50 protein-coding genes and 1 other RNA gene (2 of these 51 cut by a window edge) are annotated in these 57,671 nt (G+C 32.2%); 19 read left to right on the forward strand and 32 right to left on the reverse strand.

From position 1 onward, the window contains the following. From recN to VDP25_RS10520, 9 genes are all read left to right on the forward strand, one after another. Positions 1 to 919 carry the 3' portion of a DNA repair protein RecN gene (recN, locus tag VDP25_RS10480; protein WP_334469517.1) on the forward strand. It extends 734 nt beyond the left edge of the window, so only the last 919 of its 1,653 coding nucleotides appear in the window; the start codon falls outside the window, past its left edge; the stop codon is at positions 917 to 919. Positions 920 to 932: 13 nt separating this feature from the next. Next, positions 933 to 1,178 carry a hypothetical protein gene (locus tag VDP25_RS10485; RefSeq protein WP_334469519.1) on the forward strand — a complete coding sequence of 82 codons (246 nt, stop codon included), beginning with the start codon at positions 933 to 935 and terminating at the stop codon, positions 1,176 to 1,178. Positions 1,179 to 1,251: 73 nt separating this feature from the next. After that, positions 1,252 to 2,070 carry an enoyl-ACP reductase FabI gene (locus VDP25_RS10490; protein WP_334469521.1) on the forward strand — a complete coding sequence of 273 codons (819 nt, stop codon included), beginning with the start codon at positions 1,252 to 1,254 and terminating at the stop codon, positions 2,068 to 2,070. A 241-nt stretch (positions 2,071 to 2,311) separates the two neighbouring features. Continuing rightward, entirely contained in the window at positions 2,312 to 5,062 is a 2,751-nt protein-coding gene (locus tag VDP25_RS10495) for a GEVED domain-containing protein (RefSeq protein ID WP_334469523.1), read from the forward strand. Positions 5,063 to 5,221: 159 nt separating this feature from the next. Beyond that, the gene (locus tag VDP25_RS10500; RefSeq protein ID WP_334469525.1) at positions 5,222 to 6,229 is read left to right on the forward strand and encodes a glycosyltransferase; all 1,008 of its coding nucleotides are present in this window, start codon (positions 5,222 to 5,224) and stop codon (positions 6,227 to 6,229) included. Next, the gene (locus tag VDP25_RS10505; protein ID WP_334469527.1) at positions 6,230 to 7,192 is read left to right on the forward strand and encodes a YbbR-like domain-containing protein; all 963 of its coding nucleotides are present in this window, start codon (positions 6,230 to 6,232) and stop codon (positions 7,190 to 7,192) included. It begins immediately after the preceding gene. Position 7,193: 1 nt separating this feature from the next. Then, positions 7,194 to 7,787 carry a dephospho-CoA kinase gene (coaE, locus tag VDP25_RS10510; RefSeq protein ID WP_334469529.1) on the forward strand — a complete coding sequence of 198 codons (594 nt, stop codon included), beginning with the start codon at positions 7,194 to 7,196 and terminating at the stop codon, positions 7,785 to 7,787. A gap of 105 nt (positions 7,788 to 7,892) precedes the next feature. Further along, complete coding sequence (locus VDP25_RS10515; RefSeq protein WP_252723610.1) at positions 7,893 to 9,422, forward strand: sensor histidine kinase; 1,530 nt, start codon at positions 7,893 to 7,895, stop codon at positions 9,420 to 9,422. A 9-nt stretch (positions 9,423 to 9,431) separates the two neighbouring features. Next, positions 9,432 to 10,139 (forward strand): response regulator transcription factor, encoded by a 708-nt coding sequence (locus VDP25_RS10520; protein ID WP_215924907.1) that lies wholly within the window; start codon positions 9,432 to 9,434, stop codon positions 10,137 to 10,139. A 107-nt stretch (positions 10,140 to 10,246) separates the two neighbouring features. On the opposite strand, the gene miaA is transcribed toward VDP25_RS10520, so the two are convergent. From miaA to VDP25_RS10570, 10 genes are all read right to left on the reverse strand, one after another. Beyond that, positions 10,247 to 11,167, reverse strand: coding sequence for a tRNA (adenosine(37)-N6)-dimethylallyltransferase MiaA (gene miaA / locus VDP25_RS10525; RefSeq protein ID WP_334469534.1), 921 nt, complete (start codon positions 11,165 to 11,167; stop codon positions 10,247 to 10,249). Between the two features lie 8 nt (positions 11,168 to 11,175). Beyond that, the gene (locus tag VDP25_RS10530) at positions 11,176 to 12,066 is read right to left on the reverse strand and encodes an ion transporter (RefSeq protein ID WP_334469536.1); all 891 of its coding nucleotides are present in this window, start codon (positions 12,064 to 12,066) and stop codon (positions 11,176 to 11,178) included. Positions 12,067 to 12,090: 24 nt separating this feature from the next. Beyond that, entirely contained in the window at positions 12,091 to 14,037 is a 1,947-nt protein-coding gene (locus VDP25_RS10535; RefSeq protein WP_334469538.1) for a hypothetical protein, read from the reverse strand. Next, entirely contained in the window at positions 14,034 to 15,407 is a 1,374-nt protein-coding gene (locus VDP25_RS10540; protein WP_334469894.1) for an exonuclease domain-containing protein, read from the reverse strand. Before VDP25_RS10540 ends, VDP25_RS10535 begins: the two co-directional genes overlap by 4 nt. A gap of 90 nt (positions 15,408 to 15,497) precedes the next feature. After that, complete coding sequence (locus VDP25_RS10545; RefSeq protein ID WP_334469540.1) at positions 15,498 to 16,157, reverse strand: YggS family pyridoxal phosphate-dependent enzyme; 660 nt, start codon at positions 16,155 to 16,157, stop codon at positions 15,498 to 15,500. Positions 16,158 to 16,163: 6 nt separating this feature from the next. Then, positions 16,164 to 16,385 (reverse strand): hypothetical protein, encoded by a 222-nt coding sequence (locus tag VDP25_RS10550; protein ID WP_334469542.1) that lies wholly within the window; start codon positions 16,383 to 16,385, stop codon positions 16,164 to 16,166. 3 nt (positions 16,386 to 16,388) lie between these two features. Then, positions 16,389 to 17,630, reverse strand: a complete 1,242-nt coding sequence (locus VDP25_RS10555; protein ID WP_334469544.1) for a DUF1015 domain-containing protein — start codon at positions 17,628 to 17,630, stop codon at positions 16,389 to 16,391. A gap of 52 nt (positions 17,631 to 17,682) precedes the next feature. Next, entirely contained in the window at positions 17,683 to 18,063 is a 381-nt protein-coding gene (locus tag VDP25_RS10560) for a four helix bundle protein (protein WP_334469546.1), read from the reverse strand. Positions 18,064 to 18,134: 71 nt separating this feature from the next. Continuing rightward, on the reverse strand, positions 18,135 to 19,025 hold the full coding sequence (locus VDP25_RS10565) for a 3-hydroxybutyryl-CoA dehydrogenase (protein ID WP_334469548.1): 891 nt from the start codon (positions 19,023 to 19,025) through the stop codon (positions 18,135 to 18,137). Positions 19,026 to 19,113: 88 nt separating this feature from the next. Next, positions 19,114 to 20,073 carry a Gfo/Idh/MocA family protein gene (locus tag VDP25_RS10570; protein ID WP_215924900.1) on the reverse strand — a complete coding sequence of 320 codons (960 nt, stop codon included), beginning with the start codon at positions 20,071 to 20,073 and terminating at the stop codon, positions 19,114 to 19,116. A gap of 185 nt (positions 20,074 to 20,258) precedes the next feature. Here VDP25_RS10570 and VDP25_RS10575 point away from each other — a divergent pair, with 185 nt between their 5' ends. Beyond that, the gene (locus VDP25_RS10575; protein ID WP_215924899.1) at positions 20,259 to 20,900 is read left to right on the forward strand and encodes a protein-L-isoaspartate(D-aspartate) O-methyltransferase; all 642 of its coding nucleotides are present in this window, start codon (positions 20,259 to 20,261) and stop codon (positions 20,898 to 20,900) included. Between the two features lie 113 nt (positions 20,901 to 21,013). Here VDP25_RS10575 and VDP25_RS10580 read toward each other — a convergent pair whose 3' ends face one another. The 7 genes from VDP25_RS10580 to smpB all read right to left on the reverse strand — a co-directional run bounded on the left by VDP25_RS10580 (position 21,014) and on the right by smpB (position 28,793). Then, entirely contained in the window at positions 21,014 to 22,846 is a 1,833-nt protein-coding gene (locus VDP25_RS10580; protein ID WP_334469552.1) for a Xaa-Pro dipeptidyl-peptidase, read from the reverse strand. Positions 22,847 to 23,008: 162 nt separating this feature from the next. Beyond that, positions 23,009 to 24,022, reverse strand: coding sequence for a TQO small subunit DoxD (locus tag VDP25_RS10585; RefSeq protein ID WP_334469554.1), 1,014 nt, complete (start codon positions 24,020 to 24,022; stop codon positions 23,009 to 23,011). 75 nt (positions 24,023 to 24,097) lie between these two features. After that, on the reverse strand, positions 24,098 to 24,481 hold the full coding sequence (locus VDP25_RS10590; protein ID WP_215924895.1) for a hypothetical protein: 384 nt from the start codon (positions 24,479 to 24,481) through the stop codon (positions 24,098 to 24,100). A gap of 107 nt (positions 24,482 to 24,588) precedes the next feature. Next, positions 24,589 to 25,107 carry a hypothetical protein gene (locus VDP25_RS10595; protein WP_334469557.1) on the reverse strand — a complete coding sequence of 173 codons (519 nt, stop codon included), beginning with the start codon at positions 25,105 to 25,107 and terminating at the stop codon, positions 24,589 to 24,591. A 30-nt stretch (positions 25,108 to 25,137) separates the two neighbouring features. Beyond that, positions 25,138 to 25,698, reverse strand: coding sequence for a hypothetical protein (locus tag VDP25_RS10600; RefSeq protein ID WP_334469559.1), 561 nt, complete (start codon positions 25,696 to 25,698; stop codon positions 25,138 to 25,140). 10 nt (positions 25,699 to 25,708) lie between these two features. Further along, positions 25,709 to 28,177: a DUF5686 and carboxypeptidase regulatory-like domain-containing protein gene (locus VDP25_RS10605; RefSeq protein WP_334469561.1), complete on the reverse strand. Its 2,469-nt coding sequence runs from the start codon at positions 28,175 to 28,177 to the stop codon at positions 25,709 to 25,711. Between the two features lie 157 nt (positions 28,178 to 28,334). Then, positions 28,335 to 28,793, reverse strand: coding sequence for an SsrA-binding protein SmpB (gene smpB / locus VDP25_RS10610; RefSeq protein WP_334469563.1), 459 nt, complete (start codon positions 28,791 to 28,793; stop codon positions 28,335 to 28,337). A gap of 133 nt (positions 28,794 to 28,926) precedes the next feature. Here smpB and VDP25_RS10615 point away from each other — a divergent pair, with 133 nt between their 5' ends. Beyond that, positions 28,927 to 29,712: a DUF6503 family protein gene (locus VDP25_RS10615; RefSeq protein ID WP_334469565.1), complete on the forward strand. Its 786-nt coding sequence runs from the start codon at positions 28,927 to 28,929 to the stop codon at positions 29,710 to 29,712. Here the strand turns inward: VDP25_RS10615 and VDP25_RS10620 are convergent. From VDP25_RS10620 to clpB, 4 genes are all read right to left on the reverse strand, one after another. Further along, positions 29,698 to 30,213 carry a SixA phosphatase family protein gene (locus VDP25_RS10620; protein WP_334469567.1) on the reverse strand — a complete coding sequence of 172 codons (516 nt, stop codon included), beginning with the start codon at positions 30,211 to 30,213 and terminating at the stop codon, positions 29,698 to 29,700. The two genes, VDP25_RS10615 and VDP25_RS10620, sit on opposite strands and share 15 nt — an antisense overlap. A gap of 53 nt (positions 30,214 to 30,266) precedes the next feature. Next, entirely contained in the window at positions 30,267 to 30,965 is a 699-nt protein-coding gene (gene deoD, locus VDP25_RS10625; protein ID WP_215924888.1) for a purine-nucleoside phosphorylase, read from the reverse strand. Between the two features lie 27 nt (positions 30,966 to 30,992). Further along, on the reverse strand, positions 30,993 to 31,655 hold the full coding sequence (gene deoC / locus VDP25_RS10630) for a deoxyribose-phosphate aldolase (protein ID WP_215924887.1): 663 nt from the start codon (positions 31,653 to 31,655) through the stop codon (positions 30,993 to 30,995). Between the two features lie 433 nt (positions 31,656 to 32,088). Then, positions 32,089 to 34,695: an ATP-dependent chaperone ClpB gene (gene clpB / locus VDP25_RS10635; RefSeq protein WP_334469569.1), complete on the reverse strand. Its 2,607-nt coding sequence runs from the start codon at positions 34,693 to 34,695 to the stop codon at positions 32,089 to 32,091. Between the two features lie 288 nt (positions 34,696 to 34,983). On the opposite strand from clpB, the gene ytxJ reads away from it, so the two are divergent. Then, positions 34,984 to 35,361: a bacillithiol system redox-active protein YtxJ gene (ytxJ, locus tag VDP25_RS10640; protein ID WP_252723608.1), complete on the forward strand. Its 378-nt coding sequence runs from the start codon at positions 34,984 to 34,986 to the stop codon at positions 35,359 to 35,361. A gap of 210 nt (positions 35,362 to 35,571) precedes the next feature. On the opposite strand, the gene VDP25_RS10645 is transcribed toward ytxJ, so the two are convergent. Both VDP25_RS10645 and VDP25_RS10650 read right to left on the reverse strand, forming a co-directional pair. Beyond that, positions 35,572 to 39,033: a DUF7619 domain-containing protein gene (locus VDP25_RS10645; protein ID WP_334469572.1), complete on the reverse strand. Its 3,462-nt coding sequence runs from the start codon at positions 39,031 to 39,033 to the stop codon at positions 35,572 to 35,574. A gap of 164 nt (positions 39,034 to 39,197) precedes the next feature. Continuing rightward, the gene (locus tag VDP25_RS10650) at positions 39,198 to 40,382 is read right to left on the reverse strand and encodes a hypothetical protein (protein WP_334469574.1); all 1,185 of its coding nucleotides are present in this window, start codon (positions 40,380 to 40,382) and stop codon (positions 39,198 to 39,200) included. Between the two features lie 111 nt (positions 40,383 to 40,493). Between VDP25_RS10650 and VDP25_RS10655 the strand changes: the two genes are divergently transcribed. After that, on the forward strand, positions 40,494 to 42,176 hold the full coding sequence (locus tag VDP25_RS10655) for an RluA family pseudouridine synthase (protein WP_334469576.1): 1,683 nt from the start codon (positions 40,494 to 40,496) through the stop codon (positions 42,174 to 42,176). 106 nt (positions 42,177 to 42,282) lie between these two features. On the opposite strand, the gene fahA is transcribed toward VDP25_RS10655, so the two are convergent. Further along, positions 42,283 to 43,575, reverse strand: coding sequence for a fumarylacetoacetase (gene fahA, locus VDP25_RS10660; protein ID WP_215924883.1), 1,293 nt, complete (start codon positions 43,573 to 43,575; stop codon positions 42,283 to 42,285). A 110-nt stretch (positions 43,576 to 43,685) separates the two neighbouring features. On the opposite strand from fahA, the gene glyA reads away from it, so the two are divergent. After that, positions 43,686 to 44,960 carry a serine hydroxymethyltransferase gene (gene glyA / locus VDP25_RS10665; RefSeq protein ID WP_334469578.1) on the forward strand — a complete coding sequence of 425 codons (1,275 nt, stop codon included), beginning with the start codon at positions 43,686 to 43,688 and terminating at the stop codon, positions 44,958 to 44,960. 93 nt (positions 44,961 to 45,053) lie between these two features. Here glyA and VDP25_RS10670 read toward each other — a convergent pair whose 3' ends face one another. The 6 genes from VDP25_RS10670 to VDP25_RS10695 form a co-directional block, all read right to left on the reverse strand. Continuing rightward, on the reverse strand, positions 45,054 to 45,683 hold the full coding sequence (locus VDP25_RS10670) for a hypothetical protein (protein WP_334469580.1): 630 nt from the start codon (positions 45,681 to 45,683) through the stop codon (positions 45,054 to 45,056). Between the two features lie 230 nt (positions 45,684 to 45,913). Further along, positions 45,914 to 47,503, reverse strand: a complete 1,590-nt coding sequence (locus VDP25_RS10675) for a right-handed parallel beta-helix repeat-containing protein (RefSeq protein WP_334469582.1) — start codon at positions 47,501 to 47,503, stop codon at positions 45,914 to 45,916. A gap of 84 nt (positions 47,504 to 47,587) precedes the next feature. After that, positions 47,588 to 48,352, reverse strand: coding sequence for a hypothetical protein (locus tag VDP25_RS10680; RefSeq protein WP_334469584.1), 765 nt, complete (start codon positions 48,350 to 48,352; stop codon positions 47,588 to 47,590). Positions 48,353 to 48,431: 79 nt separating this feature from the next. Further along, positions 48,432 to 48,821: an acyl-CoA thioesterase gene (locus VDP25_RS10685; RefSeq protein ID WP_334469586.1), complete on the reverse strand. Its 390-nt coding sequence runs from the start codon at positions 48,819 to 48,821 to the stop codon at positions 48,432 to 48,434. Positions 48,822 to 48,846: 25 nt separating this feature from the next. Continuing rightward, the gene (locus VDP25_RS10690) at positions 48,847 to 49,647 is read right to left on the reverse strand and encodes a carboxypeptidase-like regulatory domain-containing protein (protein WP_334469588.1); all 801 of its coding nucleotides are present in this window, start codon (positions 49,645 to 49,647) and stop codon (positions 48,847 to 48,849) included. An 89-nt stretch (positions 49,648 to 49,736) separates the two neighbouring features. Next, positions 49,737 to 50,765: a glutaminyl-peptide cyclotransferase gene (locus tag VDP25_RS10695; protein WP_334469590.1), complete on the reverse strand. Its 1,029-nt coding sequence runs from the start codon at positions 50,763 to 50,765 to the stop codon at positions 49,737 to 49,739. Between the two features lie 88 nt (positions 50,766 to 50,853). On the opposite strand from VDP25_RS10695, the gene ffs reads away from it, so the two are divergent. The 3 genes from ffs (at position 50,854) to fsa (ending at position 52,668) form a co-directional block, all read left to right on the forward strand. Beyond that, positions 50,854 to 50,952, forward strand: an RNA gene (gene ffs, locus VDP25_RS10700) — signal recognition particle sRNA small type. A gap of 144 nt (positions 50,953 to 51,096) precedes the next feature. Continuing rightward, positions 51,097 to 51,900: an SDR family oxidoreductase gene (locus VDP25_RS10705; protein WP_334469592.1), complete on the forward strand. Its 804-nt coding sequence runs from the start codon at positions 51,097 to 51,099 to the stop codon at positions 51,898 to 51,900. Between the two features lie 114 nt (positions 51,901 to 52,014). Further along, the gene (gene fsa, locus VDP25_RS10710) at positions 52,015 to 52,668 is read left to right on the forward strand and encodes a fructose-6-phosphate aldolase (RefSeq protein WP_215924877.1); all 654 of its coding nucleotides are present in this window, start codon (positions 52,015 to 52,017) and stop codon (positions 52,666 to 52,668) included. 18 nt (positions 52,669 to 52,686) lie between these two features. On the opposite strand, the gene VDP25_RS10715 is transcribed toward fsa, so the two are convergent. Beyond that, a complete protein-coding gene (locus VDP25_RS10715; protein WP_215924876.1) occupies positions 52,687 to 54,147 on the reverse strand; it encodes a TlpA family protein disulfide reductase in 1,461 nt (486 codons plus the stop codon). 353 nt (positions 54,148 to 54,500) lie between these two features. Here VDP25_RS10715 and VDP25_RS10720 point away from each other — a divergent pair, with 353 nt between their 5' ends. Beyond that, complete coding sequence (locus VDP25_RS10720) at positions 54,501 to 56,126, forward strand: ABC-F family ATP-binding cassette domain-containing protein (protein ID WP_334469595.1); 1,626 nt, start codon at positions 54,501 to 54,503, stop codon at positions 56,124 to 56,126. Between the two features lie 160 nt (positions 56,127 to 56,286). Here the strand turns inward: VDP25_RS10720 and VDP25_RS10725 are convergent, their stop codons facing one another. After that, a complete protein-coding gene (locus VDP25_RS10725) occupies positions 56,287 to 56,529 on the reverse strand; it encodes a putative signal transducing protein (protein WP_215924874.1) in 243 nt (80 codons plus the stop codon). 211 nt (positions 56,530 to 56,740) lie between these two features. Here VDP25_RS10725 and katG point away from each other — a divergent pair, with 211 nt between their 5' ends. Then, positions 56,741 to 57,671, forward strand: the start of a protein-coding gene (katG, locus tag VDP25_RS10730) for a catalase/peroxidase HPI (protein WP_334469598.1). The gene runs 1,301 nt beyond the window's last position; only the first 931 of its 2,232 coding nucleotides appear in the window; its start codon is at positions 56,741 to 56,743; its stop codon lies off the right edge, out of view.

A 57,671-nucleotide genomic window follows, 5' to 3' on the forward strand; every position in this document is an offset into this window, starting at 1 on the left:
AGCTGTAAAGCAAGAATTGTCTAAAATTGCTGGTTTTGGTAAATTATATGAAAGCTTAAAAGCTCGTATTGATAGTGTTGGAATTGAACTCGAAGATATTTTAGTTGAGTTAGATAATTTAGAAGAAAATTTATCTACAGATCCGCAAGAATTAGAACAAATTGGTAGTAAACTTCAAATTATAAACAATCTATTTCAAAAACATTCGGTCTCAGAAATTGAGGAATTAATCACTATTAAAAATGATTTAAAATCTAAAATTGACAATACCGAAATTTTAGACGATACCATACGCCTTAAAGAAGAGCAGATTTTAAAATTAGAAGAGAAGCTTAATCAAGTGGCTTTAAAAATCCATAATAAAAGAAAGAAAATTATTCCAGTTTTTGTTTCAAAATTAGAGGCTATACTTTCAGATTTAGGCATGCCAAATGCAAAGTTTAAAGTAGAATTAGAAACTACTCGTCATTTTCTTAAAAATGGAAAAGACAACTTACAATTTTTATTTATGGCTAATAAAGGGTCTAGTTTTAACGAGCTTAAAAAATCAGCCTCAGGTGGAGAACTGTCACGTATAATGTTGGCTATAAAATCTATATTGGCTGAATATATTCAGTTGCCATCTATAATGTTCGATGAAATTGATACGGGTGTTTCAGGTGAGATTTCAAACAAAATGGGAGAGATAATGAAGCAAATGAGTAGTCAAATGCAAGTATTTACTATTACACATTTGCCTCAAATTGCAGCCAAAGGCAACTCGCATTTTAAAGTGTTTAAAACAGATATCGAAGAAGTAACACATACACAGCTTAAAAAATTAAATGAAGACGAACGTATCGTAGAGATTGCTCAGATGCTTGGTGGATTAAATATTACAGATTCAGCAATGGCACATGCAAAGCAATTGTTAAATTAATTAATTTTAAAAGATGAAACGGTATTTTATAATTCTATTATTTGCAGGAGGCCTTGTGTGTCTTGCTTGTGATAAAGATGATCCTTGTGAGGTTAATCATGTAATTATAAATGGAGAATGTGTTCCTGACTATATTTTTCCAGATAATAGCGTCGTATTACAAAATGGTGATAAATATTATCATAAAAAATTTGGTCTCATTATATATAAAGACGGCCAATGGACAGATAAATGGAATAATATTATTGAAGAATTATAACCTAAAATCAATTTATAAGCTTACAGTCGCAATTTTTAGACTTTAAAAAACAAACAACTAAAACAATAACCATATGTCATACAATTTACTAAAAGGAAAAAAAGGAATCATATTTGGAGCTTTAGACGAAAACTCTATTGCTTGGAAAACTGCTGAACGTGTACATGAAGAAGGTGGTGCGTTTGTATTAACCAATGCACCTGTTGCTATGAGAATGGGACAGATAGATGAATTGGCAAAAAAAACAGGTTCTCAAATTATTCCTGCAGATGCAACTTCGGAAGCAGATTTACAAAATTTAGTAGAACAATCTATGGAGATTTTAGGAGGTAAAATTGATTTTGTTTTACATTCAATAGGTATGTCTATTAATGTTAGAAAAGGAAAACACTATACAGATCAAAATTATGCATGGACACAAAAAGGAACAGATGTGTCAGCAATGTCTTTTCATAAAGTTATGCAAACACTTTACAAAGCTGATGCCATGAATGAATGGGGAAGTATTGTAGCTTTAACGTATATGGCTGCACAACGTGTATTTCCTGATTATAACGATATGGCAGATAATAAGGCATATTTAGAAAGTATTGCACGTAGCTTTGGCTATTTCTTTGGTAGAGATAAAAAAGTACGAGTTAATACCATTTCGCAATCACCAACACCAACTACAGCAGGTTCAGGTGTAAAAGGTTTTGATGGATTTATAGCTTATGCAGAAAAAATGTCGCCTTTAGGTAATGCAACTGCAATGGATTGTGCAAATTATACTGTGACACTATTTAGTGATTTAACAAAACGAGTAACGCTTCAGAATTTATATAACGATGGAGGATTTAGTAATATGGGGGTCAGTGATGCTGTTATGGAGACCTTTGTAGATAAACAATAAACAACTTAATAAACAATATATTTTTAGCCGTTATGTTAATTACATAGCGGCTTTTTTATTGCTTTTAAAATTCATGAATTTTGACAGTCTAATTGAAGTAAAAGAGTCAATTATTTTAAAATATAGCCTAAATGTTTTTTGTCGGTATTTTCGACATTTCAACGATTTGAAAGTTAAACTAAAAGTTATTCTAAATAATTAACATATTTTTAAAGAATTACTAACTTTAAAATACAATTTTATGAAAAAAATTACGTTTTGCTTATTTGCACTGTGTTGCTTTGCCTTTTCTTGGCAAGGACAGTCGCAAATATTTATTGATGAATCTTTAGATTCAGGGGTTCCTGCTGATTGGACTAACACTTATTATTACTCAAGTACAACTGCAGATTACTTATGTGAAGGTACAGGGAATTTGTATAATAACTTATATTATAACACTTGGTCTGAAGAGGCTTACGATGGCGATTTAACTTCTCCTAATTATTCAGGTATCTCAAATGGGACAGATACAACAGTTGAATTTCAATGGAATGCTAGACCATATTCTACTAATGCAGTAGATTATATTATTTATGTAGAGTATTCAACTAATGATGGTACAGACTGGAATTTAATTTCTTCTTTTGCGGTTACAGAAACAACAGCTTGTACGCAATACTCTGAAGTAATACCTGCGGCTAGTCTGCCAAGCGGATCAGATTTTAAATTTAGAGTAAGAGGTGAGTGGGTATCTGGTGATAGTTATTTTTACTTAGATAATATTTATGTTACTCAGGCTATTAGCTGTCCTCAACCTTCTGATTTAACAGTTTCTAACTTAGAATCAACGCAAGCAGTTTTATCTTGGGTAGAAAATGGTTCTGCATCTTTATATAACGTTGAAGTTGTATTAGCTGGAGACGCTCCAACTGGTAGTGCAACTGATACTGGTGTTGCAAACTCATTTACTAAAACTGGTTTAACTGCAGATACAGCATATGAATTTTATGTGCAAGCAGATTGTACAGGTGGTGATGTAAGTGCATGGGTTGGACCTGAATATTTTTACACAGGATATTGTGTTCCTGAATCTACAAATCCTGGTACCTATACAGATTCATTTACTGTAACGGGTGCTTTAATGGATACTTCAACAAGTGAAACAGGTTATACAGGCACTGGATACGCAGATTATTATGATACAAATACAATTGAAAGCTTCGAAGGAGGTGCGTTTGATTTTTCTGCAGAAATTGTAGGTGGAACAGCTGGTTATGCTGTTTGGGTAGATTGGAATAATGATTTTATATTCGATGCTGACACAGAAACCGTTTACAATACAACAAGTTATGATAATGGTCCATTTGAAGCTACAATAGCCGTGCCAAGTGGAACAGCTATGGGTGACTATAGACTTAGAACGATGGTAGATTATAATGATAGTAACCCTAATGATGATGCCTGTGCCTTTGGTTCTGGAAGAGGTGAGGTAGAAGATTATAAATTATCTATTATAGCTGCGCCTACCGATGCAATGGACTTTAACAATGTACAGTGGGTAACTGATGGTACTAATGGTAGTGATACATCTTTATCTGTTAACGCTGGTACAGCCGTAACAGTATATGCTAAAGGCTACGAAGCTGGTGTTACAGATGCAGCAGGTGCAGGTGCAGGTGTTGAATGTTGGATTGCAATTAATAACGAGAATACTGACCCTGCAACGTGGGACAACGCACTATGGAAAGTTGCTACATATAGCAGCGATTCAGGTAATGATGATGAATATGAATATACGACTTCGGATACTCAACCTGGTACAAACTATGTAGCAGCAAGATGGCGTTTAAATAACGCAGCTTATACTTATGGAGGTTTCAATGGCACTTGGGATGGGACTAACAATGTAAGTATCGAGCTTGTTGTAGATCCGGTAGCTAATGATGATTGTGCAGGAGCAATTGCATTAACTGTAAATGAAGATTTTGATTGTGCAGTAACTACGGCTGGTACAATTCAATTTGCTACCGCATCAGGTGAAGATGAAGCGACATGTAATGGTACTGAAAATGATGATGTATGGTTTTCTTTTGTGGCAACAGCAGAATCTCATAAAATTAGTTTATTAAATGTAACAGGTACTCCAACTGATTTATACCATTCTGTTTGGTCAGGATCTTGTGGGACACTTACAAACGTAAACTGTAGTGATAATAATAACAGTACTGTAACAGGATTAACGGTAGGTGAAACTTATTTATTAAGAGTAAATTCATATGGTACAGCAGCTAATCCAACGACAACTTTTGATATTTGTATTGGAACACCACCACCACCACCAGCTAATGATGATTGCGAAGGTGCAGTAGTATTAACTGTTGAAAATGAAATTACTGATTTAGCTTCTGCAACACAAATATCAGGAACTATTGCTAGTGCAACCGACTCAGGTATTGCAGCTTGTGCAGGTAGTAATGCAAATGATGATGTTTGGTATAGTTTTGTAGCAACTTCAACAGCTGCTAATATTGATGTAACTGATGATTTTGATGGGGTAGTTGAATTATTTAGTGGCGCTTGTGGTAGTTTAGTCTCAATTGAATGTGATGATTATGATTCTACATATGCTAACCCAAGAATTAGTCGTACTGATTTTGTGGTAGGTGAAACTTACTTTGTAAGAGTATTTTATTATAGTGCAGGCCCAACGTCTACACCAAATTTCACAATAGCCTTATGGTCTCCAGATGAAGCGTTAAGTGTAAACAATTTTGAAACTGAAGCAGCATTCTCTTATTTTCCAAACCCAGTTAAAAATACATTAACATTAAATGCTAAAAATACCATAGAGCAAGTGGCAATGTATAATATGCTAGGACAAGAAGTATTAAGAGCGACTCCTAACTCAGTAGATAGTGATTTAGATATGTCTAGCTTACAAACAGGTACTTATTTTGTTAAAGTAACTATTGCAAACGTTACAGAAACAATAAGAGTGATTAAGCAATAAGTTTAATCAACATATAATTACAGAAAAGCCGCTATTTTAGCGGCTTTTTTTATTTAAAACCAAGTCTTCAATGCGTCATTTTTATTAAATGGTGGTCTATGCATTTAAAGCTCATGTAACTATTAAAAGTTGCGCTTGGTTTATTTATCTTTGTTACCTATGAATGACATTGATTTTTCCTTTATTATTCCAGTTTATAATAGACCAGATGAAATTAAAGAACTCCTAGAGAGTTTTTTAAATTTTAAAGGTCATCGTAGTTATGAAATTGTCATTGTAGAAGATGGGTCTACAGAAACTTCAGAAAACATAGTTGAGCAATTTAGTAATCATCTAAATATTTCATACTATTTTAAACCAAATTCAGGTCCAGGTGACTCTAGAAACTTTGGTATGACAAAAGCAAAAGGAAGCTATTATATTATTTTAGATTCAGATGTTTTGTTGCCGTCAAATTATTTAATAGAAGTTGAAACGTTTTTAAATGCATCTTATTACGATTGCTTTGGTGGGCCAGACGCGGCGCATTCGTCGTTTACTAATCTGCAAAAAGCCATTAATTTTGCTATGACTTCGTTTATAACAACAGGCGGTATTAGAGGCGGAAAACAAAAGCTTGAAGATTTTCAGCCAAGAAGTTTTAATATGGGATTGTCTAAAAAAGCATTTTTAGCTTCTGGTGGTTTTGGAAAAATTCATCCAGGTGAGGATCCCGATTTGTCATTACGTTTACACCAATTAGGCTTTAAAACTGCGCTAATTGAAACGGCTTTTGTTTATCATAAACGCCGGGTCTCTTGGTCTAAGTTTTATACTCAAGTTTACAAATTTGGTATGGTAAGACCAATTCTTAATCAATGGCATCCTAAATCTAAAAGTTTAGTGTATTGGTTTCCTACTTTATTTAGTTTAGGGATAATTGTTTCAATTATATTGGCATTATTACATATAAATTTGCCATTATATCTTTATGGTTTATATTTTACTTTAGCTTTTGTAATGGCTTTAATTTCAACCCGAAGCATCAGTGTAGCGTTTCAGGCTTTATTTGCTATAATTATTCAGTTTGTAGGCTATGGTTATGGTTTTTTAAAGTCTACATTTAACCTAGTTGTTTTGGGTAAGCACCCAGAAGAGGCATTTCCACAACTTTTTTTTAAAGTATAAATGAATTCTAAGAAAAAAATAAACATATTAGACTATTTAAAAAAGAAAAGCGTTAAGCGTTTTAGTCTGTTCTTTGCCATTGCATTTGTGTTTTTAATTATTTCTAAGTTATCTAACGATTATAAACAGACAATACAACTAAAAGTGAATTTAGTCGATTTTGAAGATGAAATTTTGTTAGAAAATGACTCGATTAATTATATTAATGCGTATGTAGAGGCTAAAGGCTTTTCATTAGTGCCGCTAATGTTTAATAGTTATAGAGGGCTTGTTTTAAACGCAAAAAAAGATGTGACTGTAAAATCCAATCATTTTTTGTTCGATGTACAAAAGCATAAATATTTAATAGAAGATCAATTAGGTCATTCCTATAAATTACTTTCTGTTTTACCAGATACACTTTTAATTTCATTTTCTAAGAGAGCTTCAAAAATGGTTCCTATAACTTTAAAACAGACTATTAATTATGCTGTAGGTTATGATTTAAAAGGGGAACTTAAATTTGATAAAGACAGTGTAAAAATCGTAGGTTCAACTTCTGAGGTCGACAAAATTACTCATATTAATACTGAGAATTTAACCCTTAATAATGTTAAAAACAATATTGAAAAAAACGTAAATTTAGATATTTCAGGTTTTGAAAATATTGAAATATTTCCAAAGTCAATTTCCGTATCAGGAGAGGTTGCTAGATTTACAGAAGGCATTGTAGAAGTTCCTGTTACTATAACCAATCAGCCCAAGGATGTTACAATTAATTATTTTCCAAAAACAGTTAGTGTTTCTTATTATGTAGATTTAGAAAGCTATAACGCTATCAAAGCTTCAAATTTTAAATTAGAATGTGATTATACAGACTTAAATGCAAACCAAACGTATTTAGTACCTAAAATAGTAAAGAAGCCAGCGTCTGTAAAACATGTTAATATAAAACAGAAACGAATAGATTTTATAAAGTTATAAGATGATAGTAGTAGGATTAACAGGTGGAATAGGAAGTGGGAAAACAACGGTTTTAAAGTGTTTTCAATCGTTTGGAGTACCAGTTTATATTGCAGATGTCGAAGCCAAAGCTTTAATGAATCGTTCTAAAATTATTAAAAGAAAACTTATTCAGTTGTTTGGTGACGCTGCTTATGTAGATGATACATTAAATAGACCGTATTTATCTTCAAAAATTTTTAACGACAAGACCTTACTCTCTAAAATGAATGCGATTGTACATCCAAAAGTTGCATCGCATTTTAAACGTTGGCTAAAAAAGCAGGATTCACATTATGTTATAAAAGAAGCCGCTATTATTTTTGAAAACCACCTTGAAAATCAATACAATTACATTATCACAGTAGTTGCAGATGAAGATCTACGAATACAACGTGTAATGAGGCGAGATAATACTTCAGAAGAAAAGGTGAAATCAATTATTAAGAATCAATTGTCTGATAAAGAGAAAATTGAAAAGTCAGATTTTGTAATTACAAATAATGATTTGGAATCAGCAAAAAAGCAAGCTTTAGAAATTCATCAGCAAATACTTCAAGATATTAACAAAAAATAAAAGAATTTCTTTTGTTAATGTAAGGTTAAACCTAATTTGTACTAAATGTTAAAATGTTAAATTTGACTGATGGGTAAAAAATTATTTGTCTTATTGATAGTCTTAATGAGTTTATCTCTCATTGGAATAATTTTTGTGCAATCATTTTTTATTAATAATAGTTTAGAAAATGAGGACAAAAATTTTACACTAAGTGTAAAACGAGCTTTAAGTTTTGTGTCTAATTCAATTGAAGAAATGGAGTTAAGAGATGCATTTTCAAAGCTTCAACCTCACTTAAATAAAGACACTAAAGTAGATTCGGTAAAAATAAGACAGCTTTTTATTACATCAGAAGATGATTTAAATGACCTCACTATAATAAATCGTAATACGGTTTTAGAAGAGCGTCTTAAAGTCCCTTCGTTGTTCTTTGAAATTGATGCAGACAGTTTTAACATTAGTAAATTAACTAATGAGCGTGTTAAAGAAGTTTATAGTAATTCCAGTTTAGATGGTAATACCTCTATAAAACCTATGCAACGATTGGTCGAGATTTCATCTATGCCAATTATTGAAAAGCAAATGTATGAAGATGTTATAAAGGAGTATTTAAAAGATATTCCAATTTATAAACGTGTTACGACTAAACAAGTTGAAGCTTTCTTAAAAAGAGAACTGAAGGATGAAGGCATAGATTTAAATTTTGAGTTTGCTATTTATGATGATGATTTAGCAACAAAGGTGCAAACCCAAAATTTTGAAAAAGAAAAGGCTTATGGTATTCCTGTGTTTTTAGACAATAATAAAGAGAGTAATTATAATCTTTGGGTCGATTTTCCGGATAGAAAAAAGTATTTAATATCCTCTGTACTAAAGATGGGATTTTTGTCTATACTATTTACAAGTATTATTATCATAGCTTATGCTAGTGCGATTTATCAATTAATAAAGCAACGACAAATATCACAGATAAAAACAGACTTTATTAATAATATGACACATGAGTTTAAAACGCCAATTGCAACTATCAATTTAGCATTAGACTCTATAAAAAACCCTAAAATAATTAATGACCAAGAAAAGGTGAAACGTTATTTAGGAATGATAAAAGAAGAAAATAAGCGTATGCATGCTCAAGTAGAAAATGTATTGCGTATTTCTAAATTAGAAAAAAACGAACTTAATATTAGTAAGGAACATATAGAATTACACGACTTAGTAGAAGATGCTATTACACATGTAGAATTAATAGTTGAAGATCGTAAAGGCTATGTGAAAATGCATTTAAACGCTGCTGAGTCATCAGTTTTAGCAAACGAGACACATTTTACAAATGTGATTGTTAATATATTAGATAATGCTATTAAGTATTCAGATGATGCACCAAAAATAGATGTGTATACTGAAAACGTAGGAAATAATATTATTGTAAAAATAGCAGATCAAGGTAATGGAATGTCAAAAGCTGTTGCCAAACGTGTGTTTGAAAAATTTTATAGAGAACACACAGGTAATGTGCACAATGTAAAAGGACATGGCTTAGGTTTAGCCTATGTAAAAAGAATAGTAGAAGACCATCAAGGTCATATATCAGTAGAAAGTGAAAAAGGAAAAGGCAGTACTTTTATTATAAAAATGCCGTTAATATCTTAAAAACGAATTATGGAAGAACAAAACAAGAAAATTCTTTTGGTAGAAGACGATCCAAATTTTGGAACCGTTTTAAAAGATTATTTAATGATGAACGATTACGACGTTGTCCATGCCAAAAATGGAATGGAAGGTTTTGAAAAGTTCAAAAAAGACGATTACGATCTTTGTATATTAGATGTGATGATGCCTTATAAGGATGGCTTTACATTAGCTAAAGAAATTCGCGAAAAAAACACAGACGTTCCTATTATTTTCTTAACCGCTAAAGCGATGAAAGAAGATGTATTAAAAGGTTATAAAGTAGGAGCAGACGATTACCTTAATAAACCTTTTGATAGTGAGGTTTTATTAATGAAAATTAAAGCTATAATTCAGCGTAAGGCAACAGATACGGTTGCAGATAGCAAACAATTTGAATTTAAAATTGGACGTTTTGATCTCAATTCAAAACTTCGTTTCTTAAAGTTCGATGGAGGTGAACCTTCAAAATTATCGCCAAAAGAAAACGAGTTGTTACGTTTATTGGCATTGCATGAAAATGATTTAATGCCTAGAGAATTAGCACTGACTAAAATATGGAGAGATGATAATTATTTTACCTCTCGTAGTATGGATGTGTATATTGCTAAATTGCGTAAATATTTAAAACCAGATCCTAACGTAGAAATTTTAAATATTCACGGAGAAGGCTTTAGGTTGGTTATTAACAACAAATAAGTTTTATATCCTTTTTTATACCTCGAAAAAAATCCAGTTTATTACGCTGGATTTTTTTGTGATGGATATTATGTAATTACTCATTCTTACTAACTAAATGGTAATGATTACTTTTGGTGATTAGATGTAATATATTGTATAATAGCGTTAGCGTCAGTTTTATAATCAAACCATTTAATTGCGTCATCTTTTCTAAACCATGTGAGTTGTCGTTTGGCAAAACGTCTGGTATTCTTTTTAATTTCAGAGACAGCAAAATCTAGAGAGTCATTACCTTCAAAGTATTCAAATAACTCTTTGTAACCAACAGTATTTAGTGCATTAAGATGCTTTTTTGGTAATAGAGCTTTTGCTTCTTCTAATAATCCGTTTTCAATCATTAGATCTACACGTTGGTTAATTCTATCATAAATAACAGAACGTTCAGCATTTAAGCCAATACTAATGGTCTTAAAGTCTCGATTTTTTTCAGGATTGGTAAGAAAAGAGGTATATGGTTTTCCTGTACCAATACAAATTTCTAGAGCTCTAATAACACGTTGTGGATTGTCTACTGCTATAGTTTTAAAAGCCTCTGGATCTAAAACGTTGAGTTGTTCTTGTAAAGTATTTAAACCCTCTTTTTCTAGTTGAAGATTAAGGTTTTCTCTAATATTAGAATCAACTTCAGGAAAATAGTCTAAGCCTTTTGTTACAGCTTTTACATATAATCCAGAACCTCCAACCATGATTACAATAGGGTTGTCTTTATGTAATTCTTTTATTTTAGAAATGGCATCGCGTTCAAAATCACCAACATTATAATTTTCATCTATAGATTTATGCTGAATAAAATGATGTGGTGCAGCATTTAGTTCTTCTACGGAAGGTACAGCAGTTCCAATAGACATTTCTTTGTAAAATTGTCGAGAGTCTGCAGAAATAATTTTAGCTTTAAAATGTTGGGCAAGTTTAATACTTAATGCTGTTTTTCCAATCGCAGTTGGACCAACAACGGAAATGACAATTTTGGGATATATTTTAGGCATTATTTAATCTACAATAAAGGATTGAGTTCATTTCCACAATTATAGCAATAATCTGAATTATCTTTGTGGTCTGATGCATGACAATTTGAGCAATGTTGCGAATTGAGGTGAATAGTAATATTGTCAGATGGATTATTTCCATTAGTTTTTAATGCTTCATTTTCGGCATCTTCTTTTTGACCACTTCTAACATATTCTGCAGAAACAATCCCTGTAGGTACTGCAATAATACCGTAACCTAAAATCATGATAAAAGTTGTAATAAATTGTCCTAGAGGTGTTTGTGGGGCGATATCTCCAAATCCAACAGTAGTTAATGTTACTACACACCAATAAATACTTTTTGGTATGTTGTCAAAACCATTGGCTTCTCCTTCTACTAAATACATAATAGTTCCAAAAATGACCGAAGTAATCATTACAGCAAATAAGAAAACCATAATTTTTACACGACTTGCAACTAACGATGCTTTTAGGTGATTTGATGCTCCTAGATATCTAGCCAATTTTAAAATTCTAAAGACCCTTAGTAACCGTAATGCCCTTAAGGTGACTAAAGCTTGGGAACCAACAAAAAAGAAAGATAAATACATTGGTATGGTTGATAAGAAATCGATGATTCCAAATGAACTAAATATATATTTGAATGGTTTTTTTACTGAAATTATTCTTAAAATATATTCAATAGAAAATAATATGGTTACAACCCACTCACCAATATATAAGAGTTCGTGGTACTTTTTATCTATGCTAACGACACTTTCTAGCATAACCAGTACAATACTAACCAATATGAATATTAACAACAGTATATCAAAAAGCTTTCCAGAAGGAGTATCAGCTTCATAGATAACTTCATGTATTCTATTTTTCCAATTATGTTTTTGATTCGATATCATATTCTAAATGTACGAAAAGTTAAATTATATCTTTTCAAATACTATTACCGAGTTATTTTGAGCTTCAACAACCTTGTCCATAAATGTTTTTAAATGTTCGTAATATTCAGGTGGATATATATTGCCATTGAATTTTACTTTAAAATACACCAATACCTCTTTATCGTTAGTGTTAACATTATATACTACACTACCTAAATTTTGAGGCAAAGCATACTGTATTGGTAAAGGAGTATCCACAATTTTTATAGAATCATTAAGTTCAATTTTTATAATAAAAGTGTAGATATCTTTGTAGCCAAAATCTATAGGGTATGTTCTTTCTTGTAGCTTAAATGGATTTTCTTCGAAGAATTTTATTATAAATGGATTTAAATATATTTTATTACCAATAAATTCAGGTTCAATAGAAAATTGAATATGCTCACTAAAATTTGACTTAGTTTTATCAAAATCTATAATACTATGCTCACTAATTGAAATGTCTTTATAATTATTTGATTTCCTCTCTAAATATACAACTTCATTTTCACTAAATTGTTTTTTAGGTTGATGTGAGTGATAATTTGAAAAATCACTCTTTAAATTACCTAAAAATACATCGTCTTTAAATGCGGTTAACTCTATTCTATGGGTTTGCGAAGAGTAATTGTTTATAGTTATTGGTTCCCAATAACTGCCATTTTCAAAATCAATTAATCGTCCATATTGGTTTAAGCATTTAAAAGGAAGTTCTCCAAATGATAGGTAAGGATCAGTAGCATCTAATAAGAAATCTTTATCATTTATTGTTGATTTTAGAATAACGTAGTTAAAGTCTGTTAGAACTGGGTGAATTTTGGTTGCAAAACCATTTTCTCTTGTAGACAATAAAATAGGAAATGTTTTAATCCCTTCATTTGATAATAGATTTTCAAGTAATAAATTAATTTCAAAAGCACTACCAACTTTTTCTTTTAGTAAATTTTTTATAGAGACATCATAACGTTGCGATTTGCCGTTCCATTTATAATTCTCTAGTACAAATTGATATATGGCATTGGCTTTAGTTAAATTGTCTTTTATTGAAGAGATAGATTCAGGTAATACATCTTTAACAATACTTTTTTTACTAATTTGTTTACCAAAATCTGAATTTGTTTTTAACTCTTTATCTACTGCTTTCCACGTTTTAGTGCGTTTGTCAACACTACCATCAAATCCCTTGACAACACTTAATTCGTATTCAATTCTTGCAGTATAATTTAAAGGAGTTGTTGTAAATGCTTCTGTTTTGTATGCAGGTATGTTTTTCATTATATATTTTGAAGTGGCGCAATCTGCAAAAATATCACCACCTAGACTAATGCATTTTCTATCTATACCCATGACGTGTTTGTCTAATGGTAATGTGCCTACGAGTTTTGTGTGGTATATATAATTACCAGGAATACTTGTATTGTACTCGCTATATAAAATAGGATCTGTACCTTGAAAATACCAAGGTTGAAACTTAGATATAAATGGAGAACGCGTTTCGTAACTTACCGTTATTACACTGCCTACTTTTACATTAGGTAAAACAAATTTTACGAGTGTAAATTTTTCGTTTTCTTCTTTAAAAATAGCCTCTTTTGTAAGTGTTGTTTTTACAATTTCATCATTTTTAAGATTATACGTTATGCCTTCTATGTTTCTAATTGTTTCCTCTGATTTCTTACTTTTATATAGTTTTATTTCAAATTCACCTCTTTCAACTCCTTCAGGTCTTAATATTTTAATTTTTTGTTTTAGCTGTACAGTTAGCAAAAATGTTTTTTTGTTTATAAAACTGTTTCCATAATCATAAACAACCAATGCGTTTGCAGTAGAGTCTTTTGCATAAGAGGTGTTTTTTAAATCTGATTTAAAAACCTGCATTGCAGAGTAATAGTCTTGAGAGAAACCTATACAAGAAATAGAAATGGCGACAATTAAGAATTTTAATTTCATGAGTGTTTATTTAAAGGTATGACTTTAAGTCTTTTATTTCTTCTCATATAACTCTGAATAATATGCTGCGTGTCTCTGTTGTTTTCCATTGGAGTTATAAGAGAGTCCAAAATAGCTCTGTTATTTATTTGATGGTTTAAATCAAAAAAGCCCATTCCTTTAAATATACCATTTTCTATTAAAAACACGCTTTTTTCTTCTATAGCTCTCCCTTTATCGATAATTAGCATGTTTTTATTAGCATAACTATACTTTTCTATTAATGAATTTACCCTTTTGTTATAGGCATCAACAGGCTCTTCATTAATACATGCTCCAGAACATTCTTTTACTTCATATTTAAAACAACTTGTTTTTGTGTTGTATAAACCGGTGAGTTTTTGGCATAGATTAAATTCCTCGACAGCTTTAAAGAGAAAGTGTTTACCACTTGTTCTTGTACTAAAGGTTGTAATAGGCATTTCTTCTCTGTTAGATTTATCAATAAAAAGATTTATATAGCCATTTTTATCTGTAAAGCTGTAAAGGGCATGGGTAAAAATGGTTCTTCTTAAAGCTCTATTAAAGATGGGTTTATTTGCTTTTATTTCTGCACTTTCTTTTAATAAAGCCGCGAGTTCGCTTCCTGTTTTTTCGTAGGTAACAGTACTAACTAATTTTTGAATTTTTTTAGACTTAGAGTTCTTACCTGTAAAATGCTGAATAATTCGTTTTCTAATATTTTTACTTTTTCCAATATAAATAATTTCACCTTCTGTATTATGAATATAGTACACTCCTGTATCTGAAGGCAATCCTTCTATAATTGTTGTAAGGTTGGTTGGAATATTAGATTTTTGTTCAATTTTAACAGCATCTCTAATAATAACTTTTTCTAAATCTTTGTTTAATAACATTTTAAACAACTTTACAGTGGCCATTGCATCTCCATTGGCTCTATGTCTATCACTCATAGGAATACCTAATGCTCGTGTTAGTTTGCCTAAACTATAGGATTCCATATCAGGAATGAGTTGTTGAGATAGCTCAACCGTGCAAAGTGTTTTTCGTTTAAAAGGAAAGCCTAAACGTTTAAATTCGGTTTTAAGAATTCGGTAATCAAAAGAAGAGTTGTGGGCTACAATAATACAATCTTCAGTTATTTCAACAATACGTTTTGCAACTTCGTAAAATTTTGGTGCGTTTTTAAGCATATTAGAATTTATGCCTGTAAGATTAACTACAAAAGGTTGAATTTCCCGTTCGGGATTTACCAAAGAAATAAATTGGTCAGTTACTTTATGACCATCAAATTGGTAAATTGCAATTTCAGTGATGCCTTCTTCATTGTACTTTCCACCTGTGGTTTCTATGTCTAGTATTGCGTAGATAGCGTTAAGTATTTTACGTTTTTACGAACAGAGTTAAGCAGTCTTTATAATTCTAAAGACAGCTTTGTTATACTTTTTTCGGGTAACGTGTTAATTATAATTTCGAAAACCAAATATACTACTTCCAACGCGAATCATGGTGCTTCCGCAATCAATAGCTAATTTATAGTCTCCACTCATTCCCATACTAATGGTTTTAAGTTCAGGGTGTAGTTGTTTAAGTCTTGTAAATGTGTGACTTAGGCTTTTAAATTCTTTTTTTATCTGATTTGTGTCATCAGTAAATGTGGCCATTCCCATTAAGCCAACAACTTTAATATGCTTTAATTCAGAAAACTCATTGGATTTTAGTAGGTTTGAAGCATCTTCGGCAGACATCCCAAATTTGCTGTCTTCTTCAGCGATTTTAATTTGAAGTAAACAGTCTATTATTCTATCGTGTTTTTGGGCTTGCTTATTAATTTCATTCAGTAATTTGAAGCTTTCTACACCATGAATTAGGCTTACAAATTCAGCCATATATTTTACCTTATTTCGCTGAACATGTCCTATCATGTGCCATTCAATATCTTTTGGCATTTGTTCATGCTTTTCTGCCATTTCTTGGATTTTATTTTCTCCAAAAATGCGTTGTCCAGTATTATAGGCTTCCATTAAATCACTGATTGGTTTCGTTTTTGAAACGGCTACAAGTGTAACGTGCTCAGGTAAGGTTGATTTAATTTTTAATAGGTTTTCTTGTATAGACATAATTATTTAATCTCTAGTTAGTGCATAGTATATAACATATAGCCAACTGAATATTCCGTGTAAAATTGCCCATAGAATTGATTTATTTCTGTCCCATGAGATTACAACAGCAATAACACTACCTAAGCCAACTCCACTTTTTATAACGGTATCAGAGCCTTGGTTTTGAGAAAAGCAGGCGAAGCTAATACTTATAAAAAGTAATAATAATATATATTTTTTAGTCATAATTTAATATTCATAAATAGTGATTCCACTTCTCAACTTCGGAAGAATGTAAGTGCTTTTAGGTGGCATTGTTAAACCATCGTCTGCAATTTGTTTCATTTGTTCTACATTAGACGGACACATACCAAAACCAACCTTAAACTTTCCACTATCTACACTGCTTTTTATAGTAATCATGTCGTGTTGCCCATTAACGTATGAAATACGACTATCATCTCGTAAATCATCAATACCTAAAATTGGTTGAAGTATGGTTTTGTATAACAATTGTGCATCTAATTTATCTAAGGATGTTTTAAATTCATAGCTTGTTTTTCGTAAATAAAGGGAGTAAAACTCACCATCTAAATACATACTAAAATGATGTGGTTTGGATGGTTTGTAAGGCATTAGTCCTCTGTTTTCAATACGATAAAAAGTATCTAGTTTAATTAAAAACTCTTCCTTGGTTAAACCGTTTAAATCTTTAATAAGTCTATTAAACTCGTGTATTACTAAATCCGATTCTGGAATTAAATACGACATAAAAAAGTTATAAGACTCACAGTCTTTATGATTGGTGTTCTTTTCTTTTTCATCTTTAAATAATAAGTATGACGACGCAGATCTATGGTGACCATCAGCAATATAAATTGTGCCCATTTTTTCAAATTCTTTTTGAATGGTAGCAATGGTCTTTTTTTTATCTATTTTCCATAAATAATGCGTGTCTCTGTAAGTCATAGTAAACTCAAACTCGGCATGTAGTGTGTTTTGAGTATCTGCTATAATGTGTGCAATAACCGCATTGTCAGGATAGGTGAGTAGCACTGGTTCTGCATTAAAGCCAACCGTTTGTAGATAACTTTTAAACGTTTCTTCGCGTTTGGCTATTGTGTCTTCATGCTTTTTTATAATGTCATTTTCATAATCTTCTGCGCTAGTAGCCGCAATAATGCCACTAAATTCTTGTCCATGCCGATTTACTATTTTATAAACATAGAATGATGGCTTTTCATCTTGAACAAAAACACCCTCTTCTTTAAATTCTAAATATCTATTTTTAACCAACCTATAACGTTCTTCACCTGTAACTTCTTGATCGTATTTATAACCAGGATTTACAATATGTAGAAAGCTATATGGGTTATAAGACATTCGAGATTCTCGTTCATCAACTGTATAGCTTTGATAAGGGCGCGCAGCAACAAGACCAACAATTGCTCTTGTAGGTCTTACGGCTTTGAATGGGACTATTTTTGGCATGTTTTAAGTAAAAAGTGCTGAGTAAAAAGTGAGAGTTCTTTTTTAGGTAATTTCACTTTAAATTAAGATTCGCTTGAACCGAATTTTTAGGATTCAGTATCATATAGTTTAATAAATTTGCTTTGTCCTGTGATTCTTTCAATAAGTTGTTGTAGCTTTCATTTGAAATATAGTCACAAGCTAAAGCAAATTCTAGCCAAGTTTGTGTTTCTCCATTTTCAGCATCGCAATCTGTAAGTTTACTAATAAAGTGTTTCGGATAGCGTCGTTTTCGATAGGCTTCAGGTAAATTAGCACAAACACTTCGAGAAGACCTTCTAATTTGACCCGTAAGTGAATACGTTTCTTCTTTAGGAAATTTTTTAGAAAGATGAAATATGTCCATTGCTAATTTAAAACCTTTTTTATAAGCCAATAAATCTTGTACTTTCATTAATTACTGTATTAATTGAGTAATCATACTTCAAACTTCAAACTTCATTCAGCCTTTACACTTTACACTTTTTACTTCAAAAACTGCCCAGCAACCTTCTCAGCCTTTCGACTTTCAGCATAATCGTAAAACCCTTCACCAGATTTAACACCTAATTTTCCTGCCATTACCATATTAACTAATAAAGGACAAGGTGCATATTTAGGGTTTTTAAAGCCATCGTACATCACATTAAGAATGGATAAACAGACATCTAAACCAATAAAATCGGCCAATTGTAAAGGACCCATTGGATGTGCCATCCCTAATTTCATAACTGTATCTATTTCTTCAACACCTGCAACTCCGTTGTAAAGCGTTTCAATAGACTCGTTTATCATTGGCATTAAAATACGGTTAGCCACAAAGCCAGGATAATCATTCACCTCGGTTGGTACTTTACCCAAAGTTTTAGAGAGTTCCATAATAGTAGAAGTAACGTCATCACTTGTATTGTAGCCTCTAATAATCTCTACCAATTTCATAATTGGTACAGGGTTCATAAAATGCATGCCAATAACTTTGTCAGGTCTAGAAGTAACTGCTGCAATTTGCGTTATTGAAATTGAAGATGTATTTGTAGCTAAAATGGTATTTTCATTACAAATCTCACTAAGTTGTTTAAAGATTTTTAGTTTTAAATCGATATTTTCTGTTGCAGCTTCAACAACTAAATCGGCATTTTTTACACCTTCTTCTGTATTTGTAAAAGTTGTAATTTTTCCTAAAGTTTCAGTTTTATCTGATGCGCTAATTTTTTCTTTAGCGACCATACGATCTAAGTTTTTGGCAATAGTATCCATGCCGCGTTTTAAAGACGCTTCACTAATATCAATAAGTTGAACGTTAAATCCTGATTGTGCAAAAGTATGGGCAATTCCATTACCCATAGTTCCTGCGCCTATAACTGCTATGTTTTTCATTAAAAAATTTAATTTTTATTCCTGTAAAAACAGGAATCTGTTAATCTAATATTTATCTGATTTGATAAGATTTTTGCTTTAAAGAGTGCTAGAACTGATTAATAATCATATTGGCAACTCTTAAAGCTTCAGTACCATCATGTAAAGTTACAATTGGCTTTGTATTGTTATTTATGGCATCTGCAAATGTTTCTAGTTCGTCTAGAATAGCATTATTGTTTGCTATATCTGGATTATCAAAATAGATTTGTTTTTTAATGCCTTCTGCATTTTGTAGTATCATATCAAAATCACCTGGATTTTCTGGTGCATCTTTCATTTTAACCACTTCACACTTCTTTTCAAGAAAGTCTACAGAAATGTAAGCGTCTTTTTGAAAGAAACGGGTTTTACGCATATTCTTTAAAGAAATTCGACTTGCGGTTAAATTAGCAACACAACCGTTTTTAAATTCTATACGTGCATTGGCAATATCTGGTGTTTCACTAACTACTGAAACTCCACTTGCAGAAATATGTTTAACAGGAGATTGAACAACACTTAAAATAATGTCAATATCATGAATCATTAAATCTAAAACTACAGGTACATCTGTACCACGAGGATTAAATTCCGCCAGTCTATGACATTCTATAAACATCGGATTTACAATCTGATTTTTAACTCCTATAAATGCAGGATTAAAGCGTTCTACATGGCCAACCTGACCTTTTACTCCGTGTTCAGCAACCAAAGTTCTAATGGTTTCGGCTTCTTCAACAGTGTTGGTGATTGGTTTTTCTATAAAAATATGCTTTCCTTTTTTTATGGCTTGTTTCGCACAATCATAATGCGAAAGCGTTGGAGTTACAATATCTACAACATCTACGGCATCTATTAATTCGTCAATAGAATCGAAGTAGGTATAGCCAAACTCTTTAACTACACGTTCTGCATTTTCTGCATCTGCATCATAAAAGCCAACAAGGTCATATTTATGGGATTGATTAAGTAGTCTTAAATGAATTTTACCAAGGTGACCAGCACCAAGAACACCAACTTTGAGCATGTTTTTCTGTTTTTAACAAAAATAGTCGTTTTCGTTCAGAAATTGAAAAAAGAAAATATAAAATACTACGAAATTAATAAGTGTCTAGATTTCAAAGATGAATTGAATCAGGAGAAAAAAACAGGAACTTTCATTTTGAAGTTTGAATAGTTTTGAAGTATTTTTACCTTAAACTAAACTACGCTTTGAAAGATACATTTAAGCATCAAGGGATGCGCCAACAACTCGTTGAAACTCTAATAAATAAAGGCATAAAAGATAAAGCTGTTTTAAAAGCTATAGGTAAAATTCCTAGGCATTTTTTTATGGATTCTAGTTTTATAGATCACGCTTATCAAGATAAAGCATTTCCTATTGCTGCAGATCAAACCATTTCTCAACCTTATACGGTGGCTTTTCAATCTGAATTATTACAAGTAAAGGCAGGCGATAAAGTATTAGAAATTGGAACAGGTAGTGGTTACCAAACCGCTGTGCTTTTAGAGCTAGGCGCAAAGGTTTTTAGTATTGAACGTCAGCAAGAATTGTTTAAAAAAACGTCTAAGTTTTTACCAAAAATTGGTTACAGAGCAAAAAGTCTCATATTTGGCGATGGTTATAAAGGAATGCCAGACGAAGCTCCGTTTCAAGGTATTATTGTTACTGCAGGTGCTCCGTTTGTTCCAAATCCATTATTAAGTCAATTAGCCATAGGAGGTCGCTTGGTCATTCCTGTTGGTGATGATGTTCAAGTGATGACTATGTTTATTAGAAAAGGACCAAAGGAATTTGAAAAACATGAATTTGGTGATTTTAGGTTTGTTCCTATGTTGGAAGATAAGAATTAAGACTCTAAAGTTACGCTTCTGTTTAGAAAGCGTAGCAAATGAGTTCTAAAAATTAAGCCTAAAGAAAAGAGTGTAACGTGCTTAAAACAAAATCTTAAAATATAAAAAAGCTATTAATTAGTGGCATTCTTATAAGATGCTGACCCACCAACAATTGGTAAGGTTAACGACGTTTTGTCTAATTTAATAGTTAGCTCAGTTCCTGCTTTTGGGTGTAAGGTAAATTCTTTATCACTAGAAAAGATCATAAAACCAATTTGTTGCCCGGCTTTAATGATTTGGTCATCGGGTTGTAAATCGAAATTTACAGTGTAAAATTTTCCGGGTTCTAAATCTTCTTCATCTGTTATTGACTTATGATTTTTTGGATCTGCCCATCCACGTGTTATAATATTTTCAGTGATTTTTTTAGCATCTTCATCCCAAGGTAAGGATACTAACCAAACCGATAGATTCGCTGCTTTCGAACTGCTTGATAGTGTAATACTTACTTTAGGGACTCCAGAGATATGAAGATCCTCAGTTAAAATAGGTGATACGTATAGCAAGCGATGATCTTTGTACTCTGATTTTGCTAAATCAGCACCACTGAATTTCACATTATCAGTAAAAGTATCTGAAGCTAAATGTTTGTTCTGGTTTGTGCTCATAGTGCCAGATACAGAGGGATATAAGGTTACATCTTTTGCATCTGGATTTGGGTAATCTTTATAAGCTGTAGGTTGTTGTTGTTGATTATCGTATTCTCTTACGATATAAGCTTTGTTTTCTACTTTTTCAATACCATTATCTATACCATGAAGGTATTTGGTAAACCATTTGTTCATCATAGAAGTTGGAGGTGGTCCTCCATGTCCGTTTTGATGATAGTAAATCATAGCTGGTAAGCCTTTTTCTTTTGCGGCTTTATAAATTCGGTAGCTGTGTTCTGGCATTACATTCCAATCGTTAAAACCATGAGACATTAATAAGGCAGCTTTCATGTTATCCATTTGGTTGAGATAATCTCTACCTGCCCAAAAATCATTATAATCACCTGTTGCTCTGTCCATACCATTTTTCATTTCGGTATCTCTAACAGTTTCATTATTATAAGGTCTATTTTCTTCTTTACCACTATGTACAAAATCGTATAATACATCAATATCTTCACCTAAATAGCCACCTGGCGAGCGTACCAAACCATTAGAGCGGTAATAATGATAGTATGACGTGTTTGGAGCAATAGGAATGATAGCTTCTAAGCCTTTAACTCCAGTGGTTGCTGCTGCTAGAGGGAGTGTTCCGTTGTAAGAAGTGCCTGTCATGCCTACTTTACCTGTAGACCAATACGCTTTTACTTCTTCATTGCCTTCGCGTTCTGTATACCCTTTTGCTCTGCCACATAACCAATCGATGACTGTTTTTGGCGCTAAAGATTCGTTTTCTCCGCCAATAGTTGGTGCACCATCAGACAATCCTGTTCCAGGAGAAGAGGAATGTACAACGATATAGCCTCTTGGTACCCATTTTCTGATATGTGAATTTGAAATAATTGGGCGTTTTCCACGACGTGTAACTTCGGGATGAACACGTTCTTTTGCCGTTTCCCCTAATTCTATATTAACGTCCCACATTACTCCGGGTAAATCTGCTGCAACACCAGCAAAGTATGGACTTGTAACGTAGACTATTGGTAGTTTTAAACCTTCAGTTTCCGTTTGTTCAGGACGTGTTACAGACACATGCATACGGTCTGGCTTTCCATTACCATCGGTATCAAACGTTGTTTCGACCCATAAATCTTGACGAAGCCATTTTTCCGGATTGTTAAAAGCTTCTACAATTTGGGCTTCTCCATCTTTAAAAACTGGTGTGGCTTTTTTATTTGCGACTTGAGCGCAACTAGCGATTGAAATTGATAAGGCTATGATTAGTGTTGCAATGAATTTTGGAGAAGTCGTCATAAAAGAAAAAATTTGTAATATGTTTTGATAAAAATAGGTGGAATAAATCAGAACCCAAATAAGTTACATCTATTTTTGTGAACGATAGACGTTTTTGCTTTAGAAATTAACAAGGAAAAGAAACTCCTAAAGACCAGCTTTAGGAGTTGAATTGTGATACCTCTATTTGATTATTTGATGTTTCCAGCTGGCTCCACTAATGTCTGTTATTTTTAATGTGTAGTTTCCTTTTGGTAAATTTTTAATTTGTGAAGCGTTAAATTTTAGTTTTGCTTTAGCACCCAATGGTACAATTAAGCTGTGTTTTCCGGGTTTAATTTTCGCTATATAATAATTGTCTATTGTATGTTTAGGAAGTGCTGCTAACTCATTTTGTGTATAATGTATCACTACATTGTTTTGTGGGTCTATAAGCTCTATACTAATAATCCATGCTCCATAAACATCAACTCCTTCAACTCTAAAAATATCAAAGGAAAGTTCATCATTTTTTAATTGTCCTTCTGTAATTTCAAGTTTTGGCTTTACAGATTTGTTGTGTAAGGTTCCCCAAAGTCCCCCGTGAAATACTTGATTGGTATATAAGGTTAATCCTAAAATTAAAAATGAGCCTATGATTACCACTTTAGAAAAGACACGGTCTTTAATAGGGATTAAACCAGATCCTAGCCAAGCAAACCATTTCTTTTGGGTAAAAGCGAAGTTTTTCTTCATTAAATAATTATCTAAGGATAATCGACCACTTCCTGTTAAGAACAAAAGAAATCCTGTTGCAATACCAAGTACTCCAATTTGCCATTCGTCTAGGCAGGTGGTACCAATCCAACCAGAACCTAAAAGGATTCCCATGGCTAGACTAAAAACCCCAATACTCATAAGTCGGGTAAATAGTCCGAAAATAATAAATAAGCCAACAATACCTTCAATAATAGTGAAAGCGACCATGTTATACCATAGTATATCTGGATTTTCAACCAAATATTGAATAATAGGTTTTATACCTAAAGCGTTGGGGAGGAAGTGATTAAATTTTACTCCAATATATCCTGCAAGTTCAGGATCTAATTTATCGGCTAAAATAGTGCGTCTAAAAAAAGCAGAAAAATAAGTCCAACCAATGACCATTCTGACTGCAAGGGCTAAGAAACCCGAATCGTTTTTAATATGTAAATTCATTTTTTTTGTATCTATAATTGTATTAATAATTTTCTACTAGCTGAGATTGCTAGATTTAAGTCTGAAGAAAATTAATTATAGATAAGCTTTGTTATTTTGAAAGAGAATATAGTAAGGGGCTAAAGGCGGAATTTCAGCTCTAGCATTATAATACTTTGCTATTGGTCTGTCTGAAAGCGCAATAGTTGTTGTGTTAAATTGAGAGGTGTTAATCCCTAAATCTTGCGAAAGTTGTAAGCTGTAATTTGCTTTTGAAATTACAGAATTAACGTCTGAATACACATTACAAGTCCCATTTTTTAAAGCAGACCTGCTTTTGTTTGAAACCTCTGTTTTGGTAACATCAAAAACCTCTTGAATAGAATTGCGAACTTTGCAAGGTGAAAAAACTAATAGCACAACTAAGCCTGTTACGGATAGGAGAGCGGTAAGTTGTTTTATTTGACTTTGAAATTTCACCTTACAAATATGATGTATAGAAATTTAAAATTTTTAAAAGATCTGTTAATTTTTGTTATGCTGTTATAGAAGGTTAATTGCGCAGCGTTAAAATAATGATGCCTCAATTAATTTTGGGGTAAATAAGCTTCAGGTATAGGGTTTTCTTCAGATTCTTGTTTCCAGTATAAGTTTATAATCCACCAACGTTTACCATCATTAAACAATTGAATACTGTTAATGCCGCGCATTAATGGTTTTTCGTCTTCTTTGCTCTTGTAAGATTCGTATGTGCTAAAAATATGAGCAAAGTCTCCAAAAACTTGAGTTTCACGTTTTATTTCTAGTTCATAAAAACCGTTATTTACAAGCCATTTTCCAGAGGTTTTAATATAATCTTCAGGAGACATGTAACGTACAGTCGTTTTTTTGTCCTTTTTGCCTATAGGAATGAGCTTAGCGTCTTTTCTAAATAAGTGTTTAAATAGCTCCCAATTACGTGCTTCACCTTTGTCACCAGAAATTACGGAATATAAAGTGGTAATTGTACTGTCTATAGTAGTGACTTTACTTGAGTAGTCTTTCTTCTCTTGGGCTGAAAGATTTAAAGTTAACAGAACTATAATAGCTATAACTTGTTTTTTCATCACTGTTGATTTTGGTTTTCTGTAAATTATTTATTCTATTCGTTTATAAAAATAAGAATAATTACCACTAACAGATGTTACTATACGGCCTTCTTTTTCATTTCCAATATAACTTGCAGATATATACGTTTTTGTGGTATCAATGGTATAATTCCAAGCGCGTTTGTCTTTATAAACTAAAGTTGTAAGTCCCGAAAAGGAATCTATAAAGTCGCTAAATTTTAAGGTTTCTTTTGAAACGATATGTTTTTCAGAAATAGCATCTTTATAGAAAATGATGTGTTTTTTGGTGATTTCAATATATTTTTTTGTTTGTTCTTCTGCTTTAGATATGATACAATCTTGACAAACTACTTTTACAAATTCCCATTTGCCTTCAAGCTGTGATATGAGCTCAATCTGCTTGTCTATTTTTATTGAATCGAGTTTCTGTTTTATTTTAAACGTTTTAGAATTGAGATAATCAAATTCAGAAAGTAAGGCTGATGTTAGTGAGTCTTTTGTATGCGTAAATTCTAGATCATCAATATTCTGACTAAAAAGTGTAAAACAAACAATAAAAGCTATACCAGCTAGAACCTTTTTTCTCATCTTACTATCATTAAAAGAATTTTAAGCCAAATACAATAGCATCACTCTGGAATCCACTTTGATAGGAACGTAAATAATCTACGCGTAACAACCTCCATTTTCCCCAACCAATATTATCTATACCAACAGAATACTCTTGATAAGGTTTAAAATCAGGTATTGCTAATACATGTGCTCCTACAACTAAATTAAAATTAAGCTTATTAAGTAAAGGTACTTTTCCTAGTAAAAAGCCATTAAAATCGTGTTCTATATGGCCTTCAAAATAAGCGTCGTTTGTGCTTGCAGAATAATAGTCTAAGTTGTTAAAAACGTTGGTATAATTACCGTCTAAGTTTACGTGTGTTTGGTTACCATTAAAGTGTTGGTAATCTATAAACGCAATATCGTCGGCATTAAAAAACGTTCCTGCTTTTAAGTTATACATTAGTCTGCCTTTATCTTTTATAGAGAAGGACTGCGTAAGACTTGCTTTAATTTGATCAAAATTGTAATCACTATTTGTTGCACCAAAGCCTTTTTCGTAGCCTAAATATAAGGTAGGATAATCGTCATTACTGACATTGTATTTGGCATCAGGATAGCTTAAATATTCTTGACCAAAATTAATGCGTGCCGTAATGCTTCCTTTTATAATATGGTGCGTTTCAAAAGGAGCAACACCAAAAGCAGTTTCGTCTAACGGATTGTTGCTGGTATACGCATCATTTTTGTCGTTGAAAAACGTTTGATCTGTGGTGTTAAAAAGTGCTTTTCGTCTTTCGTAGCTTAAGCCTGAATACAATCTAAAGCCATTAAATAGTTCTTCGGAATAATTAAGAGAGAGATGACTCTTGTCGTATAATTTCATGTAATTATCTTCAAAGAACAATGTGCTTACCGAATTAATTAATGGAGAAATAGGGTTTGAAGGATTAAATTGTTCTACTGTAACTCCTCCAGATACTGTTAAAAACGCATTACTAATGCTGTTGAACTTATACGTTAATGCGCCTGTGGCACGTAGACGCTCGTCTGAAAATCCGTATTGAATATTTCCACTAGCTCTAAAAAAGCGGTTATAATCGTCGTAATTTTTAGTGTAAAACACATTGGCATTAGCCGTGTAACCTTGAACAGTATTAAACTGTACACTACCTAAAATAGGAACATTATAACCTAAGCGGTAATCTTTATGCGAATTTTGATATGTGTAGCCTAAAATATTGCCCAATTTAAATTTGTTGTTGGCACGATCTAAAGAATCTAAATACGGTTTAGACTCATGAAGCGTTTGTATGCTGTCTTTTTTAATGTAATCTGTACGTTCTTCGAGTGTTAGTGGTACAGGTCTAATGGTATTCCAAAAGATAGAGTCTTTTTTGTTGGCTTCTTTTTCAAAAGCGACAATTTCTCTGCTAAAATCTTTTCTAGTTAGTCCTGTATTAAATTCGTAATTACTATAGACAGCTGTAAAGCGTCCATCCCCTTTAATACCAAACATACCAAATCTAAAATCGATACTTTGTGAAATAATGGCCCAAATATCTTCTTTTTCAGAATAAGAAAAACTCTGTTTTAATGTTATTAAATCTGCCACAGGAATTCGTGCTTGCACACCTGTAACACTCAATTCAGTAGCGTAAATAGACCATTGATCTTCAACAATATAAATTGCTCCAGAAAATACGGGATCGTTTTTACGTTTTGGAATTACGTTGATTTTATTGATAAGCTGACCTCTATCATCGTAAAACACGCCTTCTAATTTATAACGGTAATAACTAAAAGCATTATTTGCAATAGGTGAAATAATTTCGTTACCCAATTCAATGGTGTTATTATAGAAATTAAAATCGACATCTAAAGCGCTATTAAAACTAAACCCATTATCATCTCCACTAACTTTTGATGCCGTGATTTTTTCTTTCAATTTATCAGGATTTAAAAACTGAATTTTAGAAATAGTTTCAGATAAGTAGATTATGCCACTACGTGTAGAGTCTAATGCGCCACCTAAATCTCCAACATCTTGGCCTAATATTTTTTCGGGAGCGTCTTTAATTTTAATTAAACCACGAGAGTAAAAATCTGCTTTAAATGAGTTTATTTTTTTTAAGTTTTCCTCTCGCTTTGCAATCGCTTGTCGCATGATTTCATTTGCAGGGTTGTCTTCTGCGCTAATTACAACTTCGGTAAGCGAAACGGACTCTTCTTCTAAAGTAACATCTATTTTATACGGGAATTGGTCTATAGTAACGTCTTTTTTTACGGTTTTATACCCCAAATAGCTATAAACTATAGTATACTTTTTTGGTGTTGAGATATTGAGCTCGTAATAGCCATCGTCATTGCTTGTAGTGCCCTTATAGGTGTTTTCAATAAGAATGTTTACAAATGGAAGAGGCGCGTTGTTTTGATCTGTAATATGTCCTGTGATTTGAGCAGAAATAAAAGTACTAAAAGCAATAAGGAAAATACTGAGTAGTTTTTTTATCATAGTGTTTTAATTGATGACGTTTGGTTAAGACACGAGTTTTTATTACAAAATGTATGCCTTTATATTCTTGTAGACGTAATTTTATAATAAAAGGTTGCCTAAGTGGTTTCAAACTTAGAATAAAAAGGCTAATAAAAGTTATAGGAACCTTAAAAAATTATCGGAAATCTTTTTTAATTCGATCTAAATTGCGCTTGTTATCACGATCTTTAATCGTTTCGCGTTTGTCGTAGAGTTTTTTACCTTTTGCAATAGCAATGACTAATTTTGCTAATCCTTTTTCGTTAGTAAATAGACGTAATGGAATAATAGCAATGCCTTTAACATCCATTTCTTTTTTTAGCTTTTTTAACTCTTTTTTGTTGAGTAACATTTTACGTTCTGCTTTAGGCCTGTGGTTGTAGTGGTTACCGTAAGCATATTCTTCAACAGTCATGTTTATTACAAATAGCTCGCCTCTATCATTAAACTCACAGAAACTTTCAGCAATAGATGCCTTGCCAGACCTAATAGATTTAATCTCGGTTCCGGTAAGTACAATTCCAGCGGTATATTTATCTAATATTTCGTACTGAAATTTTGCTTTCTTATTTAATATGTTAACTGTTTTTTGCATGGTTGACAAAGATAGTTTTTTAGTTATTAGTTGGAAAGTTTCAAAGCGGTAAAAGTTTTGTGAAAATATAAGAAGTTTAATTGTAATCTTATCTTTGGTTTTGCGACTCTATATATTTAAAAACGATGCTCTAATGAAAAATTATCTCATAGTCTTATTTGTGTTTATGCTTTTTAGCTGTAAAAACGAAACTTCAAATGATATTAAACCTCAAATTGAAACGGTTAAAACGGTATTAACAGCTGATGATATTATTGATAAATCGATTGAAATTTCTGGAGGTGAAAATTTTGAAAAGTCGAGTCTTAAATTTGAGTTTCGTGATATTTATTATCAAGCCTTACGTAAAAATCATGAATTTCTTCTAGTCCGAATTACAGTAAAAGATAACGATTCTATTTTTGACATGTTAAGCAATGTCGGTTTTGAGCGTTATAATAATAAAGCCTTTGTAAAGCTTGAAGATTCAATAGCTCAAAACTATGAGGCTTCAGTTAATTCTGTACATTATTTTTCGGTTTTACCTTATGGTTTAAATGCTAAAGCAGTGAATAAAACACTCTTAAAAAATGAACAGATTAAAGGTAAAGACTATTATAAAATTAAAGTAACATTTAATAAAGAAGGTGGTGGTGAAGATTATGAGGATGTTTTTGTTTATTGGGTTGGGGTAGAGGATTTTAAGGTAGATTACCTAGCATATTCATATAATGAAGGTAAAGGCATTGGAATGCGTTTTAGAGAAGCTTATAATGAGCGTTATGTCAATAGTTTACGATTTGTAGATTATAACAATTACAAACCTGAAGACACTTCTATTCCTTTAGAGAATTTAGGAAACGCTTTTGAGAATAATCAACTAAAATTATTGTCTAAAATTGAACTTAAAAATGTGGAGGTTAAGTTAATTAACGACTGATAATTCGGAAGTTTTTTCTTCTTTTTTTATTGTTACTTTGTATAAATTGGCATTGTTGTCATCAGCAATATCTGCGTATTTTTGTTTACTTAATAAGCTGTTTGCAAGCTTTGGGATGGTGTTACTGTGACCAACAATAAGTACCGTTTTTCCTTTAGTCTTATCTAAGAATTCTTCAGTCATAAGATTAGAGGGATTATAAAATTGAATATCAATATTATTCAATTTTGCAGTTGGTATAGCAGTTTGTGTAGTTCTATTATACTCTGTAGAATAAACAGCATCAAACTTCACATTTTTGAGATGTTTTGCCCAATTTTCTGCTCGTTGTAAGCCTTTTTTTGTTAAATCTGGGTTTTTATTGGTTTTATCTGAGCGATCTTTTTCTGCATGTCTAATTAAATAATAAGTTGTAACAATGTCTTCGTTTGTCTCTACTTTTTCTTTACAAGAAGAAAATACAACTAAAGAAACTAGTAATATTGTAATTAGTTTTTTCATGATAAGTGGAATGTTTATAGATTTTAATTAGCTACAAGTTACTAGAAAATAATTTAGGCCAATTCTAAAGCAACTTCAATCATACTTTTAAAAGTTGTTTCGCGATCTTTGCTCGTTGTTTGTTCTCCTGTAACTAGTGAATCTGAAATGGTTAAGATAGCCAATGCGTTAGCGTTATGTTTTGCAGCAACGGTATATAATCCTGCGGCTTCCATTTCTACACAAAGCACTCCAAATTTAGACCATTTTTTAAAGGCTTCTTTGTCGTCTTCGTAAAATTCATCTGAAGATAAAACATTACCAGCTTTAATTGGAATATTTTTAGCACGAGCAGCTTCTACAGCTTTCATAAATAGTCCAAAATCTGCTGTGGGAGCATAATCTGCACCACCAAATCGTAGTTCGTTAACTCCAGAAGTAGATGAAGCAGCCATGGCTAAAACGACATCTCTAATTTTTACATTTTCTTGGTAAGAACCTGCGCTACCAACTCTGATAAGGTTTTTTACGCCGTATTCTGTGATAAGTTCATTGGCATAAATAGAAATACTTGGAACTCCCATACCTGTTCCCATTGTAGATATACGCTTACCTTTGTAGGTTCCTGTATAACCCAACATACCTCTAACTTTGTTAAAGCATGTTGGGTTTTCAAAAAATGTTTCGGCTATCCATTTTGCTCTTAAGGGATCACCCGGAAGTAGTATAGTTTCTGCTATCTCTCCTTTTTTTGCTTCGATATGTACACTCATATCGCAAAGTTAAGAAAAGTGTTTCAATTAATATGAAGCATTTGAGGGTATATTATTCATCATGGCTACACCTGAAGAAGTGCCAATTCTATCAACACCAACTTCAATATATTTAAGGGCTGTTTCTGTGTCTCTAATACCACCTGAAGCTTTAATTTTAAGCTTATCTTTAACCGTTTTTCTCATTATTTTAACGGCAGTAAGTGTAGCTCCACTTTTAGAAAATCCGGTTGAAGTTTTTACGAAATCGGCTTTAGCATCTACGCATATTTCACAAGCTTTTACAATCTCATTTTTAGAAAGTTCACTTATTTCAAGAATAACTTTTAAAGGAGTTAAGCCTATAGCGCGTTTTAAATTGGCAATATCTTTTAAAACGGCAACATAGTTTTTACTTCTAAGACGGCCAATATTCATTACCATATCTATTTCAGTAGCACCTTGCTCTATAGCATTCTTGGCTTCAAATATTTTGGCTTCAGTAGACATGGCTCCAAGAGGAAAGCCTACAACAGTACACACTTTTACTTCAGATCTGCCAAGTGCTTGTTTGGCAATAGCTACATAACAGCTATTTACGCAAACAGAATAAAAGTTATATTTTAAAGCTTCTTCGCAAAGTCTAAGGATGTCTGATTCTGTTGCAGAAGCACTTAATAAGGTGTGGTCTATGTATCGATTTAATTCCATTGTATAAGGTTAGGGGTTTAGGCAATAATTAACTATAGTAATTCTCTAACAATTAGAGAGTTTACTAACAAGATTAATAATGTCTTAAGTCGTGTTGGAATTTAATAGCTCGACAAAACTAATGATTTATCCGTTAAAATGACTATTGAAAAATGAAATTTTATTATGCATTTCATCGAATAATTGTTAATAACTATAAAAGTTATTCATTTTTAGAATGATATAAGTTTCATTTTTGTGAAGAATAACTGTATTTTTTACTAAAAAATAAAATTTATCTAGTTTTTAGAATAGATTTATGCCTTAAAAAAGGAAGAACAACACTCCTTCCAAGCGCTTGGAATTTGTGTTGTTCTTAACCAACCAATCAATATATAGACTATTTCTGTCCAAAAATGTTACGGTTAATTTCAAAATTTATTTGAATTGTATTTTACAATTCTTCCGTAACTAAGTCTCCCTGATTTCTAAAGACGAGTTGTCCATCGAATTCATCAAGTAAAATGATACTATCTGTAGTTACTTTTCCTGCTAATATTTCTTTACTTAGCTGGTTTAAAACATCTTTTTGTATCACTCGTTTTACAGGTCTTGCTCCGTATTCTGGATTATACCCTTTTTCAGCTAAATAGTTTACTGCTTCAGGTGTTGCATCAAACGTAATACCTTGTTTGGCTATCATTTTAGTGATACCTTTAAGCTGTAAGCCTACAATGTCAACAATGTTTTCTTTAGATAAAGGAGTAAACATTATGGTGTCATCAATTCGGTTTAAAAACTCAGGTCTTACCGTTTGTTTTAATAAGGCTAAAACATCAATTTTAGCAGCTTCCATAGCCGAAGGGATATCTTTAGTTGCTTCAAAACGTTCTTGTATAATATGACTTCCCATATTAGAGGTCATAATTATTATTGTGTTTTTAAAATCTGCAACACGTCCTTTGTTATCCGTTAAACGACCTTCATCTAAGACTTGTAATAAGATATTAAACGTATCAGGATGTGCTTTTTCAATTTCATCTAGCAATACTACAGAATAGGGTTTTCTTCGTACAGCTTCTGTTAACTGACCACCTTCATCGTATCCAACGTATCCTGGAGGTGCACCTACCAAACGGCTAACAGCATGGCGTTCTTGATATTCACTCATATCTATACGTGTCATTGCATTTTCGTCATCAAAGAGATACTCTGCTAAAGCTTTAGCTAATTCCGTCTTACCAACACCTGTTGTTCCTAAAAACAAGAAGGTTCCTATTGGTTTTTGAGGGTTTTGAAGTCCAGCTCTAGAACGACGTACTGCATCACTAACCGCTTCAATTGCTTCTTCTTGTCCGATAACACGTTTGTGTAATTCGTTTTCAAGTTTAAGTAATTTTTCACGATCACTTTGAAGCATTTTAGTTACAGGTATGCCTGTCCATTTTGCAACGACATCTGCAATATCTTCATAGGTTACTTCTTCTTTAATTAAAGATGTTTCGTTCTGTTCAGCCAATTCTTTTTGGAATTTTTCTAACTGTTCAGTAGCATCTTTAATTTTTCCGTATCTAATTTCGGCTACTTTACCATAATCGCCATCACGTTCGGCACGTTCGGCTTCTAGTTTAAAGTTTTCAATCTCTTCCTTTATATTCTGAACGTTTTCTACCACTTCTTTTTCAGATATCCATTTGGCATTCAGCTCATTTCGTTCCTCTTTGAGATTAGCTAAATCAGCTTTTAGGCTTTTTAATTTAGTTTCATCTTTTTCACGTTTAATGGCTTCATGTTCAATTTCAAGCTGCATGATTTTACGGTCTAAAACATCTAATTCTTCTGGTTTAGAATTAATCTCCATTCGTAATTTTGAAGCAGCTTCATCCATTAAGTCAATCGCTTTGTCCGGAAGGAAACGATTAGTAATATAACGTTGTGATAATTCTACAGCACCAATAATGGCTTCATCTTTAATTCTTACTTTGTGATGTGTTTCGTATTTTTCTTTAATTCCACGAAGAATAGAGATTGCACTTTCTGTATCTGGCTCATCTACCTTTACCATCTGAAAACGACGCTCTAAAGCTTTGTCTTGTTCAAAGTATTTTTGATACTCATCTAAAGTCGTTGCTCCAATAGCTCTCAATTCGCCACGTGCTAAAGCAGGTTTTAAAATGTTAGCGGCATCCATAGCACCTTGTCCACCACCAGCACCTACAAGTGTATGAATCTCGTCAATAAATAATACGATATCACCATCGCTTTCAGTTACTTCTTTTATTACGGCTTTAAGTCGCTCTTCAAATTCACCTTTAAATTTTGCACCTGCAATTAAAGACCCCATATCTAAAGCAAAAATTTGCTTGTCTTTTAAGTTCTCAGGAATATCACCATCTATAATTCTATGAGCTAAACCTTCGGCAATAGCGGTTTTACCTGTTCCTGGTTCACCAACTAAAATGGGGTTGTTTTTTGTTCTACGTGATAAAATTTGTAGAATTCTTCTAATTTCTTCATCACGACCAATTACAGGGTCTAATTTACCATCTCGTGCTAATTGATTTAAGTTTTTAGCATATTTACTAAGTGAATTATACGTTTCTTCTTGACTTTGAGATGTTACTCTGTCTCCTTTTCTTAGTTCTTCAATAGCTGCATTTAAGCCTTTTTCAGTAACGCCTTGGTCTTTTAAAATTTGGGCAATTTTACTTTTAGATTTAAAAATAGCTAAAACTAAATGTTCAATAGACACATAATCATCATTCATCTTTTTAGCAATGATAGATGCTTCGTTTAAAGCTTTGCTTGCTTCACGAGAGAGCATAATATCTCCTCCTGAAACTTTCGGAAAACTTTCGAGGTCTTTGTCTAGTATTTGTTGAAGCATTGGAATATTAACATTTAACTTTTTAAGTAAAAATGGTAATACGTTTTCATCAACATTAAAGAGCGCTTTAAAAATGTGCTCATTTTCTATTTGCTGATGACCAAAACCTTGGGCAAGTTGCTGCGCTTGTTGAATGGCTTCTTGCGATTTAATGGTATAGTTATTAAAATTCATCTTTTATTGTTTTATAGTTAATTTGAAATCTTTACAGTTTTCAAATCCACCTTGTTTTATTGTTGTGTTATTGTGTTTGACTATCTTTAGACAATTATCTTACCATTTTAGAAATGTAAGAAATAAACGACAAAATGTCTGTTTTTGTGTTTTTTAATGGTGACGTTTTGTCGCTATGTAAGATTACGAATTAGTTTCGACTTAAGTAATGACTTTGGTCAGTTTAGGGTTTTATTTCAACTTTATCCAAATCACTAAAACTGTTGGTAGACAATTTAAAAAAATAATATGTTTAAAAAATTATTCGGTTCCTCAGAGCCAAAAGAAAAGAAGGTGTTGCCATGGCAACCGCTAAGCGATGTGTCTCAATTAAGTACTATTGCTAGTAAATCCAATACTAAAACGCAGTTTATATTTAAACACTCTACACGTTGTGGCATTAGCAGTATGGTAATGAAACAGTTTGTGTCTGCTTATGATTTAGAGATGAATGCCGATTTGTATTATTTGGATTTGTTGAGTTATAGAGATGTGTCTAATGAAGTGGGATATAAGTTTCAAGTTATGCATCAATCTCCTCAGCTTTTAGTCATTAAGAATGGAGTAGCGGTGGCACATGCTAGTCATGGTGGTATTAACGAGCTAGATTTGGAAAGGTTTCTGTAAATCTAGGCAGTTCTATGTGTTGAATTTCTACTTATCATCACTTAAAAGCGGAGTCTTACTATTGTTGTTGTCTTTAAATGAGAATAACAGAATGCGAAAATGTTTGAAGTGTAGGTTTGTTTTTAGAACGTTACCATAATTATTAACGAATAAATTTAATATAAAAAAACCTCTCAATAGGAGAGGTTTTTTTATATGTAAGAGTACCTATTATTCTTTTAGAATCTTCACGATTTTTTCTCCATTATCACTCATTATTTTTAAAAAATAAACACCATTAGAAAATTCACTTAAATCAATTTTAGTAGCTAAGGCGTCCACAGATTTTGATAAGATTTGTTTGCCTAAGATTGAACTAATTTCAATAGTAGTAATCATAGAGGTATTACTAATTTGAAGTATATCTTTTACTGGGTTAGGATAAACCGTTAAATTGTTATACTCAGATTCTTCAACTCCTAAAGACTCAACGAATTCTGTTTCCCAAGTGTTGGTTATTATAGCAGGATTAAAATCGAAATAAATTTCTGCTGTATTTGGTATTATATCACCAATGGCATAATCTGGTAACGGTTTTATTTTAAACGTTATAAAACCATGACCAATTGGTGAATCTTCAACATCTTCAGAAGGAGGTAAGTCTATAGCAAAGAAATTCCATTCTAAATTTTTACCAACACGCTCTAAGGAGTAGGTATGGCTAGCATCTACCATTTTCAATGTAGATTCGTCTAATTTTTCATCTAAAATGTCTTCAACTCTTATGTTAATAGCATTTGCCGTTCCTGTATTTTCAAAACGAATGGTATAGGTTAAATAGTCATCTGTTGTAAATGTAGAATGTACAATGTCTTCACCATGTTTTTCTGTAACATCATTAGGATCGTAAGAACCTACAATAGTTTGTGTTAAGCTAGAGGTGTTGTTTAGAGGTAGAACATCTCCAGCGAGTAATTCAATATCTACTGTATTTGTTACTAATTGTCCTAGGCTTACTGTTGGTAATGTTGGTACTTGCATTTTTACCCATAAGTGTTTGGTTTGGTAAGGTTCTAAGTTGTTAAAAACGTAAGTGAAGCCTGTAGCTGTAGTTGCAAATGAAGCGATATTATTTCCTGCGTTCCAATATTGTGGTGCTTCGTATACATTAAGTAAATTTAAGGCATCATCCATAGTAAAGTCTATAGTACCAGAAGTTACAGTTTCGTTAGAATTGTTGGTGTAACTGATGTAATTCCAATATGTAAAACCAGGCATTGGTGGTCTCCAAGACGCTGAAACATTAGCAGACAAATCATCATAGGTTGTTACTGAAATTGGGAAATCGTAAGTTGTGATACCTGAACCTACAGGAACTGTGACGATAGAGTAAGTTGTTGCTGTTGTATTATTAGTAGCGTAATTAGGATCTACTGTATATGAGAGTTCATAAGTTGTTGTTGGGTTAGATTCATATAAATAATGAGGAGATACATATAGGTTGTTGATGACTCCATCATTATTTATTTCATAATTAAACTGACCTAAAGGAAAGTTAACTTCTCCTGTTTCTTGAGTGCCGTTACCGTTAGTATCTACAAAGGCATTTAGTTTTATGCCATCGGATTGTTGTAAACTAAACATTTGGTTTTGGTCATACAAATATGTTTGATGTTCAATTCCGTAGTAAGTACCATAAAAATAAGCTCCTTCTAAATCACCTGCGTAATATCCAAAATTAATATCATTTTGTGTTATAATATATAAGGCTGTAAAGGTTGCACTATCTGTTAATCCTGCATCTAAGGAGGCTAATGGTCCACCTACGATGTCTAAATCTTGAAATTGCACTTCGGCATCAATATCTGTAATTGGAGCATTTCCATTATTGGTTACAGTAAATTCATATTCAACCGTGTCACCGACACTTATAAAACCATCACCATTAAAATCAACATACTGAGCTATGTATGTTACTTCTAAAGGAGATTCTACTCTAACGATGATGTTTGCAGTATCACAATTGCTTGGATTTGCAGAGTCGCATATTTCATAATCCATAGAGTAATATCCCATTGGTACATTAGCAGGAATTGTTAAAACACCTGAGGCACTAAGTGTAATGCCTAATGAATTCGTATCGAGTAAAGAGACATTTAAGTTTTCTGGAACAACAGGTAAACCTTCAAATGTATCGTTATCTAAGACTTGAAAAGTTGTGCCAACTTCGAGCACAGAAGTTATTTCGTCGTGTTGAGCATTTAGATGGTAATTGTCTAAGATAAAACCTTCTAAAGTATAATTAGAATTATAGGTGTTTCCTGAAGTGACAAGGGCGTTGATAAAAATATTTTCATCGTCTTCATCCAGTTGGTCTAAAATGGTTGGGTAACTGTAGGTTTCGTTATAATTATAATATTGACCAGCAGGAATAGTAACGAGTATAGTAGCGGTTGTATAATCAGAACTATCGGCAGTTCCATTGGTTGTTGTGATTTCAATCTCTGTATCAACAGCGCTAGGATAAGTTAATCGTGGTGTAAATTTAAGATCAAAACCTTCTTCGGCTACTAAGTTATCTCCTGATTGATTGCCTGGTTCGTTATCATTATATACAGCTTGTAGGCTAAAATCGGGTAAGCCATCGTTATCTATAATATTAAAAGTTCCTGTTTCGGAAGTATTTGTTGTGTTGCCAGAAATTACTGTTGCAGTATAATTTACAGATTCTACAGGTTCGTCTAGTGTGTCGTCAGTTGTATAAACGAGGAAGCTTGTACCGTAATTTCCAGCTTCAATAGTTTTGGTTTGTGATAAGTTTGTATAATCAGAATTATCAGCAGTTCCATTAGACGTTGTAACTTGTATTTCTATATCTGAGTTAAAAGCTCTATCTAAATTAGCATATATATACGCTGTATTACCTTCATTGGTGTTATATGAACTTAGGTTTAATGTAGGCTCAGTGTCGTCGTCTATTATTGTAACCAACATGTCAATACTACTATTTGTAGTGTTTCCAGAAGTGATTGTTGCTGTAATATTGTAGGTTTCATCTGGTTCTGCAATGGCATCTTGTTGTGTGCTAATTACAAAGGAACTATAGCGTTGGCCTACATCAATAGTAACTGTTCCTGTTGTAGGATTGTAGTCTGAAGCATCTGCTGTTCCGGCTATAGTAGCAAAATCTATGGTTACGCTTGAATGAAAATAATTACTCAGACTAATATTATAATTTGCTGTTTGACCTTCAATTTTTCTTGGAGTTGTATGTGCAATTACAGTTGGGATTATATCATTATCCCAAATGCGTATGGTTCTGGATACATTAGAATTAGCTGTATTTCCTGAGGTGACTGAAGCTTGAAGAGTAAAATATTCATCACCTTCAATATCAAAATCATTTGTTGTTGGAATAATTAATGTGTTGCTACTTAATTGTCCTGCAGGTATAGTTACTGTTGTAGACAGAGCAACAAAATCAGTACCATCAGCAGAGTTGTTGATGGTGCTAACATCTACAATGACATCAGTAGTAGCGGCACTATACATGCTTACTGTAAATGTGTATACATTACCTTCAATTACAGAATAATTAAATTGACCATTATTGGTAACGTACACTGTTGGATCTTGTGAAAAACAAAACATGGAATAAAAAGTGAGCAAAATAAGAAGTGTAATTTTTTTCATAGTAGATAGGTTTTGTTTTTACAAGATGTAGATTTTTACAACGGTTGCGTTACGTTAAGATCTTTATCTCAATTTATTGGTAAAATTGATTCTATTACTAAAACAGTTATAAAGAAAAAACTCCTACCTAAGTAAGAGTTTTTATAATTATAAATGCTATGGCTTTAACTTCTTCTAATGTGATATGAGCCTATTATCTCTTTTAGTTTAAGTTTTAAATCTTCACCCGAATCAAAAACCATTTGTTCATCACTTGGAAAATGAAGTTGTCTTTGGTTTAAAAGATTTAGGTCGTCTTTAACTAAAGCTCTTTTGTCTCCTTTATATATTCCAAAAATATTTTCAAATATAAATCCGCTATCTATAGAAAAGGTATCAATTGTTTGATTTTGTTTTAAATCTGTATAAACAACATCGGCAATTACTTGTGTAGATTTAGTTTGTAAAACTTCAGTAAACCTAGCTTTTACAGTTATGATTTTATCAATCTTAATGTCATTACCAAGACTATCTTTTTTTACATTTCCGTTTCTGTCTAATTGGTATTCCCAACCATCAACGATTTGTTTTTGTCTTAATATTTGACGCTCACTAATACGCTCTGGTGAAACATTAATTTGCTTTAATTGTAATTGCATCGCAAAATCATAATCTATAGAATTATTAGCATTTGCGTGATAAGTTGTCCAAAATTGATTCAGTCCATATGTGTTAAAATCAAGTAATTCGGCTTCTAATTGTTGTGGAATTATTTGATGTGTTTGATTTTGGATAGACACATGTACATAATCCATTCCTTTTAAGTGTGCTTCATTAATTAGATTTCTTGTGTCTTCAAAATTTGGATTTATTTCTTCTATATAACTAAATATACTATATGCTTTTCTCGCATTAAACTTATCGCCAGAATCCAGTAACGTAATTCCTTGACTTAATAAATAATCCGAAGTTTTAAATCTGTAATCTACAATTTCAGAACTGTAGTCGTTAAAATCTAAGTCTAATGTTTTGCCGTTTATTTTTAAAGGTAATACACGTTTAATCGCATTTTGTCTTTCCTCTAAATCTAAATAGATATTGTAGATGGTTTTAAATTGTTCTGGATTACCGTCTTTCTTTAAGTGAGCCAAGTCATTTAAATCTTCATCTAAAACTTTATAGTATGCCTCTTCAAGCATTACAATATAGTCTTGCTTACGGTTTTTATCTTTGTTGTTTTCAAGTTTTCTTAAAGCTTCAGAGATTGCTTCGTCGTAATTTCCGTTGCTAATTGCGCTTTCAATTTGTTTTTTGGCACTACAAGATGCTAGTACCGAAACAAGGACTGTTAAAAGTAAAAATCGTTTCATAATCTTGTATTTTATTGGTTATATAATTGTAAATCCAATTATGATGCCAAACTTTTTTGGGTATGTTGATTACTTATATTTTCGTTTCTTTGTAAATTAATTGAAAGTCTTATGTTTTATACGGAAAACGGTTGTTTTCATCCTCTAAAATCATATTCGGAAATATTGCCAAAACAGTTTACTTTTCCGTTTTATTATACACCACATGCTCTTTCTATTAAAGCTGCAGATGAGGTAAAAACGTATTTGTCTTCTCAGTCAGATTTTGAACATAACTTTGGATTAGATGAGACGAAAAAAGGTCTAAAAATTGGAAAAATGTTTGGTGTAATGATTGTTGAAACGAAAGACGGACAATTAGGTTACATCACGGCATTTTCAGGAAAATTAGCAGAAAGCAATTATTTGAAAGGATTTGTACCTCCAATTTATGATACATTAAATAAAGACGGATTTTATAAACAAAATGAGGCTTATTTGAATCTTTTAACGGCTAAGATTGAAGCATTACAACAAAATCCGGAATTAGAAAAAGCCGAAAAAAACTTAAAACAAACTAAGCTAAAAAATATCCAAAAGCTTGAAGACTTTAAAAGGAATGCTAAAGCTGAAAAACAAAAACGCAAACAGCTTAGAGTAGAAGCAGAGCAAACTCTTAATGACTTAGAGAAAAGTGTATTTTTAGAACGCTTAAAGCAGCAAAGTATTCAAAGTAATATTGATTTAAAATATATAAAGTTAAATCTTGAAGCTGAACTTAAAAAAGCTGAAGATTTATTGGCAGAATTAATTCAACCTATTGAACGTTTAAAACTTGAAAGAAAAACATTATCAGCAAGCTTGCAAAAGCAAATCCATGAGCACTATCAATTTTTAAACGCCAATGGAGAAACCCAAAACTTAATTGATATTTTTAAAAAAACAGATTTAGGAAAACCGCCAGCTGCAGCAGGAGAATGTGCAGCTCCTAAATTATTTCAGTATGCTTATCAGAATGATTTGAAACCAATTGCTATGGCCGAATTTTATTGGGGAATATCTCCAACAGCAGAGGTTCGGAAACATGGTCAGTTTTATCCCTCTTGTCGTGGGAGGTGTGAGCCTATTTTAGGTCATATGATGCAAGGTCTAGATGTAGAACCCAATCCTATAGCTTTAGCTGGTGTTTTTAAAGGGGAATTAGAAATTATTTATGAGGATGTTTTTCTTTTAGTCCTTAACAAACCTCACGAGTTTTTATCAGTGCCAGGAAAAACGATTAAAGATTCTGTTTTAACTAGAATGCAAACATATTTACCAAAAGCAACAGGACCATTATTATTACATCGTTTAGATATGTCAACGTCCGGATTGTTATTGGTGGCAAAAAATGAAAGAACTCACAAAAAACTTCAAAAGCAATTTATTGAGCGTAAAGTGAAAAAACGTTATGTTGCTTTATTAGATGGAGTTCTTGAAGCAACTAAAGGTACTATTAATATACCTCTTCGTGTAGATTTAAATAATAGACCAAGGCAATTGGTTTGCTATGAACATGGAAAAAAAGCAATTACAAATTATGAGGTTATTGCTATTGAGGAAAATAAAACTAGAATTCATTTTTACCCAATCTCAGGAAGAACGCATCAATTAAGAGTACATGCAGCACATCATAAAGGCTTAAATACGCCAATTGTTGGCGATGATTTATATGGCACTATTTCAGACCGTCTACACCTTCATGCAGAAACGTTAAGTTTTGAGCATCCTGTAAAGAAAGCGTGGGTTAGTTTTACTTGTAAAGCTCCTTTTTAGTCTTGAGAAGAGGTTTAATTGTGTTGTTTTAGTCTTTAACTTTAAAACAAAAAAAAGACCAAAGTAATTAACTTTAGTCTTCTTTTTCTATTTATGAGCGTTTCGCTTATTTCTTTTTCTTAGGATTAAATACAGGTAATAATTGTGTTTTTACTTGTCCAAAACCAATACGGATGTCATCATTTTCACAATAACCTCTCATTATAACAGTATCGTTATCATTAATAAATTTACGTTCAGTGCCATCTTTCATTTTTAATGGTTTTTCACCTCTCCAAGTAAGCTCTAACATAGAACCGTAAGAATCTGGTGTTGGACCAGAAATGGTTCCACTTCCCATCATATCGCCAGAATTTACAGGACAGCCATTAACAGTATGATGTGCTAATTGTTGTACCATATTCCAATACATATATTTAAAATTAGATTTACAAACTGTAGTTTCCTTAGAGCCTTTAGGCTGAATTGACATTTCTAAATTAATATCGTAACTCTTTTTACCTTTATATTGTAAATAAGGTAATTGTGGTTTTACAGGTTTTGGGCTTTCTACTCTAAAAGGTTCTAAAGCATCCAATGTTACAATCCAAGGTGAAATAGAGGAAGCAAAGTTTTTAGCTAAAAATGGGCCTAAAGGTACATATTCCCATTTTTGAATATCACGAGCAGACCAATCATTCAATAAAACCAATCCAAAAATATATTCTTCAGCTTCATCAATAGGAATAGGTTCTCCTAAATCGTTTGCATCTGTAGTAATAAAGGCCATTTCTAATTCAAAGTCTACCAATTTACTCGGTCCAAAAACAGGAGTGTCAGAGCCAGCAGGTAGTGTTTGTCCTTGCGGACGGTGAATAGGAATTCCTGATGGAATAATAGAAGAACTTCTACCGTGATAACCTACAGGTAAGTGTAGCCAATTAGGCATTAAAGCATTTTCTTCGCCTCTAAACATTGTGCCTACATTAGTAGCGTGTTCTTTACTAGCATAAAAATCTGTAAAATCACCTACTTGTATAGGTAGTTGCATTTCAATTTCATCTAAACGAAATAAAATAGTTTCTTTATGAGGTACGTTGTTTTTTAAAGTATCATTTTCAGCATCAAAAATCTCAGCGATTCTATTTCTAACCAAACGCCAAGTTTTTCTACCATCTGCTATAAAGTCATTTAACGTATCTTGAAGAAAAATATCATCGGTTAATGGAATGCCTTCAAAATAACCTAGTTGATGTAAAGCGCCAAGATCAATAGCTGTATCTCCAATACGTGTTCCTATAGTTATAATGTCGTCTCTAGTTAAGAAAACACCAAAAGGAATATTCTGAATTGGAAAATCTGAGTTTTTACCGACATGTAACCATGAGGTGCGATCTGGATTATTGGCTGATAATGGCATAGTATAATTGTTGATTAAATGTTCATTAATTTCATTCAAACCTACATAATTTTTGATATTTAAACTAATGTATTCACTATTTTTGTATCGATTTAACAAACTCATTATATATGCAACGCGACGAACAAATTTTTGAACTCATTAAAGCCGAAAAAGAACGCCAACTCGATGGTATTGAATTAATAGCATCAGAGAATTTTGTCAGTGACCAAGTAATGGAAGCTGCTGGTTCTGTGTTAACTAATAAATATGCTGAAGGTTATCCTGGTAAACGCTATTATGGTGGTTGCGAGGTGGTTGATGAGGTTGAAACTATAGCAATAGACAGAGCAAAAACATTGTTTGGTGCTGCTTATGCTAATGTACAGCCGCATTCTGGAAGTCAGGCAAACACAGCTGTTTTTCATGCTTGTTTAAAACCAGGTGATACAATTTTAGGTTTTGATTTATCTCATGGAGGCCATTTAACACATGGTTCGCCTGTGAACTTTTCAGGAAAATTATACCGCCCTACATTTTATGGTGTAAAGAAAGATACAGGTCGTATAGATTATGATATGTTGGCAGACCAGGCCCAAAAAGAACAGCCAAAATTAATCATAGCTGGTGCTTCTGCGTATTCTCGTGATATTGACTTTGCGAAGTTTAGAGAAGTTGCCGATAGTGTTGGTGCTGTTTTATTAGCCGATATTTCACATCCTGCAGGTTTAATTGCTAAAGGTATTCTTAACGACCCAATGCCGCATTGTCACGTGGTAACAACTACAACACATAAAACACTGAGAGGCCCAAGAGGGGGAATGATTATGATGGGTGAAAATATTGATAACCCATTTGGTATTACCTTAAAGAGTGGTAAACTTCGTAAAATGTCAGGCTTATTAGATTCTGGTGTGTTTCCAGGAAACCAAGGTGGACCATTAGAGCACATTATAGCAGCTAAAGCGATTGCTTTTGGTGAAGCATTAACTGATGAGTTTATGCATTATATGTTACAAGTTAAACATAATGCCGATGCTATGGCTAAAGCATTTGTTGCTAAAGATTACAATTTAATTTCAGGAGGAACAGATAACCACATGATGTTAATAGATCTTAGAAATAAAAATATTACGGGTAAAGATGCTGAAAATGCTTTAGTAAAAGCAGATATTACAGTGAATAAAAACATGGTGCCTTTTGATACAGAATCTCCTTTTGTTACCTCTGGTATTAGAGTAGGAACACCAGCAATTACAACACGAGGATTAAAAGAAACGGATATGGCTTATGTTGTTGATTTAATTGATGAAGTGTTAACTAATCACGATAATGAAACGATTTTAGCAGGTGTTGCTGAAAAAGTAAATGCATTAATGGGCGGACGTGCGTTATTTAATGCTTAAAAATTAAAAACCGTTCAGGTTGAAATTTATATTTAAAAAGCCTTTCAATTTAGTTTGAAAGGCTTTTTTGTTAAATTGAGTAAAATGTAAAACTTATAGCATTGCAAATAAATCATCTAATGCTTTAAAATCTCGTCGCTTATAATTTGTTCCATCTCTATCGTTCAGATAATTTATTAAATCCTTTTTTGGCCCTGAAGTCCAGAAGTTCCAAGTATCAGTTATACTGTTATTTTCTTTAACATAAACTTTTCCAACTAAAGAATTCTCTTGCGGATTATCAGAAGAGTCATAGACACTGATTTTAGAATCTTTTTGATGAACTAATCTATATAGTCTATTGTCTTCACTTATATTTTGAAATTTTGTTTCTTTAGTTATTTTATTTTCATCGTGACGTAAATTTACGTCTTTAATTATTTCGTTGTCAATTGGTTCATACTGATCATTATTATTGAAAATCGTAATTAATCTATTTTGATAATATTGATTAACGCTTATTTTTCCTACCAAAACAGTACTATCCTTTAAGGTGATTTTACCTTCAAAGAAAGGGTGATTAATATCTAGGGTATGTATGCAGTCACAGTTACAATTGCTATTAACACTATTCAATAACTGAAGACTTGTATTGATAAGTTCTGAATTTTGAGCTTTTAAATTAGGTGAACTAATTACTAAAAGGAAAAGAATTAAAAGGGAGTGTGATTTTTTTGAAATCATGACTTTTGAGATTTAATATTTTACGTATTAAATGCATCAAAAATGATTCCAAAGCTAACTTTTTTAAACTAAAAACTAATTGTTTTTAAAGTAACAGAAATAAGTTAAAAACGATAATACAGTTTACAATAAAAATTGTACGCACCATTTATGTTTATAGCCCCAAAGTCCCCTCAAGGAGGTTTTAAGCTTTCAATAATTTATTAGACTTCAATAAAATCAATAGTGATTTAATCTTCAAAAGTTGAAAAATTATAAGCACCAGCATCTATTGCTCCAGATCTTGGTGATCCAAGAATATCATTTGATACAGAAAAATCAGAACTACCAATTCCTTTAGCTTTTGAATCTGAACCAATTTGCATCCTGTTTTCAAAAGGATCTTTAAAATCAGGATCTTGGTTAAAGACATTGTCTACATAAAATAAAGTGTTATTAAAGTTGTAATTTCCTGTGCCTTCAAGATTATCGTTGTCAAATCTTAGTAAACAGTTTGTGAATTTGTAATTAAATACGCTGCCCTCATTTTCTAATAAAAATTCAGGATTATCATTTCCGTAGATAATACAGTTGTTAAAGTTAGCTTCTGTTAAATCGTTAATAAATAAGGTATTGTTTTCATCTACAATAAAATCATTTAAAAGTAGCGCTGGAAATTCTCTGTAACTGGTATCCCAATAATTAGCAATAGTGCAATGTGTAAAGTTATATTTTCCGCCATAGGTACCAGCAAAAGCGGATTGTCCGCTATTATTAATCACTAGGTTTTCTGCAGTTATAGACGTTGCTGTTCCTCTAATTCCAAAACTGCTAACATTATATATTTGTGAATTAGTAATGGTTAATTTATCGTTTGGTGCGTCTTGGTTACCATCGGCTATAATCCCAATAGTTGCGTTTTTAATGGTTGCGTAGTTAATGGTATTATTTTTACTGCCGTTGTACAACCAAATAGTTCCCCATTGTCCGGGAATATCTTCGTAAAGTGGTTCTAAACGATCACCTTCTAAAATTACTTCGTTTTCTAAAAGATCTTGATCTGTGCTAAGTGCTCCATTTATATTTAAAGTGCCTTCGTTGGTGATAATAATTCCAGAATCGGCATGAAAGTGAACGCGTGCACCAGCTTCCATAGTTAAGGTTTTACCAGCGCCAACACCTGCATAGCCATAAACAACGTAAGGTTTTTCATTAGTAAAGGTGAGCTCGCTATCTTCTAAAAAGCGACCTTGTAGTGTGGTTTCGTCTGGTGTACCATCTCCATCGACATCAAAGGTTAGGGTTTCAATAATATAATTGTCATCATCATCAATTGGTGTTCTATTAGGATAAATAAAAACGGCATCTTTAACTAAAGTAACAACATCTATATCTTGTTGATTACTACCAGAATCAAATAGAATACGGTCTGTGTATAAAAATTGGTTTTCTAAAGCTCCTAGGTCTGGATTTGCAATATCTATAGTTGTTTCAATAAAAATATATAAACTATCGTTGGCTAATAATTCAACATTTTCAAAGAATTTACCAATTTGTGTATCATTTTGTAAGCCCGTAGAACCATCGACATTCATTCTGTATAATGAATTTTCGCCATTCTCAAGTTGTATCGTTGGAATTACGATATCTTCATCACTACGATTATATACTTTTAAATTATAAGTGCTAGAACCTATATTTGTAAAAACAGTATCTAAATAAATGGTGTCTTTTGCAAACTCTAGTTGTCCTTTGCTTGGAGTAAATTCAAAATCGTTACGACAAGAACTCCAAAAAATTAAAATTCCGAAACAGAGAAAAAATGATAGCAATCGCTTCATAAGTAATAAATATAATTAAGGCTTAAAAATATAACTTTTGAAGTTAGGATTTATTATGAAATTGTAGAATTATAATTGTTTCATTTAATCTTTAGTTAGATTCTCTTGTCCATACTGTTCTAATAATATTAAAAAGAGCTGACTATTTAAAACCAATTCTTCTAATAATTGCATCTTATTTTCTTCTTTTAGTAATTCGGAACTGATATATTTTGCTTCACAAAAATCATAAAATAGATAAACTTTGTCTTCAGGAATTTTTAAATTTTCTGTTATTAAACGCTTATTGAAGAATGAACTTTTTTCAAATAAAGAGTCCATTTGCGTATATGTAATAGGTTGGTAAGTAGGATCTTTTCCTTTGTTTTTTTTGAAGAGTTTTGCTACTGTTTTAATGAGATAAACAAAATCTACACCATAATTTGCTCCTGAAGGGGCGTAAAGATGAGGATTGTTTTTAATGTCTTCTTTAATGATGTTTTGAAGGTCTGTATTGTAGGTTTCTTCTTTAAAAACGGGTTGCTCAGGTTCTGCTTTAATCTCTACTTCGTCCAGTTCAGTTAGTGTTTCTTTGAGCTCAAAAACGGCAATGTCTTCAAAGTGAATGTCTTTAAGTATAACAACTTTTGGATGGTAGAATAGAGATTCAAACAAAATGGTATCATTTACTTTGGCGTTAATAGTAAAATCTCCATTTTTATCTGTTGCTGTTAAACGGTTTTGGGTGTCGTTAAAGACTTTAATGTTTTCAATTGTGTTTTTACTGTTATAGACTTTTCCTCTTAAAACTTGAGCTTTTAGAGCTAATGGTAAGCATAGCAATAGGATTAAAATACTAAGATGACGCATGGTTGAGTTGATTGATGCGTTAAAGAAAAGTGATTAAGTTGAAAGAAATCTGTGTTTTAAAAAAACTTTAACCTAAATATTAATCAAAAAGCTCGGCAATTTCTTGTGGTAAACGTGTAGGACGTTGTGTTTTAGAATCCATTAAACACCATTTTGCTTTGGATTTTACAATGAGTTTTTTTGTGTTAATATTGATGATTTCTACATGTCTTATGGTACTAACACCTGCAACTTCTGAAACGTATGTTTTTAGTAAAAGTTGATCTCCTAATAGTGCCGGACTTTTATACTCTATATAATGATTAACTAAAAACCAAGAATACGCCTCTAGTATATCTTTTGTAGCATAGGCAAGCCAATGTTCTTTAGCAATATCTTGAACCCATTGTACATAACGCACGTTATTTACGTGGTTAAGATCGTCGATATCTTCTTCTGAAACGGTTATGGTTTTTTCAAATATTTGCATCTTCAATTTTTGATGCTTAAAGATATTATTTCTTAATAAATAACCTTTTAATTCCGTAAAATAATTTACCTACAGCAGTTCTTTTTTGTTCACCATTTTTTATGGCTTCTTGCTTAGCTAGACGTTTTAGTTTTCTCTTTTGTCTTTTACACTTGGTATTGCTTTTATAATTATAAGAGACATAACCAGCTATTACATAATTTTTATTACACTCATCGTCTTTCAATGCTATTGTAATGTTATTTTTAGTACTTAAAATAAGGTTTTGAGTAAACATACCAAAATACTTAAATTCAAGTGTGTCGCCTGGCTTTGCCTTCAATGAAAAAATGCCGTCAAAATTGGTATAAACTTGATGTTTCGTTCTTTTTAGAATTACAGTGGCACCAGGAAGCGGCAAACCGTCTATAGCTGTTGTAACCGAACCCGTATATATATGCTCATTTAAAATAGAAGTTGCTACTTTTCCTTTTACGATGGGTTTTAGTATGCTATCTGTTTGAATGGTTTTTGAAGCAATTTGAGTGTAAATCTCTTGAGTTCCAAATGCAAAAAAAGCAAATAGGCCAGAGGCAAACCAAGATCTATAATTGTTTTTGTCTTTTCGAGCTATAACAAGGTCTCTATTGATTTGTTGAGTTTTAAAGCGACCACAAAGATGGCCATGAGATTCTAAAGTTTTAATAATTTGTTCGTCGGTTTGTTTTGTGAAATCTATAACTGTTTTTTGGCAAGCAGAGCAATGACGCCCTTGGTGTGTTGGAGTCATTTTATTCCAATCTTTATGGCAAGGTTTTGGAATGTTGATGGTTATAACTTTTCTCATGGTTAGTTTGATTGTTATATCAAAGAACCAAAAGTTATAGGTTTAATAAAAAGATGAATGAGTGACTTATACTTTTCAGTGAGTAAAGCTTATTGTTTTTTTATTTTAACCTCAAAAAGTTTGTCCCAATTTTTCCCTGTCACAAAAATGGTTTCACGTTCTGGGTGGTAAGCAATACCGTTTAGAACGTCTAATTCAGGATGTTGAGTTACGAGTTTTCTTAAAGGTTTAAAATCTATAACTCCTTCAACACCTCCTGTGTTAGGATTGATAATTACCACACCATTACGTTGGTAAATATTTGCATATATTTTGCCATTAATCCATTCGAGTTCGTTTAAACTTGGAATTTTTCCTTTTTCGGTATAAACTTCAAGATGACCTTCCTCAGTTAAGTTATCAGGATTTAAAAAGTAAATTTTCTCTGTACCATCAGATTTAAATAATGTTTTTCCGTCGTTACAAATTCCCCAACCTTCTTTACTCGTTCCGTAATTAAAAGTTTTTAATTTTTCAAAGGTATTTACATCGTAAACAAAGCCTCTTTTGGCTTGCCAAGTAAGCTGATAGATTTTATCGTTAAGAATGGTTAAACCTTCTCCAAAATATTGATCTTCTAAATTGATGTTTTTTAGAACTTCACCAGTTTCAAAATTTACTTTTCTAAGTTTAGATTTTCTTTTCTGACCTGTGCTTTCATACAATTCGCCATTGTAAAACTCTAAACCTTGAGTATAAGATGTTATATCGTGAGGGTAGGTGTTTACAATTTCATAAGTATAAATGGTTGGTATAATATTATTAAAGACTTTAATAGATTTTTTAAGAGTTTCAGTCTTTTCACCAACAGTTACTGTTGCAGTTATAATTTTTTCGCCGAGCGTAATTTTATTTAAAACCGAATTATTATCAACAGCCTTTCCGTTAATTTTATAGCTAATATTGCTGATTTCTAATTGTTTTGGATTATTTATGGATAATTTTAACGTATCGCCAAGCATTAAAGATTTTACGGTCGTATTAATAGATAAGCTAGATTGTTTTGCTGTGTTTGTGTTACCACAATTAGTTACTATTAGACTTAAATATAAGAGAATGAAATATTTATAAAGTTGCATAAGGTCTGTTTAATTTTTTAGCAAGTTATTAAATAAAATTCAGTTTAAAAATCATTGCGAAAGTAATTAAAGATTGTATCTTTGCACCTGGCAAGTCCTACACAACCAGCTCCTGTTGAACCCTCCAGGGCGGGAACGCAGCAAAGGTAAATGGTCGTAGCGGTGTGATGTAGGTAGCTTGCCTTTTTTTGTACCCTAAACTCAAATCTTGAACGCCTTGGCGAATCGAGATTTTTTCAGTTTATAGAGGTTCTAATCGAGGTTAGTGTCTTATTAAAAGCGCTACTAATTTCATAATTTGTATTTTCGATATTATAATATATAAAACAGTATGTCTAAAGTTGTATTAATAACAGGTGGTTCTTCTGGAATAGGAAAATCTGTTGGTGAATTTCTTCAAGCCAAAGGGTTTAAAGTTTATGGTACAAGTAGGAATCCTAATAGGTATCCTAATAGTAAATTTCCAATTGTAGCTTTAGATGTTACTAAAGCCGAAACAATTTCTAAATGTATTACTGAGGTTTTAAAGCAAGAATCTAAAATAGATGTGCTTTTAAATAATGCAGGAGCGGGAATTACAGGACCTATTGAAGAAATTCCTGATGCAGAAATTAAGCGCAATTTTGAAACCAATTTATTTGGTCCAATTAATGTCATTAAAGCGGTTTTACCTACCATGCGCCAGCATAATTCTGGTTTAATAATTAATGTAACATCTATTGCTGGTTATATGGGGTTACCATATAGAGGTGTATATAGTGCAAGCAAAGGGGCTCTCGAATTAATTACTGAAGCTTTTAGAATGGAACTAAAAGGTTTTAATATTAATATGACTAATGTGGCGCCTGGAGATTTTGCAACTAATATAGCTGCAGGTCGTTATCATGCTCCTGTTTTAGAAAATTCACCTTATAAAGCCACGTATGGAGATACGTTGCGTATGATGGATGACCATGTAGATAGTGGAAGTGACCCTAAGCAAATGGCAGAAGCTATTTATAAAATCATTGAAACTAAACATCCAAAAATCCATTATAAGGTTGGTGCTTTTATGCAGAAATTTTCTATTGTTTTAAAACGAATACTTCCAGATAAAGTTTATGAAAAGTTATTGATGAATCATTATAAATTGTAGACCGCAGTTGGTAATGGCTATTGTTAATATATTCTATAAAATCATTTCTTTAAATGAGGCTTAAAGTCGTAAATTCGCGACAATCAAAAACACAACAATTCAAAACAAGTTTTTATGAAATTTTTTATTGATACAGCAAACTTAGAGCAGATTAAAGAAGCTCAAGATATGGGAATTTTAGATGGTGTTACCACAAACCCATCACTAATGGCTAAAGAAGGCATTACAGGGACAAACAATATTTTAAAACATTATGTTGACATCTGTAATATTGTAGATGGAGATGTTTCTGCAGAAGTTATTTCTACAGATTTTGATGGTATGGTTAGAGAAGGTGAAGCTTTAGCAGAATTACACGATCAGATTGTTATTAAGTTACCAATGATTAAAGATGGTATTAAGGCTTGTAAATATTTTTCTGATAGAGGAATTAAAACTAATGTTACTTTGGTATTTTCACCAGGTCAGGCATTATTGGCAGCAAAAGCAGGAGCAACTTATGTGTCTCCGTTTATTGGCCGTTTAGATGATATTTCTACAGATGGTTTAAATCTTATTGCTGAAATTCGTCATATCTACGATAACTACAGTTTTGAAACGCAAATATTAGCTGCTTCTGTACGTCATACAATGCATGTGATAGATTGTGCTAAATTAGGTGCAGATGTTATGACAGGACCTTTAAGTTCTATTACTGGATTATTAAAACACCCTTTAACAGACATCGGTTTAGAAAAGTTCTTAGCAGATTATAAGAAAGGAAATTAAAATTAATTTTACCCCATATTAAAGAGCATCTTGTTTAACAATAAGATGCTTTTTTTGTAATAATTCTTCAAGTGTTTCTTTAAAATCAGAGCTAAAAATATTGGCATTTGGATGTAAAATCATGGCGTTCTCATCTACAATGATAGCCTTATTTAAGTAGTTTACTGCTAGAGTTTTACGTGCTAGTTTAGAATTTTTAAACTTAAACTCATTTATTGTAGGGAAGCTATAGTTATTAATGATTTTTTTCCAGAATTTATCGTCATTATCATTGACATTAATAGAAATAAAATCCATTTGTGGAAAATTAGATTTTAACTTATCTACCATAAAATGACTATTTCTATATTGTGATTTAGAGTTAGAAGTCCAAAAATAAATAATGGTTGGTTTGTTTATTATAGAAGTAATTAAATGTTCTGTATCGTTATAATTAACAAGTGCTATATTTGGTAGAGGATTACCTTGACGTAAGCGCTTTAATGATGATACCAAGTCTTTCATGTAACGTTGATCTTCATCATTAGTACTTTTTGTTAAATAATAATCTAAAAATTTATTCGCTTCAATTTCAGTATGATTATGACTGATATAATCTATAGCTTTATACTTTAAAAGATTGTTCTTAATCGTTTCATTAGTAATAATACTATCAATTAAATCGAGTTTAGACATATTATAGTCCATAGTATGCCTATTAAATTTGCTGTGAAAAGCATTGTGTTTGTAATAGGTGTGTGTAGCTAAATTTTCTATATGTGAAGATAAAAAACGGTTATAGGCAAAGAAACGGCTTAAGTGGCTAGCGTTATAATCGATATGGTTTCTGTGTTCAAAAAAGTCTTTAGGTAAGTCTTTAATATGAATTAACTTATTATTGCCAAAGTATGCAAAAGGGTAAATCTCTTTATCTGCATAAGCATTATAATTAATATTAGCTTCAATAATGGACTTAAAGAACTCAGATTCTTCGTTTTGCATTAAGAATTGATGAAATTCATCGAGTTGAGAGTTACGTCTTTTTTCAACAAAATCATTAAAAGCTTCGGGTTCCATTTTAGAGTACTTAACTAACTGTTTAGCTTCTTTTTCGTTAGATAAGTAAGTTTTAATAAGATAGTTGTTCTTTTTAGCTCCTTTTCCTGTAAATACTAAAGATTCATCAAAATCATATGTATTTAGTCGAAACATAATACTATCATTAGACTCTAACAATAACATTTGATATTCTCCACCATGTGTAATAGAATACAATCCTGGTTCTAGATTATCTACCTTGTAAATAAATCTATTATTGGTGTCTAAAGTGATAGAGTCTAATATTTTACCCTCTGTATTGTATAAGGTGACACTATTGTTCTTTGGATTAATAATTTCTCCACCTAGGTATGCATAATCGCTCGTGTTATTTCCTTTGAAATGACATCCAAAAACAGTAGATAACAAAGTAATAGCAATAACTATACGTCGGATTAGCATAAGATTTTTTTATAAAAGATTAGTATAACAAAAGTATGTGATGCATTACTGAACTCTTGTTAAGACCTCGTTAAATATTGTTAAGTGTGTATTTATTTCGTTTACAGGTGATAAAATAATGCTTTTATTAATAATTATTGTTCCTTCTATAGAGTTATAAGTCATATTAGGTTTTTATTTTTTTGTTTTGGATAGGAAAAAAGATTTGGAAGTGTTTAAAAATATAAAATTTTATGATTTTTTAAAATTGATAATATAGTTATATGGTTGAGTTTGGCTTAAATTTTCTACTTTTGCACTCTCAAAATTTGGTCTTAGTTAAGCTTAAGGCAAATACAATAAAGTTTTAAAATATGTTATCAGTTTCTAATCTATCAGTTCAATTCGGAAAACGCGTACTTTTTGATGAAGTAAGCACCACATTTAATAATGGTAATTGCTATGGTATTATTGGTGCCAATGGCGCCGGAAAATCTACTTTTTTAAAGATTATAGCAGGAAAAATGGATCCGACTTCAGGAAGTGTTCATTTAGAGCCAGGTAAGCGTATGTCTGTTTTAGAGCAGAATCACAATAAGCATGATGAAGACACGGTTTTAGAAACCATCTTAAAGGGAAACAAACCTTTATATGAATTGAAATCTCAGCTAGATGCTCTTTATGCTGATTATACGGATGAAAATGCTGAAAAAATAGGTGAGCTTCAAGTGCAGTTTGAAGAAATGAATGGTTGGAATGCAGACAGTGATGCTGCAGCTATGTTGTCTAATTTAGGAATTAAGGAAGAATACCATTATACCTTAATGAAAGATTTAGATGGAAAGCAAAAAGTACGTGTATTATTAGCACAAGCTTTGTTTGGTAATCCAGATTTGTTAATTATGGATGAGCCTACCAACGATTTGGATTATGAAACAATTTCGTGGTTAGAGAATTTCTTGGCTAATTATGATAACTGTGTGATTGTGGTTTCTCACGATAGACACTTTTTAGATTCTGTTTGTACACATATTTCGGATATCGATTTTGGGAAGATTAACCATTTCTCTGGTAACTATACGTTTTGGTACGAGTCGTCTCAATTAGCAGCAAGACAACATGCACAGCAAAATAAAAAGGCTGAAGAAAAGAAGAAAGAATTAGAAGATTTTATTCGTCGTTTCTCTGCTAACGTAGCTAAATCTAAGCAAGCAACGAGTAGAAAGAAAATGATTGATAAATTAAATATATCAGAAATTAAACGTTCTAGTCGTCGTTATCCTGCTATCATTTTTGAACGCGATCGTGAAGCTGGAGATCAGATTTTGAATGTTCAAGGCTTATCTGCTAGTATAGAAAATGAGGTTTTATTTAATAATATTGATATCAACTTAAATAAAGGAGATAAAGTTGTTGTGTATTCTAAAGATTCTAGAGCAACAACAGCTTTTTATCAAATACTTAATGGTAATGAACAAGCGGATTCTGGAAAATTTGATTGGGGAGTTACTACCACACAATCGTATTTGCCATTAGATAATAGCGAATTTTTTAATAATAAATTGACTTTGGTCGATTGGTTACGTCAGTGGGCACAAACAGAAGAGGAGCGAGAGGAAGTGAATATTAGAGGATTCCTTGGGAAAATGATTTTTAGTGGTGAAGAAGCTCTAAAAACATCAGATGTTTTGTCTGGAGGTGAAAAAGTACGTTGTATGCTTAGCCGTATGATGATGATGAGAGCTAATGTATTAATGTTAGACGAGCCAACCAACCACTTAGATTTAGAGAGTATTACAGCGTTTAACAATTCGTTAAAAAACTTTAAAGGCACCATTTTATTAACAACACATGATCACGAGTTTGCGCAAACCGTTGGTAATAGAATTATAGAATTAACACCAAGTGGAGTTATTGATCGTTATATGACGTTTGATGAGTACATGAGTGATAAAAAGATAAAAGAACAACGCGAAAAGATGTATAATGTAACGGCTTAATAGCATCTTATTCCTTTAAAATAAAAATGCTGATATTTTTTAATATCAGCATTTTTTTTGTTTTAACTCGAAGTATCTATTCATACTAAGTCAAGGTTTTAAAAACCAGACTAAGTATTTTAGGTTGTACATTCTATTCATGGGAGAGCGTTTCTTATCATTATGAAGCAGCTTCCATTTCTGCTTTTACTCTATTAATAATCGCCATAGCTTTATCTAATTCATCATTATGGACAAAAACTTCTTGAAAGCCTTGATTCATTGATGCATAACCTGCTAAACGTTGCGATTCTCCTTCATCTTTTATGATTGGTATTATGCCAGAGGCTTCCAATTCGTCTTTAACTCGTGTAACTAAAATAAAATTACCGTAGTAAACTTTTGTATATTCTGTAGTGCTCATAATTATAGGTATTAATTCATATAGAAAAGTTACGATTTTTTTTTGAGATTATTTACTAAATAAATCATAATTTTATTTGTGTTGACTATAATATTTTGTTTTTGAATAGTTTTTAGCTATTGAAAAATTAATTAAAAAAATGCGTAACTTAAGCCTAAAGCGCATTAATGCATAACTTTATAAAAAATTAAACACATAAAAATTGTAATACATGGAAAAGAATCCTCACGAAAACGATGCTCCTCAAGGGAAGAATTTTGATATTAATGAAAGCGCTGCTAAATGTCCTTATTTAAGCGGTACAGTAAAACACACAGGTGGAGGTGGAGTTAAAAACCGAGACTGGTGGCCAAACGAATTAAAACTTAATATTTTACGTCAACATGCAACGAAGTCTAATCCTATGGGAGAGGATTTTGATTATGCTGAAGCGTTTAATAGTTTAGATTTTGACGCGCTTAAAAAAGATGTTACTGATTTAATGACCGATTCACAAGATTGGTGGCCTGCAGATTATGGTCATTATGGAGGCTTAATGATACGTATGGCTTGGCATAGTGCAGGAACCTACAGAGTAGGTGATGGTCGTGGAGGTGCAGGATCCGGAAACCAACGTTTTGCTCCTATAAATAGTTGGCCAGATAATGGAAACTTAGATAAGGCCCGTTTGTTATTATGGCCTATTAAACAAAAATATGGGAATAAGATTTCTTGGGCAGATTTAATGATTCTTGCAGGAAACTGTGCTTTAGAATCTATGGGGTTCCCAACCTTTGGTTATGCAGGTGGGCGAGAAGATGTCTGGGAACCAGAACAGGATATTTATTGGGGAAGTGAAACCGAATGGGGAGCAAACGAGGATAGATATAAAGAAGGAGATTTAGAAGATCCGTTAGCAGCGGTAATGATGGGATGGATTTATGTAAACCCAGAAGGGCCTAATGGACATCCGGATCCTATGGGCTCTGCACGCGATGTAAGAGAAACTTTTGGTAGAATGGCTATGAATGATGAGGAAACTGTAGCGCTTGTTGCTGGTGGACATACCTTTGGAAAAGCACATGGTGCAGCAGATACTAATACATACGTTGGAAAAGAACCACATGGTGCACCAATTGAAGAGATGAGTACAGGGTGGAAAA

The sequence above is a fragment of the Winogradskyella sp. ECml5-4 genome, from assembly GCF_036903175.1.
Classification (GTDB): Bacteria; Bacteroidota; Bacteroidia; order Flavobacteriales; family Flavobacteriaceae; genus Winogradskyella; species Winogradskyella damuponensis.

Bases quoted from the DNA above. Each gene is read 5' to 3' on its own strand.
- VDP25_RS10485 (WP_334469519.1), top strand. From the start codon at position 933: ATGAAACGGTATTTTATAATTCTATTATTTGCAGGAGGCCTTGTGTGT.
- VDP25_RS10490 (WP_334469521.1), top strand. From the start codon at position 1,252: ATGTCATACAATTTACTAAAAGGAAAAAAAGGAATCATATTTGGAGCT.
- VDP25_RS10495 (WP_334469523.1), top strand. From the start codon at position 2,312: ATGAAAAAAATTACGTTTTGCTTATTTGCACTGTGTTGCTTTGCCTTT.
- VDP25_RS10500 (WP_334469525.1), top strand. From the start codon at position 5,222: ATGAATGACATTGATTTTTCCTTTATTATTCCAGTTTATAATAGACCA.
- VDP25_RS10505 (WP_334469527.1), top strand. From the start codon at position 6,230: ATGAATTCTAAGAAAAAAATAAACATATTAGACTATTTAAAAAAGAAA.
- coaE (WP_334469529.1), top strand. From the start codon at position 7,194: ATGATAGTAGTAGGATTAACAGGTGGAATAGGAAGTGGGAAAACAACG.
- VDP25_RS10515 (WP_252723610.1), top strand. From the start codon at position 7,893: ATGAGTTTATCTCTCATTGGAATAATTTTTGTGCAATCATTTTTTATT.
- VDP25_RS10520 (WP_215924907.1), top strand. From the start codon at position 9,432: ATGGAAGAACAAAACAAGAAAATTCTTTTGGTAGAAGACGATCCAAAT.
- miaA (WP_334469534.1), bottom strand. From the start codon at position 11,167: ATGCCTAAAATATATCCCAAAATTGTCATTTCCGTTGTTGGTCCAACT.
- VDP25_RS10530 (WP_334469536.1), bottom strand. From the start codon at position 12,066: ATGATATCGAATCAAAAACATAATTGGAAAAATAGAATACATGAAGTT.
- VDP25_RS10535 (WP_334469538.1), bottom strand. From the start codon at position 14,037: ATGAAATTAAAATTCTTAATTGTCGCCATTTCTATTTCTTGTATAGGT.
- VDP25_RS10545 (WP_334469540.1), bottom strand. From the start codon at position 16,157: ATGTCTATACAAGAAAACCTATTAAAAATTAAATCAACCTTACCTGAG.
- VDP25_RS10550 (WP_334469542.1), bottom strand. From the start codon at position 16,385: ATGACTAAAAAATATATATTATTATTACTTTTTATAAGTATTAGCTTC.
- VDP25_RS10555 (WP_334469544.1), bottom strand. From the start codon at position 17,630: ATGCCAAAAATAGTCCCATTCAAAGCCGTAAGACCTACAAGAGCAATT.
- VDP25_RS10560 (WP_334469546.1), bottom strand. From the start codon at position 18,063: ATGAAAGTACAAGATTTATTGGCTTATAAAAAAGGTTTTAAATTAGCA.
- VDP25_RS10565 (WP_334469548.1), bottom strand. From the start codon at position 19,025: ATGAAAAACATAGCAGTTATAGGCGCAGGAACTATGGGTAATGGAATT.
- VDP25_RS10570 (WP_215924900.1), bottom strand. From the start codon at position 20,073: ATGCTCAAAGTTGGTGTTCTTGGTGCTGGTCACCTTGGTAAAATTCAT.
- VDP25_RS10580 (WP_334469552.1), bottom strand. From the start codon at position 22,846: ATGACGACTTCTCCAAAATTCATTGCAACACTAATCATAGCCTTATCA.
- VDP25_RS10585 (WP_334469554.1), bottom strand. From the start codon at position 24,022: ATGAATTTACATATTAAAAACGATTCGGGTTTCTTAGCCCTTGCAGTC.
- VDP25_RS10595 (WP_334469557.1), bottom strand. From the start codon at position 25,107: ATGAAAAAACAAGTTATAGCTATTATAGTTCTGTTAACTTTAAATCTT.
- VDP25_RS10600 (WP_334469559.1), bottom strand. From the start codon at position 25,698: ATGAGAAAAAAGGTTCTAGCTGGTATAGCTTTTATTGTTTGTTTTACA.
- VDP25_RS10605 (WP_334469561.1), bottom strand. From the start codon at position 28,177: ATGATAAAAAAACTACTCAGTATTTTCCTTATTGCTTTTAGTACTTTT.
- smpB (WP_334469563.1), bottom strand. From the start codon at position 28,793: ATGCAAAAAACAGTTAACATATTAAATAAGAAAGCAAAATTTCAGTAC.
- VDP25_RS10615 (WP_334469565.1), top strand. From the start codon at position 28,927: ATGAAAAATTATCTCATAGTCTTATTTGTGTTTATGCTTTTTAGCTGT.
- VDP25_RS10620 (WP_334469567.1), bottom strand. From the start codon at position 30,213: ATGAAAAAACTAATTACAATATTACTAGTTTCTTTAGTTGTATTTTCT.
- deoD (WP_215924888.1), bottom strand. From the start codon at position 30,965: ATGAGTGTACATATCGAAGCAAAAAAAGGAGAGATAGCAGAAACTATA.
- deoC (WP_215924887.1), bottom strand. From the start codon at position 31,655: ATGGAATTAAATCGATACATAGACCACACCTTATTAAGTGCTTCTGCA.
- clpB (WP_334469569.1), bottom strand. From the start codon at position 34,695: ATGAATTTTAATAACTATACCATTAAATCGCAAGAAGCCATTCAACAA.
- ytxJ (WP_252723608.1), top strand. From the start codon at position 34,984: ATGTTTAAAAAATTATTCGGTTCCTCAGAGCCAAAAGAAAAGAAGGTG.
- VDP25_RS10645 (WP_334469572.1), bottom strand. From the start codon at position 39,033: ATGAAAAAAATTACACTTCTTATTTTGCTCACTTTTTATTCCATGTTT.
- VDP25_RS10650 (WP_334469574.1), bottom strand. From the start codon at position 40,382: ATGAAACGATTTTTACTTTTAACAGTCCTTGTTTCGGTACTAGCATCT.
- VDP25_RS10655 (WP_334469576.1), top strand. From the start codon at position 40,494: ATGTTTTATACGGAAAACGGTTGTTTTCATCCTCTAAAATCATATTCG.
- fahA (WP_215924883.1), bottom strand. From the start codon at position 43,575: ATGCCATTATCAGCCAATAATCCAGATCGCACCTCATGGTTACATGTC.
- glyA (WP_334469578.1), top strand. From the start codon at position 43,686: ATGCAACGCGACGAACAAATTTTTGAACTCATTAAAGCCGAAAAAGAA.
- VDP25_RS10670 (WP_334469580.1), bottom strand. From the start codon at position 45,683: ATGATTTCAAAAAAATCACACTCCCTTTTAATTCTTTTCCTTTTAGTA.
- VDP25_RS10675 (WP_334469582.1), bottom strand. From the start codon at position 47,503: ATGAAGCGATTGCTATCATTTTTTCTCTGTTTCGGAATTTTAATTTTT.
- VDP25_RS10680 (WP_334469584.1), bottom strand. From the start codon at position 48,352: ATGCGTCATCTTAGTATTTTAATCCTATTGCTATGCTTACCATTAGCT.
- VDP25_RS10685 (WP_334469586.1), bottom strand. From the start codon at position 48,821: ATGCAAATATTTGAAAAAACCATAACCGTTTCAGAAGAAGATATCGAC.
- VDP25_RS10690 (WP_334469588.1), bottom strand. From the start codon at position 49,647: ATGAGAAAAGTTATAACCATCAACATTCCAAAACCTTGCCATAAAGAT.
- VDP25_RS10695 (WP_334469590.1), bottom strand. From the start codon at position 50,765: ATGCAACTTTATAAATATTTCATTCTCTTATATTTAAGTCTAATAGTA.
- VDP25_RS10705 (WP_334469592.1), top strand. From the start codon at position 51,097: ATGTCTAAAGTTGTATTAATAACAGGTGGTTCTTCTGGAATAGGAAAA.
- fsa (WP_215924877.1), top strand. From the start codon at position 52,015: ATGAAATTTTTTATTGATACAGCAAACTTAGAGCAGATTAAAGAAGCT.
- VDP25_RS10715 (WP_215924876.1), bottom strand. From the start codon at position 54,147: ATGCTAATCCGACGTATAGTTATTGCTATTACTTTGTTATCTACTGTT.
- VDP25_RS10720 (WP_334469595.1), top strand. From the start codon at position 54,501: ATGTTATCAGTTTCTAATCTATCAGTTCAATTCGGAAAACGCGTACTT.
- VDP25_RS10725 (WP_215924874.1), bottom strand. From the start codon at position 56,529: ATGAGCACTACAGAATATACAAAAGTTTACTACGGTAATTTTATTTTA.